This is a genomic window from Streptococcus mitis (genome assembly GCF_000722695.1).
GTDB classification, from domain to species: Bacteria; Bacillota; Bacilli; order Lactobacillales; family Streptococcaceae; genus Streptococcus; species Streptococcus mitis_O.
In genome coordinates this window covers 171,219-213,709 of record NZ_JPFU01000015.1, presented here as the reverse complement: position 1 = coordinate 213,709, position 42,491 = coordinate 171,219, and the positions used below count along the sequence as shown (strand labels likewise).

Annotated in this window: 25 protein-coding genes and 6 pseudogenes (1 of these 31 only partly in view); 29 read left to right on the top strand and 2 right to left on the bottom strand. The window is 38.0% G+C overall.

Annotated features, from left to right (window positions below):
* The first annotated feature begins 1,037 nt into the window (after positions 1-1,037).
* The 15 genes and pseudogenes from ltrA to adcA all read left to right on the top strand — a co-directional run bounded on the left by ltrA (position 1,038) and on the right by adcA (position 15,810).
* Positions 1,038-2,315: a group II intron reverse transcriptase/maturase gene (gene ltrA / locus SK629_RS10495; RefSeq protein ID WP_042900158.1), complete on the top strand. Its 1,278-nt coding sequence runs from the start codon at positions 1,038-1,040 to the stop codon at positions 2,313-2,315.
* A gap of 443 nt (positions 2,316-2,758) precedes the next feature.
* Complete coding sequence (locus tag SK629_RS10490) at positions 2,759-3,622, top strand: helix-turn-helix domain-containing protein (RefSeq protein ID WP_042901823.1); 864 nt, start codon at positions 2,759-2,761, stop codon at positions 3,620-3,622.
* Between the two features lie 32 nt (positions 3,623-3,654).
* Positions 3,655-3,768, top strand: coding sequence for a KxxxW-cyclized peptide pheromone (locus SK629_RS12970; protein ID WP_194252049.1), 114 nt, complete (start codon positions 3,655-3,657; stop codon positions 3,766-3,768).
* A gap of 69 nt (positions 3,769-3,837) precedes the next feature.
* Positions 3,838-5,157, top strand: a complete 1,320-nt coding sequence (gene kwcM / locus SK629_RS10485) for a KxxxW cyclic peptide radical SAM maturase (RefSeq protein WP_042901822.1) — start codon at positions 3,838-3,840, stop codon at positions 5,155-5,157.
* Positions 5,154-6,245, top strand: a complete 1,092-nt coding sequence (locus tag SK629_RS10480; RefSeq protein ID WP_042901833.1) for an MFS transporter — start codon at positions 5,154-5,156, stop codon at positions 6,243-6,245. The genes kwcM and SK629_RS10480 overlap by 4 nt, the downstream gene beginning before the upstream one ends.
* 7 nt (positions 6,246-6,252) lie before the next feature.
* Positions 6,253-7,431 (top strand): annotated as a pseudogene (locus SK629_RS12965) (ryptide export MFS transporter).
* Between the two features lie 311 nt (positions 7,432-7,742).
* Positions 7,743-7,874 (top strand): teichoic acid D-Ala incorporation-associated protein DltX, encoded by a 132-nt coding sequence (locus SK629_RS10470; RefSeq protein ID WP_000813667.1) that lies wholly within the window; start codon positions 7,743-7,745, stop codon positions 7,872-7,874.
* Positions 7,875-7,894: 20 nt separating this feature from the next.
* The gene (dltA, locus tag SK629_RS10465) at positions 7,895-9,445 is read left to right on the top strand and encodes a D-alanine--poly(phosphoribitol) ligase subunit DltA (protein WP_042901821.1); all 1,551 of its coding nucleotides are present in this window, start codon (positions 7,895-7,897) and stop codon (positions 9,443-9,445) included.
* Positions 9,442-10,686: a D-alanyl-lipoteichoic acid biosynthesis protein DltB gene (gene dltB / locus SK629_RS10460; protein WP_042901820.1), complete on the top strand. Its 1,245-nt coding sequence runs from the start codon at positions 9,442-9,444 to the stop codon at positions 10,684-10,686. Before dltA ends, dltB begins: the two co-directional genes overlap by 4 nt.
* 12 nt (positions 10,687-10,698) lie before the next feature.
* On the top strand, positions 10,699-10,938 hold the full coding sequence (gene dltC / locus SK629_RS10455; protein WP_000351967.1) for a D-alanine--poly(phosphoribitol) ligase subunit DltC: 240 nt from the start codon (positions 10,699-10,701) through the stop codon (positions 10,936-10,938).
* On the top strand, positions 10,931-12,199 hold the full coding sequence (gene dltD / locus SK629_RS10450) for a D-alanyl-lipoteichoic acid biosynthesis protein DltD (RefSeq protein WP_042901819.1): 1,269 nt from the start codon (positions 10,931-10,933) through the stop codon (positions 12,197-12,199). Before dltC ends, dltD begins: the two co-directional genes overlap by 8 nt.
* Positions 12,200-12,351: 152 nt before the next feature.
* A complete protein-coding gene (gene adcR, locus SK629_RS10445; protein WP_042901818.1) occupies positions 12,352-12,792 on the top strand; it encodes a zinc-dependent transcriptional regulator AdcR in 441 nt (146 codons plus the stop codon).
* Positions 12,792-13,496 (top strand): metal ABC transporter ATP-binding protein, encoded by a 705-nt coding sequence (locus SK629_RS10440; RefSeq protein WP_042901817.1) that lies wholly within the window; start codon positions 12,792-12,794, stop codon positions 13,494-13,496. Before adcR ends, SK629_RS10440 begins: the two co-directional genes overlap by 1 nt.
* Positions 13,489-14,295, top strand: coding sequence for a metal ABC transporter permease (locus tag SK629_RS10435; protein WP_042901816.1), 807 nt, complete (start codon positions 13,489-13,491; stop codon positions 14,293-14,295). The genes SK629_RS10440 and SK629_RS10435 overlap by 8 nt, the downstream gene beginning before the upstream one ends.
* A gap of 9 nt (positions 14,296-14,304) precedes the next feature.
* Positions 14,305-15,810 carry a zinc ABC transporter substrate-binding lipoprotein AdcA gene (gene adcA, locus SK629_RS10430; RefSeq protein ID WP_042901815.1) on the top strand — a complete coding sequence of 502 codons (1,506 nt, stop codon included), beginning with the start codon at positions 14,305-14,307 and terminating at the stop codon, positions 15,808-15,810.
* A gap of 738 nt (positions 15,811-16,548) precedes the next feature.
* On the opposite strand, the gene SK629_RS10425 is transcribed toward adcA, so the two are convergent.
* The gene (locus SK629_RS10425; protein WP_042901814.1) at positions 16,549-17,406 is read right to left on the bottom strand and encodes a 5'-nucleotidase, lipoprotein e(P4) family; all 858 of its coding nucleotides are present in this window, start codon (positions 17,404-17,406) and stop codon (positions 16,549-16,551) included.
* Between the two features lie 253 nt (positions 17,407-17,659).
* Between SK629_RS10425 and SK629_RS10420 the strand changes: the two genes are divergently transcribed.
* From SK629_RS10420 to SK629_RS10380, 11 genes and pseudogenes are all read left to right on the top strand, one after another.
* Entirely contained in the window at positions 17,660-18,544 is an 885-nt protein-coding gene (locus tag SK629_RS10420; RefSeq protein ID WP_004235732.1) for an SPFH domain-containing protein, read from the top strand.
* Between the two features lie 201 nt (positions 18,545-18,745).
* Positions 18,746-23,314 carry a ZmpA/ZmpB/ZmpC family metallo-endopeptidase gene (locus SK629_RS11040; protein ID WP_050492382.1) on the top strand — a complete coding sequence of 1,523 codons (4,569 nt, stop codon included), beginning with the start codon at positions 18,746-18,748 and terminating at the stop codon, positions 23,312-23,314.
* 744 nt (positions 23,315-24,058) lie between these two features.
* Positions 24,059-24,151: pseudogene (locus tag SK629_RS11860) on the top strand (alpha-L-fucosidase); the annotation flags it as partial.
* A gap of 139 nt (positions 24,152-24,290) precedes the next feature.
* Positions 24,291-25,229, top strand: coding sequence for an Rpn family recombination-promoting nuclease/putative transposase (locus SK629_RS10410; RefSeq protein ID WP_042901813.1), 939 nt, complete (start codon positions 24,291-24,293; stop codon positions 25,227-25,229).
* Positions 25,230-25,631, top strand: a pseudogene (locus SK629_RS12760) (hypothetical protein); the annotation flags it as partial.
* A 445-nt stretch (positions 25,632-26,076) separates the two neighbouring features.
* Positions 26,077-35,553 (top strand): YSIRK signal domain/LPXTG anchor domain surface protein, encoded by a 9,477-nt coding sequence (locus SK629_RS10400; protein WP_042901811.1) that lies wholly within the window; start codon positions 26,077-26,079, stop codon positions 35,551-35,553.
* Between the two features lie 781 nt (positions 35,554-36,334).
* Positions 36,335-36,780: pseudogene (locus SK629_RS11845) on the top strand (IS30 family transposase); the annotation flags it as partial.
* Positions 36,781-37,262: 482 nt separating this feature from the next.
* Positions 37,263-37,337 (top strand): annotated as a pseudogene (locus SK629_RS11840) (CPBP family intramembrane glutamate endopeptidase); the annotation flags it as partial.
* Positions 37,338-37,405: 68 nt separating this feature from the next.
* Positions 37,406-37,702: a bacteriocin immunity protein gene (locus tag SK629_RS10390; protein ID WP_042901830.1), complete on the top strand. Its 297-nt coding sequence runs from the start codon at positions 37,406-37,408 to the stop codon at positions 37,700-37,702.
* Between the two features lie 131 nt (positions 37,703-37,833).
* On the top strand, positions 37,834-38,820 hold the full coding sequence (locus SK629_RS10385) for a rhodanese-related sulfurtransferase (protein ID WP_042901810.1): 987 nt from the start codon (positions 37,834-37,836) through the stop codon (positions 38,818-38,820).
* 276 nt (positions 38,821-39,096) lie between these two features.
* Positions 39,097-39,948 carry a DUF4299 family protein gene (locus tag SK629_RS10380; protein WP_042901809.1) on the top strand — a complete coding sequence of 284 codons (852 nt, stop codon included), beginning with the start codon at positions 39,097-39,099 and terminating at the stop codon, positions 39,946-39,948.
* 79 nt (positions 39,949-40,027) lie between these two features.
* Here SK629_RS10380 and SK629_RS10375 read toward each other — a convergent pair.
* A pseudogene (locus tag SK629_RS10375) lies at positions 40,028-40,297 on the bottom strand (DUF6574 domain-containing protein); the annotation flags it as partial.
* A gap of 147 nt (positions 40,298-40,444) precedes the next feature.
* Here SK629_RS10375 and SK629_RS10370 point away from each other — a divergent pair.
* The 3 genes from SK629_RS10370 to SK629_RS10360 all read left to right on the top strand — a co-directional run.
* On the top strand, positions 40,445-41,368 hold the full coding sequence (locus SK629_RS10370; RefSeq protein WP_042901807.1) for a helix-turn-helix domain-containing protein: 924 nt from the start codon (positions 40,445-40,447) through the stop codon (positions 41,366-41,368).
* Positions 41,369-41,462: 94 nt separating this feature from the next.
* Positions 41,463-41,684 carry a hypothetical protein gene (locus tag SK629_RS10365; RefSeq protein WP_042901806.1) on the top strand — a complete coding sequence of 74 codons (222 nt, stop codon included), beginning with the start codon at positions 41,463-41,465 and terminating at the stop codon, positions 41,682-41,684.
* Between the two features lie 31 nt (positions 41,685-41,715).
* Positions 41,716-42,491, top strand: the 5' portion of a protein-coding gene (locus SK629_RS10360; RefSeq protein ID WP_042901805.1) for an ATP-binding cassette domain-containing protein. 88 nt of this gene lie beyond the right edge of the window; the window shows 776 of its 864 coding nt (coding positions 1-776); its start codon is at positions 41,716-41,718; its stop codon lies beyond the right edge, outside the window.

The following is a 42,491-nucleotide window of genomic DNA, read 5'->3' as shown; positions in this document are numbered from 1 at the left end:
CGTATCTCCGAACTGCACTGATGAGCCATTCTTAAACTGAGTCTCACCAGATACAACTTTAGAGTTTGCCGATAAGCTATCATCAGCAAAAACAACAAGCGACGGGGAAATGCTAGACATACAGAAAATAGACATAACTAGCAAACACATGCATTTAAACATCTTAGACATAACGGAAACTCCTTTTTATTTTTGATTTTTTTCAACTTTTATTATACAATAAAACCAAATAAAAAGAAAGCGGTAACAATATGCTTAATGTGAAAATTTTTTATATATTTTTATTTTTGATCTTTGTCGAAACTACAGGATTGTTGTTGTTGAAAAACGGTCTTGAAAGAGGTTATTTAGATACAGGAGCTATCATCCTTGCAGTTTTTTCATTTGCTTTCGACAACCTATGTTCATTCGGTTATGTCTACTTTACAATAAAAAACCATAAAAAATAAATAGACGTATTTTCAAAAAAAGATTGCATATTTATCATAGTAAAACGGCGATTTAAATCGTCGTTTTTTTGAAGTACGACGGGCATGTCGTATATCTGAGGTGTAAGTCCTCCGTGGGCACCCGCTACCGGTGAACCCAATAGCGATTCCCAAGCCTGACTATCGTGAGGTAGCGGGGAGAGGAAGGGATAGCGAAATCGTGGCTCTACGAACAGGAACGTGATAGTAAGGCGTATATAGCGGATAAGGGGGCTTCAAACTCTAAAGTCCAAAAAGGTAGTCGTAACCTATATGCGTAAATCACGAGAGTAAACGAGGAAAGATGTACAACTTATCCCGTGAGGTCTCATGAGCGCTGAAAGCGTAGTAACAACGAATCATGAGAAGTCAGCCGAGCCCATAGTAGTGAGGAAACTTCTGTAATGGAAGTGGAGCGAAGGGGTGAACAACTAATTGAAGTAATCCTACTTCACTTGTGTCTGTAAAACGAACGGTCTGATAGAACTGGACTCTATCACGTATTGACTAGATGAAGGTTCACCAATATAAGATGTCCCTCAGGCACCAAAACAAGAAAGGAATACGCACATGTCAAAATTGCTAGATAAGATATTATCACGCGAAAATATGCTGGAAGCCTACAATCAAGTAAAATCCAATAAGGGCTCAGCTGGGATTGATGGAATTACTATCGAAGAGATGGATAATTATCTCAGACAAAACTGGCGCCTGACTAAGGAACGGATAAAACAAAGAAAATATAAGCCTCAACCAGTTCTCAGAGTTGAGATTCCCAAACCAAACGGAGGCATCCGTCAACTAGGAATTCCAACAGTTATGGATAGAATGATTCAACAGGCCATTATTCAAGTCCTTACCCCCATTTGTGAACCCCATTTCTCTGAAACGAGTTATGGGTTCCGACCAAATCGGTCATGTGAAAAAGCCATCATCAAGCTACTAGAGTATCTTAACGATGGATATGAGTGGATAGTGGATATAGACCTAGAGAAATTCTTCGATACAGTTCCTCAAGATAGATTGATGTCCTTAGTACATAACATTATCGAAGACGGAGATACGGAATCCTTGATTCGTAAGTATCTTCATTCAGGTGTTATCATTAACGGTCAGCGTCATAAAACGCTAATTGGCACACCACAGGGAGGAAATTTATCTCCTCTCTTATCCAATATCATGCTTAATGAATTGGATAAGGAATTAGAAAAGAGGGGACTTCGATTTGTGCGCTACGCAGATGATTGTGTGATTACGGTCGGAAGCGAGGCTGCCGCTAAGCGTGTGATGTATTCAGTCAGTCGTTTTATTGAGAAACGGCTAGGTTTGAAAGTAAACATAACCAAGACTAAGATTACTAGACCAAGAGAGTTGAAATATTTAGGTTTCGGGTTCTGGAAATCATCAGCTGGTTGGAAAAGTCGCCCCCATCAAGATAGTGTTCGGAGATTTAAGCTTAAATTGAAGAAACTAACACAGAGGAAATGGAGTATAGATTTAACAAGACGTATTGAACAACTGAATTTGTCCATTCGAGGATGGATAAACTATTTCTCATTGGGAAATATGAAAAGTATTGTCACCAGCATAGATGAGCGCTTGCGCACTCGCCTACGAGTGATTATCTGGAAGCAATGGAAGAAGAAATCTAGACGATTATGGGGATTGCTTAAGTTAGGAGTTCCTAAATGGATAGCAGATAAGGTATCTGGCTGGGGCGACCATTATCAATTAGTAGCTCAGAAGTCGGTACTTAAACGTGCTATATCAAAACCAGTCCTTAAAAAACGTGGACTGGTTTCGTGTTTGGATTATTACCTTGAACGACATGCGTTAAAAGTTAGTTGAACCGCCGTATGCCGAACGGCACGTACGGTGGTGTGAGAGGGGCTAGAGATTATCCCCTACTCGATTAACTCCCCTGAAATTTATTTTAATTATGCAAATTTCACGTATTTTTGATGCTGAGACGACGATCCTGGGAACTTTTCAGATAATTTTTTGACCTATCTATCATTAGAAAAGCTTAGAGCGCCAAAGGATTTGAGCGTTTTTCTGATTTTTAAGACTTTTTCCCAGTCTCTTTTTCGATTGAAGATGTAAGTATTCTACTAACTAACTTCTTAGTACTAGCCAACAACGATAATCATAATTCCTCCCAAAATTAGGAAGAATAAAGGCAATAATTTTTGTTTTTTCATGTGAAATACCTCACTTTTGTTTTCTTCTATTTTATGCTAAAATATTAAAAATCAAAAACTGTTCCCATATATGCTTGTTGGAGAGATATTATGAAAAAATTTGGAGAAATTTTTAAAAAGTTTCGAGAATCTAGAGGTTTTCGCTTGAAAGATGTCGAAAAAGCTGGTATATCAACATCACAGCTCTCACGTTTTGAAAAGGGAGAGACTGATTTAACCATTTCAAAATTTATGGCTATTTTGGATGAAATTAACATGCCTATTGATGAATTTATGTATGCTGTTCATGATTTTCATCGTGATGAACTGAACGAACTCTTATCAAAGGTTAGGCATTTTGTATCAAATCATGATGTTGATGGGTTGAAAAAACTACTTTATTCTCAGATAGAGTCAGATTCTAAACAAGAGAAATTTCATAAGCTTAACATTATTTTATTAAAAATTCGTTTACAAGATTTATCTGGAGAAGCTTATTATTCTGGTGACGATTTATCTTATCTAACTGACTATCTCTTTAGTGTTGAATATTGGGGATACTATGAATTATTGATTTTTTCAAATACTTTAGATGTCCTAAAACACGATGTCTTTATGGTTTTGGCTAGAGAGATGTCTAGACGTTCTGATTTCTACAAAGAAATTCCAAATAATAGACGATTGATTTCATCTATGCTATTGAACGGATATATCACATGTATTGAAAGAGGAAAATTTCTTGATGCTTTGTATTTTGAAAAACGACTAAACCAATGCTTTTTCACTGAAACTGAAATTTATGAGCGATTGGTATTCCAGTATGCCCAATATCTATATCGCTATAAAAAAGAGAAGGATTGCAAAGCAATTATTGAAATGAGGAAGTGTATTGGAGCAATGAAATTAGCGGGAAGTAACCATTTGGCAAAGAATTATGAAGGACATTTAGAAAAAATTTTAGCTAGTAAAAGGTAATACGCAGATATGGGAATGTTTTATTGTAAGTGATGAAAAAGAATATAATTACAGTATCCTATTTGAAAGGAGTTACAATTATGTCTAAAGAACTTGAAAAAGTCCTTGAGTCTAGTTCTATGGCAAAAGGCGACGGTTGGAAGTGATAAAGTAATTTATCTCATAGGATAAGCAGAGGTTACTTTTCCCTCTGCTTTTTTAGAAAGGTATTCAAGATGAGAAGAATTTCAGAAGATATTTTATTTAGACTAGAGAAGTTTGGTGGAATTTTAATAAATAAAACAAATTTTGATCGAGTTGAATTAGATGAGACGGAGGCTTTTTTTCTATATCTAGTTCAAACCCATGGTTTCGAAATTGCTGTTTCTTTTTTTAAGAAAGATATAGAAGCAGGAAAATTAAAGCGAGCATTATCATTAGATATCTATTCTGATAAAAATATTGAGGGAACATTGAAAGATCCTGCCGAAACTTTAAAAAATGCGAGGAAGCATGTAGCAAAATTAAAAAAGCATAATATACTGAGTTTTCCACTCGAATTAGTAATATATCCTAGTATGTACTGTGATTTAAAATGTGGTTTTTGTTTTTTAGCAAATCGAGAAGATAGAAATTCCAAACCTGCTAAAGATTGGGAGCGAATTTTGCGTCAGGCAAAAGATAATGGAGTGCTTAGTATTTCAATTTTAGGTGGAGAGCCGACTAGATATTTTGATATTGATAATTTATTGATAGCTTGTGAAAAACTAAAGTTGAAGACTACTATAACGACCAATGCCCAGTTAATAAAGAAAAGCACAGTAGATATTCTGACTAATTCTAACTATATTACACCAGTTTTATCTTTGCAGACTTTAAATCCTGAATTAAATTTTGAATTGATGGGGGTAAGACCTGATAGACAGATAAAATTAGCGAAATATTTTAAAGCTGTTGGGAAAAAATGTAGAATTAATGCAGTGTATACAAAGCAAAGCTATGAACAAATTATAGAATTAGTTGATTTTTGTATAGAGAATAAAATAGATAGGTTTTCAATAGCCAATTATTCTGAGGTAACAGGATATACTAAAATAAAGAAAAAATACGATTTAGCTGATTTGAGAAGACTGAATAAGTATGTTACAGATTATATAACTCAACGAGAAGCTAAGTTAAATTTTGCTACTGAGGGGTGTCATCTTTACACCGCCTATCCAGAATTAATAAATAATTCGATTGAATTCTCAGAGTTTGATGAAATGTATTATGGATGTCGTGCGAAGTATACTAAAATGGAAATAATGTCTAATGGAGATATCATGCCTTGTATTGCCTTTTTAGGAATTAATCGGACCAAGCAAAATGCTTTTGAAAAAAATTTGTTAGATATTTGGTATGATGACTTGTTGTATGGAGAAATTCGTTCTTTTAGAACGAAGAATTCTAAATGTTTATCTTGTGGCTTAGTAAAAATTTGCGAAGGCGGCTGTTATGTTAACTTGATTAAGGAGAAGAGTCCAGAATATTTTAGAGACTCAGTTTGCAAATTATGAGTAAACGGATTTTTAATTTATATGTGATGAATATATTTCTGTCTGGATTACCGTATTACTTTGTAACAATGTTACTTTTAAAGTATCTAGGTTTCTCTTTCACAGAAATAGCTAGTTTATCAGTTATTACTGAGTTATGTGGCGCAGTTTTTGATATTCCATTAAGCGTTATTTCAAGTAAGTTTGGTTACAAGAAAATTTTGGTTATATCAAATTTCCTATTAATTTTAGCGCTATCTTGTTTACTGTTTGGAAAATCAAATATAATATATATTTCAACAATATCTTTTGGATTGTCGGAATCATTATCTTCAGGAGTTCTTAATGCTTATAATTTTGAAATAATTGATGACGAGGTAGTATATAAATCATTTTTGAAATATCTCAATACAGTAAAATATGTTTTTATTGCTATTATTACAATTATATCTCCATATTTATTGAATAGGAATTATAGTTATCCGATTATTATTTCCATTGTATTTGTGGTTTTAAGTCAATTAAATTTAATAGGATTACCTGAAATCAGAAATACACTGAATAATAATCAAAAAATATTCAGCATCGATAATGTTAAAGATATTCCGTGGAACTTAATATTGTTAGGAGTAGCATTCTCAACTCTAATTATGATTAGCAACTCTTATGCAGGTATATTTTTAAATGAACAGGGACTCTCATTAGATATGTTGGGTATCGTACTATTTATGTTTAATATATCTATGGCTTTGGGGAGTTATCTAAAAATTAAGTTTGAAATAAGTTTAATGATACCAATACTAGCTATTTTTATGTTTTTTCAAACCAATTTATTCATCCAAATTATAACTTTTCTATTAATGCGTATTCTCAATTCCAGTTATAATAACCATTTTTATTCTAAATTTAATATGTCGATAGAGAAAAATAGAGCAGTATTGTGGTCGGCATATAATTTATTTATTTCAATAAGTTTTATGGTAGCAGATTTTCTGGCCGGTGCTTTTGCAGATAACTTTAGTATAAAAAGTAATTATTTAATATTTGGAATTCAGGCTCTTTTTTGCTTAGGATTTTATTTATTTTTAAACAGAGGGGAAAGATTTTAAAAAGTACATGTCTAATTCATTTGTCAAGTTGTTAGTCTCTCAATTGTTTGCAAATTTAGCAGATATTTTCTTTAGAGTAACCATCATTGCTAACATATACATTATTTCAAAATCAGTAATTGCCACATCACTAGTTCCTATTTTAATAGGAATATCCTCTTTTGTTGCAAGTCTTTTAGTTCCTTTAGTTACTAAAAGGTTAGCGCTAAATAGGGTTTTATCTTTATCTCAATTTGGAAAGACTATATTATTAACGATACTGGTAGGAATGTTTACCGTAATGCAATCAGTAGCGCCTTTGGTGATCTATCTATTTGTTGTTGTAATTTCCATATTAGATGGTTTTGCAGCACCCGTTTCCTATGCTATTGTGCCACGCTATGCGACCGATTTGGGCAAGGCTAACTCAGCCTTATCAATGAGTGGTGAAGCTGTTCAATTGGTGGGTTGAGGATTAGGTGGACTCTTGTTTGCAACAATTGGTCTCTTACCTACCACGTTTATCATTTTAATCTTGTATATCATTTCTAGCTTTCTGATGTTATTGCTTCCTAAGGCTGAAGTGGAGGTGTTAGATTCAGAAACTAATCTTGAAATTTTACTCAAAGGTTGGAAGTTAGTTGCTAGAGATCCTAGATTAAGACTTTTTGTGTCAGCAAATTTATTGGAAATTTTCTCAAATACGATTTGGGTTTCTTCTATCATACTTGTCTTTGTAACTGAGCTATTAAATGAAACGGAAAGTTACTGGGGATATTCTAATACAGCATACTCTATCGGGATTATAATTAGTGGCTTAATTGCTTTTAGGCTATCTGAAAAGTTTCTTGCTGCTAAATGGGAAAGTATTCTTTTTTCTCTTGTAGGTATGGTAATAGTGACACTGACTATTCTATATTTTCCAAACGCACAGATGTTTTTATTATTTTCAGCTTTAGTTGGTATGTTATCGCAACTAAAAGAAGTTCCTGAAAGTGTATTTCTTCAGGAAACAGTAGAGGAAAATAACTTGGTTAATGTCTATTCCGTTCTGGAAGTGATTTCAACACTATCATTTTCAGTATTTGTTTTGCTAATGAGCTATATTACTGAGAGTTTTGGTATTAGCATCAGTTTTTGGCTGTCGGCCATTTGTCTGATGATAGAAGCTATTTTAATTTATATCAGACGAGATTATTTTAAATGAGAGACTGGTTAAAAAGTCTTTAAAAATCAGAAAAGCGCATGGTATCAGGTGTTGAAAAAACTTGATATTATGCGTTTTATTATGGGGATAATTACTTCATTTTCTACTGAAATAGAGTTTTTACCTAGACTTCTCTACTTAAAATATACATAGAAAAACTGCATAATCTTTAAAATTAGCTTAAATGCAGTGAAAATGTACGGCAAACAATTGAAAAATTACCCTATAAAATGGTACAATGGTAGAAAAATAAGCTAGTAAGAATCACTCTTATTTTAGCGAAAAATTACAGAAATGAATGGTTTTTCTTGATGAAACAGAGAAAAGAATTGTACCTCTTTCTTGGTCGGACAGCCTTGTATTTTCTTATCTTTCTAGGGCTGCTTTACTTCTTTAGCTATCTTGGACAGGGTCAAGGAAGCTTTATCTATAATGAATTTTAACTTGAAGGAGAATCCCTATTGTGTCAAATAAACCAATAGCAGATATGATTGAAACCATTGAGCATTTTGCTCAGACCCAGCCTAGCTATCCTGTCTATAATGTTTTAGGGCAGGAACACACTTATGGCGATTTAAAGGCTGATTCGGATAGTTTGGCTGCAGCTATTGACCAACTAGACTTGCCAGAGAAGTCTCCTGTAGTCGTTTTTGGTGGCCAAGAATATGAAATGTTGGCAACTTTTGTAGCTTTGACTAAGTCAGGTCATGCTTACATTCCAATTGATAGCCATTCGGCCTTGGAACGAGTTTCAGCTATTTTAGAAGTAGCGGATCCAAGCTTGATTATTGCCATTTCAGACTTTCCATTGGAGCAGGTTTCTACACCGATAATGAATCTAGCTCAGGTTCAAGGAACCTTTGATAAAGGGACCAGCTATGAAATCACGCATTCAGTCAAGGGAGATGATAACTACTACATTATCTTTACTTCTGGTACGACTGGTAAGCCTAAGGGAGTGCAGATCTCCCATGATAATCTCCTCAGCTTTACCAACTGGATGATTACGGATAAGGAATTTGCGACACCAAGTCGTCCGCAAATGCTGGCTCAACCGCCTTATTCTTTTGATCTGTCTGTCATGTACTGGGCACCGACCTTGGCACTTGGTGGTACACTTTTCGCTCTTCCATCTGCCATTACACAGGACTTTAAACAACTTTTTGCGACCATCTTTTCATTGCCAATCGCTATCTGGACTTCAACACCATCCTTTGCGGATATGGCCATGTTGTCTGAAGACTTTAATAGTGAGAAAATGCCTGGAATCACGCATTTCTACTTTGATGGCGAAGAATTGACGGTCAAAACAGCTCAAAAATTGCGCGAGCGTTTCCCAAATACCCGAATTATCAATGCTTACGGTCCAACAGAAGCGACAGTGGCCCTATCAGCAGTTGCTGTGACAGACGAGATGTTAGCGACTCTCAAACGCCTACCAATCGGCTATACCAAGGCTGATTCTCCAACCTTTATCATTGATGAAGAAGGCAATAAACTGCCAAATGGTCAACAGGGAGAAATCATTGTTTCTGGGCCAGCTGTTTCAAAAGGTTATATGAACAATCCTGAAAAAACAGCGGAAGCCTTCTTTGAATTTGAAGGACTGCCAGCCTATCACACAGGCGATGTGGGATCTATGACAGATGAAGGTTTGCTTCTCTACGGCGGACGTATGGACTTCCAGATTAAGTTCAACGGTTACCGCATTGAGTTAGAAGATGTCTCTCAAAACCTCAACAAGTCTCGTTTTATTGAGTCGGCTGTTGCTGTTCCGCGCTATAACAAGGACCACAAGGTACAAAATCTACTGGCCTATGTCATCTTAAAAGACGGTGTCCGTGAGCAGTTTGAACGTGATATCGATATTACCAAGGCCATTAAGGAAGACTTGACAGATATTATGATGTCTTATATGATGCCGTCCAAATTGCTTTATCGAGACAGTTTGCCACTGACTCCAAATGGGAAAATTGACATTAAAGGATTGATTAACGAGGTGAACAAGAGATGATGGAGTTCTTTCAACAGCTTCCTCATTTAGAGCCATATGGCAATCCTCAGTATTTTGTCTATGTGATTGCTGCAACCTTACCCATCTTTATCGGTCTATTTTTTAAGAAACGCTTTGCCTGGTATGAAGTGCTGGTTAGTCTTTTCTTTATCGTCACCATGTTGGTGGGTGGGAAGACCAATCAATTAGCTGCTTTAGGTATTTATCTTTGTTGGGAAATATTGCTCGTACTCTTCTACAAGCATTATCGAAAAAGTAAGGATGGCAAGTGGGTTTTCTACCTAGTTAGTTTTCTGTCTCTCTTTCCAATTATCTTTGTCAAGGTGCAGCCTGCTATCAATGGAACGCAGTCTTTGCTTGGATTTTTGGGAATTTCTTACCTGACCTTTCGTTCGGTTGGGATTATTATCGAGCTGAGAGATGGAGTGATTAAGGATTTTACCCTCTGGGAATTCCTACGTTTCCTTCTCTTCATGCCGACTTTTTCAAGTGGTCCAATCGATCGCTTTAAGCGTTTTAATGAAAATTATCAGACCATTCCTGAGAGGGATGAGTTGATGGATATGCTGGATGAATCTGTTCGCTATATCATGTGGGGCTTTTTGTATAAGTTTATCCTAGCTCATGTTTTAGGAGAGACCTTACTACCTCCTCTGAAGAATCTAGCCCTGCAGTCAGGTGGCTTCTTTAACCTCTATGCCTTGGCAGTTATGTATACCTTTGGTCTGGAGCTTTTCTTTGACTTTGCAGGTTACTCTATGTTTGCCTTAGCCATTTCAAATTTGATGGGGATCCGTAGCCCTATCAACTTTAACAAACCTTTCTTATCAAGAGATTTAAAGGAATTTTGGAATCGTTGGCACATGAGTCTCTCTTTCTGGTTCCGTGACTTTGTCTTTATGAGAATGGTGATGGTATTGACCAGAAAGAAGGTCTTTAAGAATCGCAATGTAACCTCAAGTGTGGCCTACATTGTAAATATGCTGATTATGGGATTTTGGCATGGAGTGACCTGGTACTATATCGCCTATGGACTCTTTCATGGATTAGGATTGGTCATTAATGACGCTTGGATTCGCAAGAAAAAAACGCTCAATAAGGAACGGAAAAAAGCAGGGAAGGCTGCTCTACCTGAGAATCGCTGGATTCAGTTGCTTGGCATGGTTGTGACTTTCCATGTCGTCATGCTGTCATTCTTAATCTTTTCTGGATTTTTGAATGATTTATGGTTTAAAAAATAAAGGAAATAAAATATGGATATCAAATCAGAAGTTATCGAAATTATTGATGAGTTGTTTATGGAAGATGTTTCTGACATGATGGATGAAGATCTTTTTGATGCAGGTGTCTTGGATAGTATGGGGACGGTTGAATTAATTGTGGAGATTGAAAACCGTTTTGACATTCGTGTTCCTGTAACAGAGTTTGGTCGAGATGACTGGAATACAGCTAATAAAATCATAGCTGGTATTGTGGAGCTACAAAATGCTTAAACGCTTATGGATGATCTTCGGACCGGTCTTGACAGCTGGTTTGTTGGTTTACCTCTTGATTTTCTTCTTCCCTACTGGTAGTGCTCATGATATCATAAAGGAAAAGCGATCGGCAGCAGCAACTACAATTGATAGTTTTAAAGAAAGATTTCAAAAAGTTAGGGCTCTGTCAGATCCTGATTTAAGATTTGTTCCTTTTTTTGGATCGAGTGAGTGGTTACGTTTTGATAGTGCCCATCCTTCAGTATTGGCGGAAAAATATAATCGTTCCTATAGACCTTATTTGTTAGGTCAGAGAGGAGCTGCATCTCTTAATCAGTATTTTGGGATGCAACAGATGTTACCGCAATTGGAAAATAAGCAAGCTGTCTTTGTTATTTCACCTCAGTGGTTTAGTAAAAATGGATACGAACCAGCAGCTTTTCAACAGTATTTCAACGGAGATCAGTTAACTAGTTTTTTAGAAAATCAGTCGGGAGATCAAGCGAGTCAATATGCAGCAAGTCGCCTCCTTCAACAGTATCCTCATGTAGCTAATAAAGACATGGTTATGAAATTGGCTAAAGGAGAATCTCTTTCAGAAACAGATTATGATTTAGTTGCTTTAATGTCTCGTTTTAATGAGAGACAATCGATATTCTTTGGTCAATTTTCTTTCAGAGCTTATGTCAACTACGATAAGCATGTAGTTAAGTATTTGAAAACCTTACCAGACCAGTTTTCTTATCAAGCCATAGAAGATGTTGTTAAGGCAGATGCAGAAAAGAATACGTCTAATAATGACCTTGGAATGGAAAATTATTTCTATAATACGCAGATTAAGAAGGATTTTAAGAAATTAAAGGATTCTCAGAAAACTTATACCTATCTCAAGTCTCCAGAATATAATGATTTACAGTTGGTTTTAACCCAATTTTCCAAATCTAAGGTAAACCCGATTTTTATCATTCCGCCTGTTAATAAAAAGTGGATGGATTATGCTGGTTTACGAGAGGATATGTATCAACAAACAGTACAGAAGATTCGATATCAGTTAGAAAGCCAAGGCTTCACTAATATAGCAGATTTTTCTAAGGATGGTGGAGAACCATTCTTTATGAAGGATACCATTCACCTTGGTTGGTTAGGTTGGTTGGCTTTTGACAAGGCAGTTGATCCTTTCCTATCCAATCCCACACCAGCTCCTACCTATCATCTAAATGAGCGCTTTTTCACAAAAGACTGGGCGATTTATGATGGAGATGTCAAGGAATTTCAATAGACAATAATATGGAAGAGTTCGAGAATGAAACTAGTTTTCACGTTTTTTCTTGACTCTTTTTTTGCTTGTGATATAATTAACTGGTAAATAAAATGCCACAGAATAGTATTCTCTCTTGAAAATAGAGAAGCATATAAGGAAAGGAGTCAGATATGAGACAGTTAGCAAAAGATATAGATGCCTTTTTGAATGAAGTAATTTTGCAGGCAGAAAACCAGCACGAAATTTTAATAGGTCATTGCACTAGCGAGGTGGCTCTGACCAATACCCAGGAGCATATTCTCATGCTCTTGTCAGAGGAATCTTTAACAAATTCAGAATTGGCCCGTCGTCTCAATGTCAGTCAGGCGGCAGTTACCAAGGCCATTAAATCTTTGGTCAAGGAAGGAATGTTGGAAACGTCTAAAGATCCTAAGGATGCGCGTGTGATTTTTTATCAGTTGACTGATTTGGCTCGTCCAATTGCTGAGGAGCACCATCATCACCATGAGCATACACTTTTAACCTATGAAGAAGTGGCGACTCAGTTTACTCCAAATGAACAAAAAGTGATCCAGCGGTTTTTGACTGCTTTAGTAGGAGAAATCAAATAATGAGATATATTACGGTAGAGGATTTATCCTTCTATTATGATAAGGAGCCCGTTCTTGAACATATCAATTATAGTGTTGATAGTGGGGAATTTGTGACCTTGACAGGGGAAAATGGGGCAGCTAAGACGACACTAATCAAGGCAAGTCTTGGAATCCTTCAGCCACGCATTGGCAAGGTGACCATTTCAAAGACAAATACGCAGGGTAAGAAATTGAGAATAGCCTATCTTCCTCAACAGATTGCCAGTTTTAATGCAGGTTTTCCAAGTACGGTTTATGAATTTGTCAAGTCGGGACGCTATCCACGAAAAGGTTGGTTCCGTCGCTTGAATGCTCATGATGAGGAGCATATCAAGGTTAGTCTGGACTCAGTTGGCATGTGGGAACACCGAGACAAACGCTTGGGTTCTCTATCTGGGGGGCAAAAGCAGCGAGCGGTGATTGCACGTATGTTTGCTTCTGATCCAGATGTGTTTATCCTAGATGAGCCGACAACGGGGATGGATGCAGGAAGTAAAAACGAATTTTACGAACTCATGCACCACAGCGCCCATCATCATGGCAAGGCTGTTTTGATGATTACTCATGACCCTGAAGAAGTTAAGGACTATGCAGACCGCAATATTCATCTAGTTCGTAACCAAGACTCGCCATGGCGTTGTTTCAACGTTCATGAGAATGATCAGGAGGTAGGCCATGCTTAGTTTGTTATCTTATGATTTTATGCAACGTGCCTTTCTGGCCGTTATTGCCATGAGTCTTTTCTCGCCGGTATTGGGAACCTTCCTTATCTTGCGTCGTCAGAGTTTGATGAGTGATACCCTCAGCCACGTCTCGCTTTCAGGTGTAGCCTTTGGTCTGGTACTAGGGATTTCTCCGACTATTTCAACTATTGCTATTGTCTTGATTGCGGCGATCTTTTTGGAGTATCTCCGTACGGTTTACAAGAGCTTTATGGAAATCGGGACAGCTATCCTCATGTCAACAGGTCTGGCTGTTTCTCTGATTGTCATGAGCAAGGGTAAAAGTTCGAGTTCTATGAGTTTGGACCAGTATCTTTTTGGTTCAATCGTGACTATCAGCGAAGAGCAGGTTATTTCCCTTTTTGTCATTGCGGCGGTTGTTTTGATTTTGACCGTCCTCTTCCTTCGTCCAATGTATATCTTGACCTTTGATGAGGATACGGCCTTTGTGGATGGCTTGCCAGTTCGTACCATGTCCATTCTTTTTAACATGGTGACAGGGGTGGCCATTGCCCTTATGATTCCTGCAGCAGGAGCTCTTTTGGTGTCGACCATTATGGTCTTGCCAGCTAGTATTGCCCTGCGTCTGGGGAAAAACTTTAAATCGGTTATGCTGCTAGCCAGTGCTATTGGATTTTTGGGAATGGTAGCAGGACTTTACATTTCCTACTATGCAGAAACACCTGCAAGCGCAAGTATTACCATTATTTTTGTAACTGTCTTTTTACTGATCAGTTTAGTAAAACGTTTTATCAAATAGGAGACTAAGGTGAAAAAAATTAGATTATTGCTCGCCAGTCTATGTGCCTTGTTTTTAGTGGCTTGTTCCAATCAAAAGCAGGCAGATGGCAAAATCAATATCGTGACAACCTTTTACCCTGTCTATGAATTTACCAAGCAAGTTGCAGGAGATACTGCTAATGTAGAACTCCTAATCGGTGCTGGTACAGAACCCCATGAATATGAACCTTCTGCCAAGGCAGTTGCCAAAATCCAAGACGCAGATACCTTCGTTTATGAAAATGAAAACATGGAAACATGGATCCCTAAATTGCTAGATACTTTGGATAAGAAAAAGGTGAAAACCATCAAGGCGACAGGTGATATGTTGCTCTTGCCAGGTGGTGAGGAAGAAGAGGGGGAACATGACCATGGCGAAGAAGGCCATCACCATGAGTTCGATCCCCATGTTTGGTTATCACCAGTTCGTGCCATTAAACTAGTAGAGCACATCCGTGACAGCTTGTCGGCAGATTATCCTGATAAAAAAGAGACCTTTGAGAAGAATGCTGCTGCCTATATCGAAAAATTGCAAGCCTTGGATAAGGCTTATGCAGAAGGCTTGTCTCAAGCCAAACAAAAGAGCTTTGTAACGCAACACGCAGCCTTTAACTATCTCGCTTTAGACTATGGACTCAAACAAGTCGCTATCTCAGGACTTTCTCCAGATGCAGAGCCATCAGCAGCTCGCTTGGCAGAATTGACAGAGTATGTCAAGAAAAATAAAATTGCCTATATCTACTTTGAAGAAAATGCTTCACAAGCCCTTGCTAATACACTTTCAAAAGAGGCAGGTGTCAAAACTGATGTCCTCAATCCTTTAGAAAGTCTGACAGAAGAGGACACCAAGGCGGGAGAAAATTATATCTCTATCATGGAGAAAAACCTCAAGGCTTTGAAACAAACAACAGACCAAGAAGGCCCAGCAATCGAGCCTGAAAAAGCAGAGGATACGAAGACAGTTCAAAATGGTTACTTTGAGGATGCAGCTGTCAAGGACCGCACCTTGAGTGACTATGTAGGTAACTGGCAATCCGTTTATCCTTTCCTTGAAGATGGAACGTTTGATCAGGTCTTTAACTACAAGGCTAAGTTGACTGGTAAGATGACCCAGGCTGAGTACAAGGCCTACTATACAAAAGGCTATCAGACAGATGTCACTAAGATTAATATCACTGATAACACTATGGAATTTGTTCAAGGTGGCCAAAGTAAGAAATTCACCTACAAGTATGTTGGCAAGAAAATCTTGACTTATAAGAAAGGCAATCGTGGCGTGCGCTTCCTTTTTGAAGCCACAGATGCTGACGCTGGACAATTCAAGTATGTTCAGTTTAGTGACCACAATATCGCCCCAGTTAAGGCAGAACATTTCCATATCTTCTTTGGAGGCACAAGCCAAGAAGCCCTCTTTGAAGAAATGGATAACTGGCCAACCTATTACCCAGATAACCTATCTGGCCAAGAAATCGCCCAAGAAATGTTGGCGCATTGATGAGAAATCGACTAGTTCATAAGAGCTAGTCGGTTTTTGGGTACTAGATGTCTAATACTCTTCGAAAATCTCTTCAAACCACGTCAACGTCGCCTTGCCGTACTCAAGTACAGCCTGCGGCTAGTTTCTTAGTTTGCTCTTTGATTTTCATTGAGTATAACTTCTCATTATAGACCTTTCAGAACTTTAAACAATAAATAAAACTCTTGAAATCTTAGCGCTTGTGTGTTAGAATAAATTTAATGGGTAAGGTTCATTAGAACACCAAATCCCTTAACTATTGCAGTAGTTAAGGGATTTTTTGATGTATCTTAACGATTTAACGGGTGTTGGTAGGCTAGTCATTCGGTCTACTTCTTACCATCTAGCCATTTGCAGACGAAATACAAGATAATTCCTGCTATGACGTCCGCTACAATAGTAAGAACGAGCTCTGGGGCAAGGTTCATTAGTTTCACCTCCTCTCACGAACCGTAAGGAACGTAATCGGTAACCGATGACAAAAAATAGTATATCACACTAAATTTAAATCATCAACATCATTTAATTCTTGAAATATCAGGGATAGGCAAAAAGTCTTTAAAATCAGAAAACGTATAGTATCAGATGTATAAAATCTTGATGTTATATCAATCATAAAAGTGGATAGGAAAGTTTTCTGATTATCAGAATTCCTTCCTATCCACTTTTTTAAGATTGTAAGTTAGCCTAATTTTATATAGAATTAGCTTATTTGTTTTATTTGTCAAAACCTTGTAAGGCTTTTTGGCGTTCTTCTACTTGACCTTTAGCATCTAGTTTGTTACCAGCGTATACAGCTGATTCCCATGATCCGTACATTGGATTTGGGAAGATGATGAATTTTTCACCGAATTCTTTTTGCAATTCTTCAAGTTGTTTATCACGGTCAGATTCAGAAGTCTTAGAAAAATCTGCAAAGTCTACGAGGTTATCACCAAACAATAAGATAAGATTTGTTTTTTCTTGAACTTTTTGGCGACGACCTTCTTTGGATTTTACACCACTTTCTAAGAACATGAGATGATCACGTCCTTGAACAGGAATTCCTTCACTTTCAAGATTTTTAATGGTAGCATCTACTTGATTAGCTGAGCGGTCAGAAATATAGTAGATTTGGACACCGTTTTGATCAGCAAACTGAAGAAAATCCTTGGCACCTGGGACAGCTTTTGCTGAAGCTTTTTGAACCCAAACATCCCAATTTTCGGGTGTGAATGCTGTACCATCTTTGACATTTTGTACTTGATAAGGGCTATTATCTAGGACAGTTTCATCCAAGTCTAAAACGATAGAGTAAGGTTTATCTGATTCTGTTTTGAGCAATTCCTTTAGGTGATTTGTTGCAACGTTATAACCCTGTATGTATAAAGCTTTAGTTTCAGCTGATTTTTGATACCAAAGGGTTGACATAGTGTTTTCTCTTGACCGTAGTTGGTCATATGTCAATGTAATCTGATTATCAGATGAGCTATTATTGCTTGTCTGTGTTTCTGTAGACTTTGTTGCACAACTAGCCAATAAGACGACAGAAGCAAGTGCAGAAAGGATTGTAACAGTAGTTTTTGCTGTTTTCATGAAATATCTCCTATTCATTCATTCATTTCAATAAATAGTATATCACGAGGGAAAAGTTAAGGCAAGCTATTCCCTGAATATGGATGAAGATAATGTAATGAAAAAAGCGATTATTAACTTGAAATGTAGTTTTACCTCTAATTATTGACATTTCAGGAAAAATCGCAGTAAAAACTGCACAACCTTCTTTAAATGTGCTATAATACAGGAAAAAATAATGATGGAGGTCGTCGCGATGATAACAACATTTTTGATGATTTTTGTGGTGGTTTGTGTGCTCCTATTGGTGATAGTCACACTGAGTACAGTTTATGTGGTTCGTCAGCAGTCGGTGGCGATTATTGAACGCTTTGGGAAATACCAAAAGGTTGCCAATAGCGGTATTCATATTCGCTTGCCTTTTGGGATTGATTCGATTGCAGCACGAATCCAGTTGCGCTTGCTGCAAAGCGATATTGTGGTTGAGACTAAGACCAAGGATAATGTGTTCGTTATGATGAATGTGGCGACTCAGTATCGTGTCAACGAGCAGAGCGTGACAGATGCCTACTATAAACTCATGCGTCCAGAGTCTCAGATTAAATCTTATATCGAAGACGCCCTTCGCTCTTCTGTTCCAAAATTAACCTTGGATGAATTGTTTGAGAAAAAAGATGAGATTGCCCTTGAAGTTCAACATCAAGTAGCGGAAGAAATGACAACTTACGGTTATATTATCGTGAAAACCTTGATTACTAAGGTCGAACCAGATGCAGAAGTCAAGCAATCCATGAATGAAATCAATGCGGCGCAACGTAAGCGGGTCGCAGCGCAAGAATTGGCGGAAGCCGATAAGATTAAAATCGTCACTGCGGCTGAAGCCGAAGCAGAAAAAGACCGCCTCCATGGTGTGGGGATTGCCCAACAACGTAAGGCGATTGTGGATGGATTGGCAGAGTCTATCACAGAACTCAAGGAAGCCAATGTTGGCATGACAGAAGAACAAATCATGTCTATCCTCTTGACCAACCAGTATTTGGATACTTTGAATACCTTTGCCTCTAAAGGAAATCAAACGATCTTTTTACCAAATACGCCAAATGGTGTGGATGATATCCGTACACAAATCTTGTCAGCCCTCCGCGCTGAGAAGAAATAATAGACTAAAGAGCTTGGCAACAGGCTCTTTTTGCATTGCATTTGTTAAGAAAAGCAAAGAACATTGATATACATTTAACTAAAATTATTGTATGTTGTTTCCCTTAATTTTGAATGATAAGGGAATAACTAGAAAGATTTGTGAATACAAACTATTTCTGATATACTAAATATACAGTAATAATGAATGATAGGATATGGGATGAAAGAATTTCAATTTGAGAGAAAGCAGCGTTTTTCTTTGAGGAAATATACAATAGGAGCTTGTTCGGTCTTGCTAGGAACGAGTTTATTTTTTGTTGGTATGGGGGCTCAACCTGTACAGGCTACAGAAACGAGTTCAACACTAATTTCAAGTCATTATTTGGATGAGCAGGATTTACCTGAAAAGCTGAAATCTGAGTTGCAATGGTTTGAAGAAAATAAAATTGAGGTAAAAGAGGGAAAAGAATATTACTTTGTCTATCGAAAATTGGCTACAAGATTACCAGAAACAGGTCTGTTTTCTAATGATGGGATGTTTATCTTGGGAGCAGGATTATTATTGCTTTCCTTCACTTTAATCAAGAGAAAAAAGGGAGCGTCTTACTTCCTTGTGACCGTCTTTGCTGTTGGTGGTTGGGGAGCATCCATCTCTGCTTTAGAAAATCTGGTAGAATTGCAACCAACCCTTGTTAAGAGAGTAGAAGGTCAGTTTTTACCAAGTCCTGAAACAGTCCAAGAATATGAATTTACGGGATATTATTTGGTAAGAGATAGTGCTAGCAAGGAACTTTCTGTTGATAAGGTAGAGTCGCCAGTATTATCTCAAAAGGAGGAAAGTTCAGAACCTCAATCTAAGAAGATTGTACCACAGACTACATCTCATTTTAGCTCGACTAAAGATCTTGTGCAATCTCCTCAACCATCTTATGCAGTTGAGCCTGTTTTAAATCCAACTCCTGAAAAAAGTATGAGTATTGAGTCTAAAAAAGTACCGGATGAAGGAATGAAAACTGTTATTGAAGACAAGCCAGAACTGGAAGTTAGGGTAGGGGAGATAGAATTTGAAACTCAATTGCAGTCTGACCCAACTCTGACTAAGGGAGAAAAAAGAATTTCTATAGAAGGTGCCAAGGGACAAGAACGAATCTTAACAGAAGTAAGGGTTATCGATGGTGTTGTAACGCGAAATGAAGTGGGAAGAGAAGTGCTTCATGAACCAGTTACTCAGGTGATTCTGGTCGGGACAAAAGAGAAGGAACCTCAAGAAAATGGCATAAGCCTAGCCCCGGAAGTCCAACCAGCTCTTCCATCTTATGAAGGTGGTATCTCTAGCGAGTCCTTGGTAGAGCCGTCTCTCCCCTCTTATGAGGGCGGTGTTTCCGGTGAATCCTTGGTAGAAGCAACTCTCCCATCTTATGGAGGCGGTGTTTCCGGTGAGTCCTTAGTAGAACCAACACTTTCATCTTATGAAGGTGGCGTTTCTGGCGAATCCTTGGTGGAACCGTCTCTTCCATCTTATGAAGGCGGTGTTTCCGGTGAGTCCTTAGTAGAACCAACACTTTCATCTTATGAAGGTGGCGTTTCTGGCGAATCCTTGGTGGAACCGTCTCTTCCATCTTATGAAGGTGGCGTTTCTGGCGAATCCTTGGTGGAACCGTCTCTTCCATCTTATGAAGGCGGCGTTTCTGGTGAGTCCTTAGTAGAACCAGCTCTTCCATCTTATGAAGGTGGCGTTTCCGATGAGCCTGAGATACAGGAGGCTCTTCCAGAGTATAAAGAAGACACTCAACTTCCTCAGACCAAAGTAGAGACCAAAGCTGTTCCTTATGAAACCATTTATGAAAAGAATGAGGCACTAGACCACGGCGTTACAAGAGTGAAAATTTCGGGTGTTGAAGGACAAGAACAAGTTACTACTACCTATACTAAAGATCAAGCAAGTGGAAATATTTCTGAGAATAAAACTGTCAAAATAGTAGCTAACAAAGTTGATCAAGTTGTAGAAGTTGGAACTAAACCGAGTGTTGAAACTACTATCCTATCTCATAAAACGATTTACCAGGTGAATCCTGCTTTGGAGTTCAGAAAAGAGGAAGTAGCGGTTGCAGGGAGTGATGGTTCGGTGGAAACTAGGACGACTTATCAACTAGACAAGGTAACAGGTCAGGTGACGGTATCTGACACTACTAGACAAGTAAATCCAGCAGTCGATAAAGTGATTCAAGTTGGTAATGTGGAAAAAGTAATTCAACCGATTGTGGTTACTGAGGAGCGAAGAGAGGATCCTTCTCTTGCTAAAAATATAGAAAAGGTAGCATCTGAAGGAGAAGTTGGTGAGAATACACTTACCAGAACCTACGCTATCAATGAACAAACTGGTGAATTGGTTAATCCTCAAGAAGCGATTCAAATAACAAAACCAATGAAACCGAGAGTTGTTTTAGTTGGTAGTCAGGAGGATAAACCACACTTGCTTCCAGCTAATAATGAGAGAGAAGATGCTGTGGATGTGTCTGCTCTGACCACAAGCGCGAGAACAGTAGATTTATTACATGACAGTAAACTAAAAGCACAGTTAGAGCCTACCTATGATCCTCGAGATATTACCATGCGTAAAATCTTGCTCAGAAAAACACACCCAAATATCACTGACCAAGAGGTCAAAGATATGTTGCGCACAGAGTATCTTCAAAAACTATCAATTCAAGAAAGCTTTGATCAGACGAAGATGCAAGCTGAGTCAAGTTTCAAAAAGATTGCCTCGCATACATTGGGAATTATAGGAGATACCCCTGAAAATCGCAGTAAGGTCAAACAAGAGCTGGAGCAATACAAAGAGCAGATTTTGTTGGGACTGTCTTATATCAATCGTTTTTATAATATTCAATTTGGGGACACGAATATTCGTGATATTCTGGCCTTTAATCCAAGTTCATTTGGCAATAAGACAATGACAGCCTTGGATAGTTTGAAGAAATTAGGATCCATGTCTTATGAAGAGATGAAGTTGACCAATAGTCCTCAAACATTTACAAAATACTTATCTACTATTACAGGTAAGGCTAGCTTGAAGGAATTTTTAGACAGCAATCGCCAACTCTTTACGTCAGATGATGCGGATACCTGGCTTAAAAAATCGAGCCAAGCTATGATTGTTGAAAAACCATCTAAGGAAAATTCTTCAGCGTATGTCGGGCTATATAGCAAGTTGACAGCTGGGGAAAAGGATCCTCGTAAACAAGAGGCTAATATAGCTGCTATTTTGGGACTTTTGAATGTGAAAGAACCACATGTTTACGTGATTAGTAATATGGCGACGATTACTTACGGTAATATTGGTTCCTATATAGATACTTCTCTTGCCCAGTCTAATCCAACTAAGTATCAGGCTGAGCTTGCTAGAGTCAAGTCTTTAATTGAAAAAGCGGCTGTACAACAAGCCAACTATGTTGATACTCTTTATCGTATAACAAAACCAGAAAATCGTGATAAGTTGCTGACAAATCGCTTGATTATTGATACGATGAAGAAATATACAAGCAATCAGAATGCCCAGATTGATAGCACTTGGTCACCAGCTACTGGTAGTGGAGCTGATAAGGGAGTCGATCAATTTATGACTCCTATGAATTACTATTCTCCAGTAAGTAAGGTGGGAGCTGAGGCCAATGGATTAGGTGTCCGTTACTTTATAGATAGGGTTTTGGATGATAGAGGTTCAGCGACTTATTCTCATGAAATGACGCACTTACTAGATAGAACGGTCTTGTTTAATAATCACGGTCGTCGAGATGGTACAGGAGCAGAGTTTTATGCGCGTGGTATTTTTGAAAACTCCTATAATCCAGAAAAGGATACTTATTTCAATCTCAACTTTGTATATGATGAGAGTGATAAGAATGGATTTTACAATAAAACACCTGATCGATTTAAAACGGTAGAAGATTTGCAATCTTACATGAAGGGAAGTTTTGATGTCCTTTATACTCTAGATTACCTAGAAGCAGAGGCAAGTAAAGGCTTATCTGCAGAAGATAAGATGAGTTATTTCAAAAAAATAATGCCGATTACTTCAACAGGTTCTAGAACTTGGGTAGATTACCGTAATACAGCGGTTAAACCGACTCATAAGAGTGAGGAGATTCAAGAACTGACCTTAGAAGATGCCAAAAAATTGACAGATATTGATAGTTTGATTGACAATCATATCCTGGTCAATCGTTATATCATTGCTGGGTTTACGGATAAAGGTAAAATTGCAGCAAATGGTTATTATACCGTTGATATGTTTGATACCATTTATGGTGTTAGTCAAAATGACTCTGGTATGAGTGGGGATATCACCTTTAGAAAACAAGCCTTTGAATTGATGGCTGCTTTGGGCTACTATGAAGGATTTGTTCCTTATGTGTCAAATCAGTTTAAAGAAGCAGCAGAGGCTGAAAACAAGCCTTTGTCTGATACTTACATTTTCAATAAAGTTTTGAATGGTAAGAGTTATGCTGAGTTCAAAAAAGCACAAATCAAGGAAAGAGTGGATAGGCTCAATCAATTGAAACCTTTGACAATCCAATATGAAGGTCAGGAAGTAAGTCTGACAAGTCAGAAGTTAAGTGAATTGATGCAGAAAGCTGTCCAAGAGGAGTTGAAACAGATTAAGACAGGCAAAACAACTGCTCGCACCTATACCTTTATCGAAACCCCAGTCCAAAAACTGAAAAAAGCGATTTATAAAGCTTATCTCAAAGATTCAGATGACTTTAGACAATCGATTTACAATAGCTAAGGCAAAAGGAACATCTCTCTGGAATGAACATTCAGAGGGGTGTTTTTTTGCACTCTTGTAAGACTTGACCTTGTTTCTTGAAAATAACAGTTTGCTTGAAGATGGAGTTATTTTCAAACTTTTCCACAGATTTATAAGAGTGGGAAAATCTCATTAACCTTAGAAATAGTAGCCAACTGAGAGTAAAAGAGTTCTTAAAAATTGGATAATTCACAGAAGTTATCCACAGATTGTGGACAAGCGTGGGGATAGATATGATTAATTATTGCTATTTGGAGTTTATATGTCCTTCTTTTGAATTGATAGTCTATTCTATGTAGCAAATATCAAGGGTGGAACTAAGATAATTTTTGTAAACAATACGGTTTCATTTGTTGACACGGAGAAACTTTGAATGTTAATTGTTAGCTAGGAGGGGATGGGTTTTGGTAGAGAATAGTAGTAGTTCGTCAGAAAAGTTAAGACATTTCATATTGTAATAAAAACTTTTGTGGATGTAGGAAATGATTTTTAGTTATTAACAACTTTATCCACATCTGTGGATAAAGTTGTTAATAAGATGGTGTAGTTCAATATACTAGTACTTCTTTAGAAACGAAGATTTGAGCTTAACTGGCTATAGGTGGATATGGTGTTATTCATCAGGATGAGCTTATACTCTTCGAAAATCTCTTCAAACGACGTCAGCGTCGTCTTACCCTACTCAAGTACATCCTGTGGCTAGCTTCCTAGTTTTCTCTTTGAATATTAGTCTTTCAATTTCAAGCTGGGGAAAGCAAAAAAGATTTGTGCATACCAACCCTGTATTTTTTCCTGAATCTGACAGTTGATGGATAGCTGATTGCTCAAGATTATATTTTAGTTGAAACGAGATAAAACATCTTCACAATCCATTTCCTTTTCGAATAAATAGATAGAACCATCGAATCTAGTAAATCTAGATTTAAAACTATGGTATAATGAAAGGAGAAGAAATATGACTGTACGTCATCCGGGCATCAGCCCAACCAATGACTTGGTTGCTAAGAAGATTTTTAGCAATCCCGAAATCACTTGTCAATTTATTCGCGATATGTTGGATTTACCAGCAAAAAATGTAACGATTTTGGAGGGAAGCAATATTCATGTATTACCTTCCATGCCTTATTCAGCCCAAGATTTCTATACCAGTATAGATGTATTGGCGGAGTTGGATAATGGAACGCAAGTTATTATCGAAATACAAGTACATCATCAGAATTTTTTCATTAATCGTTTGTGGGCTTACCTGTGCAGTCAGGTCAATCAGAATCTTGAAAAAATTCGCCAACGTGAAGGTGATACTCATCAGAGTTATAAACACATCGCACCAGTATATGCTATCGCTATCGTGGACAGTAATTATTTTCAAGATGACTTAGCCTTTCACAGTTTTAGTATGCGAGAGGATACGACAGGTGAAGTTTTAACAATCACAAACAACGGTCAGGAAAACCATCTGGTCAAGATGGCGTTCTTGGAACTAAAAAAATACAGAGAAACCAGCAAGGATAGTATTCGCAAGCCATGGTTGGAGTTTTTTGGGAACAAGCCCTTTACCCAGCAACCTGAACGAGCCATCAGCCAGGCAGACCAACTGCTAGACTATAAGAGCTGGTCCGAGGAGGACAGGAAAATGTTTAGTGAACAGCGCAGGCGTGAAGAACAAGCCTTGTTAGCGCAGGACTATGCCTTGGAACAAGCTGAAGAAAGAGGATTAGAACGTGGCCGTGCAGAGGGTCTTGAACAGGGACTGGAGCGTGGGAAAGTTGAAGGAAGAGTCTTTACTTTCCTAGATATGGTTCGCCAAGGTCTTTTGACTTCCGAGGTTGCCAGCCAGCAGTTAGGTATGACTGTCTCTGAGTTTGAAGAACTATTGAAAGAGCATCACAAATAAGAACTTAACAAATACAGAGAAACCAGCAAAGACGAGGTTCGTAAGCCATGGTTGGAGTTTTTTGGGAACAAGCCCTTTACCCAGCAACCAGAACGAGCCATCAGCCAGGCAGATCAACTGCTAGACTACAAGAGCTGGTCCGAGGAGGACAGGAAAATGTTTAGTGAACAACGCAGGCGAGAAGAACAAGCCTTGTTAGCACAGGACTATGCCTTGGAAACAGCTGAAGAAAGAGGATTAGAACGTGGCCGTGCAGAGGGTCTTGAACAGGGACTGGAGCGTGGGAAAGTTGAAGGAAGTTTGTCTATGCTACTAAATCTAGTCCACCAAGGTCTTCTGACTTCTGAGGTTGCGAGTGAGCAATTGGGCATGACTGTCGCTGAGTTTGAGGAGTTGCTATAAAAAGAGAAACAGGCATGTTATCGAACTAGATAGCATGTTTTTGTTTGGAATAGATTTTATATTTTGTACGAATGATTTTAGTGTATAGAGATACAAATACACTATTTTCATACTTCAAACCTATTTATTTTACTAAAATTAAAAAATATATCCGCTGTTTTTCCGAACTAGCCTAAATTTTTATATAAGATTGATTGGATAACATCATATATATTTATTTAAAAAAAGTAGAAAAAATTCAATCGAAAATTTTCTGAAAATGCCCTACTTTCCCAAAACGCTTTTTTTTTGCAGAAAATTACGGTCAAATTATTTGCATATATATTTAAAATGAGGTAGAATCTTAAATACAGATTTTCATATTAAGTAAAAAGTAGTTGTTTTTGTGAAACGGCTAGTTTTGTGTGAAAATCCAAAATGTACACTTAAAAGGAGATCCAAATTAATGGAAAATAAATCGTCTATGAGTCGCGCTGAGCGTCTACGTCGTGAAAAGGTCACGCGTTATTCGATTCGTAAATATAGCTTTGGAGCGGCTAGTGTAGCAGTCGCTGCTCTTTTCATGTTCTTAGGTAATGGAGCTGTATCAGTTCAAGCGGCTGAAGTTCAGGGAACACAGGTTACTGGAAAGACTGACACACAACTTGAACAAGACGAGTCTAAGCCTGCGACAGAAGTAGCTCCAGCTTTGAACAAAACTCAACTTGAAAGCTACATTTCAGAAATTGAAACAAAACTTGCTAACGGTTCTTATGCTAATAAAACAGATGAATCTGTTGCGGTATTAAAAGCTGATTTAGAAGCTGCAAAAGTTGCATTAGTGAACGCAACAACTCAAGACCAAATTACAAAAGCTTACAACAAACTTGTAAATACAGCTAACGCTGGATTAAGAAACAAACCTGTAGAGAAAAAAGAAACTCCAGCAGTAGACACTACTAACGGAAAAGAAACTGTAGGTAAAAAAGCAGCAAACACTGAGAAAAAATCAGACACTAACTCAATCGAAAACACAGGTTCTAACGATACACGTAATGGAAAAGCATTAGACAAAAACAATGCTTTCCGTGCGGAAACAACTGAAACTCAAGGTAACTTTACTTATTCTATGGAGTACTCTACTGGAAAAGAAATTTACCTTTATAACGAAGAAGACGCAGATGTCAATATTACAGTTAGCTCAACAGCTGGAAATATTACTAAAGCAACAGTTAAAGCTGGAAGTGGTCAGTTCTTACTAAAATCGAAAAGTGATCAAGCGATAGCTTATGCGAAAGGTAAAGGCGGATCTATGCCTCCAGAAGAAGAAGTTGAAATAGATGGTTATGGTTGGAGTTATCATCAAACACTAACTGAAACTCAAGGCCCAGTAACAATTAAAATCACTGGTAAACCAAACGACACGTTTAAAGGACTTACATCTTACACGAAAACTGAAGATCAACGAGCAGTATTAGGGGCAAGATATTTACAACTTGCAGATTCTACTGGGGCTAAACTGTCTGGAGGTAGCAAGCCATCAGCTCCTGGTTATTTCAACTTAGTTGTTAAATCTCAAACATACAAATATGACATCAAGCTGCCAGAATCAAATGCTGATAAGATTGCTGTTTCAAATGTTGATAGCTTAACTGAAGCAGATATTGCCAAAATCAAAAACGAAATTAAAATTCAATATTCTGATACTGCAACTACAGAAGATGCTCGATTAGCGTCTAAAAAAGGAGAAGTTTTAGCAAACAAATCTTCAGTAGTAGCAGAAAACGGAATCACTGTCGAAAATGGAACAGTTACTGTTACCTATAAAGATGGTTCAGTAGATACTACTCCAGTTGCAAGTGTAGCTCGTACAAATGAGAAACCAACTGTAGAAATTCCATTCTCATTAGATGGTAAAAAAGACGTTTTTGTATATGCTAATGAGGATTTTGAAATTCCTATTAAATTTAAAGATGACACTGGAAAAGTGGCATCAGCTACAGTAAAACGTGGTGGAAATCAGGATTCACCAGTTAAAGATGCATCAAATCCTGATGTTTTAGATAATCAGTACAATACAACCGTTGAAAAAATTTCTACTGAAACGGTAGCAACAGCAGAAAATCCAGCTATTGTAAAAATTAAAGGTAATATTTCAAAAGATAACTCTGGAATTGCAGCGAGTGCCTTCCCTAAAGAACCAAATCAAGAACTTACAATTGTAACTCGTTATGCAACAGCAACTGATACAGATGGGGCATTTATTGACAATACAGCTAAAGGAAATACTTATGCTACAGATCCAGGTGCGTTTACTATTAAATTAAAAGCTCAAACAGCAAAATATGATATTAAATCTCTAGAAGGTGCGGATAAAGTGGCTGTATCAGATGCTAACAACGTTACTGATACCGAGTTTGCCAAAATTAAAGAAAAAGTTAAAATTGCATATGCTTCAGAAGAGAAAAATCCAGATAAAAATATACCGACAGCTATAAGAGGAACAGATGTAGAGAATCAATCAGATCGTATTGCTTCTATCACTAAAGACGGAAACAATGTTGTAGTAACCTATAAAGACGGTTCTATTGATAAAAAACCATTAACTGACTTCGCACGTACAAACCTAGCTCCAACAGTTGAACTTCCATATTCAAACGCTGACAAACGTCAAATCTACGTTTACACTGGTGAGAATACTGATTTAACATTCACAGGTAAAGACGATATAACAGTTAAAAATTTATATCTACGAAATAAAGGTTTAGATGAAAGTGATAACGCTAGTGGTTATGGTTTTACCATAGGAAAGGTAACTGACAGTGCTGTAGCATCTGGGGAAGGAACTGTATCTGATGATAAGAAAACAGCTACTATTAAGATGGTTGGAGTAACAAATCTGAAAGCTGGGCAAAAGTGGACAAGTTTTATCGAGGCTAAAGATAATGACGGTGTTAAATCTATGCCAGCAAATGAATCCTATAGTGTTGAGAACTATGAACTTCGTCGAAGAAAACCTGGGTATGTTGAATTCATCGTTAAATCTCAAACAGATAAGTACGATATCAAGACACCAACTGAAAAAGTTGTTGTAACAGATCCAGCAAACGTAACAGAAGCTGATTTAGCTAAAGTCAAAGAAAAACTGCAACTTGAGTACAAGCAGGATAACGACGACGCGAATATCGCAAAAGATACTGCAGTTGATAAAAATGGTAAGATTCAATCAGTCACAAAAGATGACAGAGGAAATCTTGTAGTAACCTATACAGATGGTTCAAAAGATACAAGACCATTATCAGAGTTTGTAACCTTAGATAAACAACCAGCTATCGACGAGGTTAATAAAGCAGCTGAGAAGCAAATTGAGGCTATTAACAATAACCCAGAAGCAACTCAAGAAGAAAAAGATGAAGCAATCAAGAAAGTAAATGCAGATAAAGCTAAAACTCTTGATGAAATTGCAAAACCTGAAGTTACAACAAAAGATGCTCTTGATAAAGCTCAAAATGCAGGAACTGATGCAATCGCAGCAGATAATCCAGTGGTAGCGAAAAAAGACGCAGCAAAAGCAGATGTTGAAGCAGCTCGTAAAGCTAAAGAAGATGCGATTAAAGCAGATACAAATCTAACACAAGCAGAAAAAGATGCAGCTATCGTGAAAAATAATACGGCTGCAGCAGAAGCAACTAAAGCTATTGACACTGCAACAACAAACGATGCAGTAGATCAAGCTAAAACAGCTGGAACTACAGCGATTGGTAAAGTTAACCCAGTAGCAAAAGAAAATGCTAAAGAAGCAATTGCAAATGCATTAACAGATAAAAATTCTGAAATCGACAAACGTACTGATTTAACAGATGCTGAGAAAACAGCAGCAAAAGCTGAAGCTCAAAAATTAGCAGATGCTGAATTAGCTAAAATCAACGCTCAACCTGACAATGCAGAAACTGCAGACGCAGCAGCGGCAGCTCAAAAAATCGTTAATGATGCTGAAGATAAAGGTGTAGCAGATGTAACATCTGTAAATCCAGTAGCAAAAGAAGCAGCTAAAAAAGCAGTCGCAGATGAGTTAACTAAGAAAGAAGAGCAAATCGACGCTCGTACTGATTTGACGAAAGAAGAAAAAGACGCAGCTAAGAAAGAAGCTCAAGATAAAGCTAAAGAAGCAACAGATGCAATTGATGCACAACCATCTATTACTGATTCAGCTGACAAAGCTACAGCAGCACAAACAGCAGTAGATGTAGCAAAAGATAAAGGTGTAGCAGATATTAAAGCTGTAGATCCAGTAGCGGCTAAGAAACCAGCAGCTAAGAAAGCAATCGACGATGCATTAACAGCTAAAAACAATGAAATTGATGCGCGTACGGATTTAACTCCAGAAGAAAAAACTAAAGCGAAAGAAATTGCAAAAGCAAAAGCAGTAGCAGCTAAAGATGCAGTTGATAAAGCAACTACAAACGCAGAAGTTGATAAAGTTAAAACAGATGGAACTACAGCAGTTGAAAACGTAACTCCAGTAGCGAAAGAAGCAGCGAAAACAGCAATTGCAGATGCATTAACAGCTAAAAATAAAGAAATCGATGCGCGCACAGACTTAACTGATGAAGAAAAAACAGCAGCTAAGAAAGAAGCAAAAGATAAAGCTGACGCACAACTAGCTGAAATTGCTAAACAACCAGATGCAGCGGATACACCAGAAGCAGCGAAAACAGCACAAGATGCAGTGGATGCGGCTAAGAAAACAGGTGTAGCTGATGTTACAGCTGTAAATCCAGCAGCAGTTAAGAAAACGGAAGCTAAGAAAGCAATCGACGATGCATTGACAGCTAAAAACAATGCTATTGATGCTCGTACAGACTTGACAGATGCAGAGAAAAAAGCAGCAAAAGATAAAGCAGCGGAAGAAGCTAAGAAAGCTAAAGAAGCAATTGATGCAGCAACAACAGATGCAGCAGTAGATACAGCGAAAACAGCTGGATTAGATGAAATTGCGAAAGTGAATCCAGTAGCTAAAGAAGCAGCTAAGAAAGCAGTGGCAGACGAATTAGCTAAGAAAGAAGCAGAAATTGATGCGCGTACAGACTTGTCTGATGCAGAAAAAGCTGCAGCTAAGAAAGATGCTCAAGCCAAAGCGAAAGAAGCTACAGATGCAATTAACGCACAACCAGACAATGTAGAAACACCAGAAGCAGCAACAGCAGCTCAAACTGCGGTTGATAATGCAAAAGATAAGGGTGTAGCGGATGTTAAATCTGTAAATCCAGTAGCTAAAGAAGCAGCTAAGAAAGCAGTAGCGGATGAATTAGCTAAGAAAGAAGCAGAAATCGATGCTCGTACTGATTTAACGAAAGAAGAAAAAGACGCGGCTAAGAAAGATGCTCAAGATAAGGCTAAATCAGCAACAGATGCAATTAATGCACAACCAGACAACGCAGATACACCAGAAAAAGCAGCTGAAGCTCAAAAAGCAGTAGATACAGCTAAGAAAACAGGTGTAGATGAAGTTGCGGCTGTGAATCCAGAAGCAGTAACGAAACCAGTAGCTAAGAAAGCAATCGATGATAAATTAGCTGAACAATTAAAAGAGATCGAAAACACTCCAGATGCTACAGATGAAGAGAAGAAAGTTGCAGCAGATGCAGCTAAAACTCTAGCTGAAGAAGCTAAGAAAGCAATCGATAAAGCTGGAACAGATGCTGAAGTTAAGCAACTTCAAGAAGAAGCTAAGAAAGAAATCGAAAAATCTGTACCTGTTGTAGAAGATAAACCAAACGCTCGTAAAGCAATTGATGACGAAGCAACAGCTAAAAAAGCAGCAATCGATGCTCGTGACGACTTGACTCCTAAAGCTAAAGAAGATCTTAAAGCTCAAGTAGATAAGATTGCAGAACAAGCTAAAAAATCTGTAGATGCAGCTAAAACAGCAGAAGCTGTCAATGGAATTGAAGAGTCAGATAAAGCGGCTATTAAAGCTGTAGGTGAAGTAAATATTCCAGCTGATAAAGTTCTTGTAAATGATCCAAGTGCTTTAACAGATGCTGAAAAAGCTAAGGTCTTAGAAGCTGTTAAGAAAGTAAATCCAGATGCTAAAGAAATTACTCAAGATGCAGATGGAAATATTACTGTTACAACTCCAGACGGTCATCAGGAAATCATCACTCCTGAGCAAGTAGTGAAAACTGCTGATACAGCAAATGATCCAAAAGCAGGAAACGACGTAGTTAAACCAGCAGATAAAGTAGTCGTAAATGATCCAGCTAAGTTGACAGATGCTGAGAAGGAGAAAATTAAAGCAGCAGTTGAAGCTGTAAATCCAAACTCTGTAGTAACAGTAGATGAAAAAGGAAATGCTAAAGTTTCAACTCCAGATGGTCAAACACAAGTGATTCCTGTAGAAGAATTAGTACGTACTGTTGAAGATACTAAGAAACCAAACGCAGGCAATGACATCGTTAAACCAGCGGATAAGACAGTGGTAGCAAATCCAGATGCATTAACTCCAGAAGAGAAGAAAGCCATCGAAGATAAGGTTAAAGCAGTCAATCCAGGTTCAACTGTAGTAGTGGATGATAAAGGAAATGCGACAGTCACAACGCCAGAAGGTAAGACAGCGGTTATCCCAGCGTCAGACTTGACTAAGTTAGCAGCAGACGCAGCTAAACCAAACGCAGGCAATGACATCGTTAAACCAGCGGATAAGACAGTAGTAGCAAATCCAGATGCGTTAACTCCAGAAGAGAAGAAAGCGATCGAAGATAAGGTTAAAGCAGTCAATCCAGGTTCAACTGTAGTCGTAGACGATAAAGGAAATGCGACAGTCACAACGCCAGAAGGTAAGACAGCGGTTATCCCAGCGTCAGACTTGACTAAGTCAGCAGCAGATGCAGCTAAACCAAACGCAGGCAATGACATCGTTAAACCAGCGGACAAAACTGTAGTAGCTAACCCAGACAAGTTGACAGATGCTGAGAAGAAAGCGATCGAAGATAAGGTTAAAGCTGTTAACCCAGGTTCAACTGTAGTAGTGGACGATAAAGGAAATGCGACAGTTACAACTCCAGCAGGTAAGACCGCGGTAATCCCAGCAACAGACTTGACTAAGTCAGCAGCGGATGCAGCTAAACCAAATGCAGGTGATGACATCGTTAAACCAGCGGATAAGACAGTAGTAGCAAATCCAGATGCGTTAACTCCAGAAGAGAAGAAAGCGATCGAGGATAAGGTTAAAGCAGTAAATCCAGGAGCGACTGTAGTAGTAGACGATAAAGGAAATGCGACAGTCACAACTCCAGCAGGTAAGACAGCCGTAATCCCATCAACAGACTTGACTAAGTCAGCAGCGGATGCAGTCAAACCAAATGCAGGTGATGACATCGTTAAACCAGCGGATAAGACAGTAGTAGCAAATCCAGATGCGTTAACTCCAGAAGAGAAGAAAGCCATCGAAGATAAGGTTAAAGCTGTTAACCCAGGTTCAACTGTAGTAGTAGACGATAAAGGCAACGCGACAGTTACAACTCCAGCAGGTAAGACAGCGGTAATTCCATCAACAGACTTGACTAAGTCAGCAGCGGATGCAGCTAAACCAAATGCAGGCAATGACATCGTTAAACCAGCGGATAAGACAGTAGTAGCAAATCCAGATGCGTTAACTCCAGAAGAGAAGAAAGCCATCGAAGATAAGGTTAAATCTGTTAACCCAGGTTCAACTGTAGTAGTAGACGATAAAGGCAACGCGACAGTTACAACTCCAGCAGGTAAGACAGCGGTAATTCCATCAACAGACTTGACTAAGTCAGCAGCGGATGCAGCTAAACCAAATGCAGGCAATGACATCGTTAAACCAGCGGATAAGACAGTAGTAGCTAACCCAGACAAACTTACAGACGCTGAGAAGAAAGCGATTGAAGATAAGGTTAAAGCAGTAAATCCAGGATCGACTGTAGTCGTAGACGATAAAGGCAACGCCACAGTAACAACCCTAGCAGGTAAGACAGCGGTTATCCCAGCGTCAGACTTGACTAAGTCAACATCAGATGCAGCTAAACCAAACGCAGGCAATGACATCGTTAAACCAGCGGACAAAACTGTAGTAGCTAACCCAGACAAACTTACAGACGCTGAGAAGAAAGCGATTGAAGATAAGGTTAAAGCAGTAAATCCAGGATCGACTGTAGTCGTAGACGATAAAGGTAACGCCACAGTAACAATCCCAGCAGGTAAGACAGCGGTAATCCCAGCAACAGACTTGACTAAGTCAGCAGCGGATGCAACTAAACCAAACGCAGGCAATGACATCGTTAAACCAGCGGACAAAACTGTAGTAGCTAACCCAGACAAACTTACAGACGCTGAGAAGAAAGCCATCGAAGATAAGATTAAAGCAGTCAACCCAGGTTCAACTGTAGTCGTAGACGACAAAGGTAATGCGACAGTCACAACGCCAGAAGGTAAGACAGCGGTAATCCCAGCAACAGATTTGACTAAGTCAGCAGCGGATGCAGCTAAACCAAATGCAGGCAACGATGTGAATACACCAGCATCTAAAACTGTAGTAGCTAACCTAGACAAACTTACAGACGCTGAGAAGAAAGCTATCGAAGATAAGGTTAAAGCAGTAAATCCAGGAGCGACTGTAGTAGTGGACGATAAAGGTAACGCAACAGTTACAACTCCGGAAGGTAAGACAGCGATCATTCCAGCAACTGATTTAGTGAAAACACAAGATGATATCACTAAAGAAAATGCAGGTAATGATGTAAATACACCAGCATCTAAAACTGTAGTCGCAAATCCAGATGCTCTAACTTCAGAAGAGAAGAAAGCCATCGAAGATAAGGTTAAAGCAGTCAACCCAGGTTCAACTGTAGTAGTAGACGATAAGGGTAATGCAACAGTAGCTAAAGGTGATGGTACAGTTCTTAACATTCCAGCTTTAGACCTAGTCATTCCAGTAGATGATTTGGCAGATGCAGCTAAGAATACAGCTGTTAAAACTCCTGCTATTCGCACATTAGTAGCTGATAAGGAAAAATTAACAGATGCTGAAAAAGCAGCAGTTAAGAAAGCAATTGAAGCAGTAAATCCAGGAGCGACTGTAGTAGTAGACGATAAAGGGAACGCAACAGTCACATTAGATGGAAATACAGTATCAATTGCAAAAGACCAATTAGTGAAAACAGCAAGTGATGTAACAGCTAAGAATAGCGGAGATAACATCAACCTTGACTTCGAAAAAGAAACAGTAGCAGACTTCAATAACGTAACAGATGCAGAAAAAGAAGCTGCAAAAGCTAAGATTAAAGGAGCAAATGCTGATGTGCTAGAAGTTATCTTCGACAAAGCAGGAAATGCAACTGTAATTACTAAAGATGGTAAAGTTTACACAATCGTAGCTAAAGATATCTTCAAACAACGTCCATATGTACCATCAAATGGTGGAGGCAATAACAATGGTAACGGAAACGGAACTTCTGACAATAACGGAGCTACTAACACTGACGCGAAAGCGGATAAAGCGAAGTTAGAAGGTGCTATCCATCAATTAGATGAATTTAAGTTTGATGCAGAAACTGCAAAAGAAGCGAATGCATTATCAGCAGATGCTAAGAAAGTATTTGCTAATGCAGACGCAAGTCAAGCAGAAGTGGATGCAATGGTGAAACGTATCGAAGACTTCATGGCGAAAGTTGCTCTATCAACTGATCATGCAACTCCAGCTAACGACCAAGCTAGTCAAACACCAGCTGCTCAAACACCAGCTGTAGATACAGCTACTACTCAAGCAGCATCAGCACAAGCAAATGCGCGTAAAGTAGCTAAAGAATTGCCAAATACAGGTACAGCAGATTCTACTGTAGCTATGGTAGCAGCAGCCGCAAGTGCATTACTTGGTCTTGGTCTTGCAGGTCGTCGTAAAGATGACGAAGAAGCTTAATTGGTAGATTGTTTGATAAACATCAGATGATAAATCCGATTTTCAAAGCTTAAACAAGTACCTCTCATAAGAAAGAGCCTGAGACAAAATAGTTCTCAACCACAAAAAAGCTAGAGATTTCCAATTGCGAAACTCTAGCTTTTTAATTTTGAGTTGTTCTCTTATTGTATAGTAGATTGGAATAAGATCTGAACAAATCAATTAGGAAAGTCAAATTATACTCTTCGAAAATCTCTTCAAACCACGTCAGCTTCGCCTTGACGTATATATGTTACTGACTTCGTCAGTTTTATCTGCAACCTCAAAGCCGTGCTTTGAGCTGACTTCGTCAGTTCCATCTACAACCTCAAAACAGTGTTTTGAGCAGCCTACGGCTAGCTTCCTAGTTTGCTTTTTAATTTTCATTGAGTATTAATCTCTAGAAATGTTTTAGTAATAGTGGTGTACTATTCTAGGTTCTATATATTATGTTTTAGGAGGTTATTGGCCATAAGTACCAATCCCATGTAAATTCTCACTTGGCGCTTACCTATCAGATTACATCTCTTGTAACCCAAACAAGCCTTTATCTGATGAGTATGATAGGTATATCGAACACCATCAGTGTCTTCTATCAAGGTAGTTATTATACTTTTCAGAAATCAAACAGTAGCTCACATCAATTTTTCCTTGCTAAAGATTTGTTATTGATGTTGTAAGTCTGATCCATACTTATAAATGAGTTCTTTTAGTTGGTTAGGAAAGATTCTTTAGTTTGTTGCTTTGTTTAGTATAAAAGGTGATACTTTTTACTAAACTACTATACACTTTTCTTGATGATAGAAGAAGTAGACATCAAATCATCCGATTGATTCCAAATAAAAGCGTTGAGTCGGTCAATCAGGCTTTAAAACTCATCTTAAAACAGCATCAAATTCGGTAGATAACGGAACAGAATTTAACCGCTTGTCTGATGTGTTTTCTAAGGAACACATCTATTATGCGCACCCCTATGCCTCTTGGGAAAGGGGAACTAATGAGAATCACAATAAGCTCATTCGTAGATGGTTACCTAAAGGAACTAAGAAAACGACTCCTAAAGAAGTTGCATTCATCGAAAATTGCTTCAACAACTATCTGAAAAAATGCTTGTCCTACAAGCTTACAAGAGAAGACTTCTTGCTAGTTAACTTGAAATTGAGTGTTTCTCGTGAAACATTCTATTTCTATACCTTTTTCGAGTTATAGGTGACTTAGTTCGATAAACTCAAGAGGAATGATAGATTAAAAGAAATTATTTTGCTTGACTATTGGAGGGATTATGGTACAGTTAAAATGAATAAAACAGGAAATAGAGGCTGAAAAGCTATTATCTATGGCTTCTTTGGTTATTTCTGTCAAATTTGGAAAAGTTGCTATCGGCATATACATATTCCCAAAAGCAGAGTTGGTAGCTGTGGTTTTAGGGAGTTTTGATTTTGCAGATGACCATACTCATGATTTTCATAGATAGTGTTGTTTGGAGCGATGAGGACTTTTATCATGTCCGTTTTATTGTGGGAAGATTTACCTCGTTTCTTCCTGAAATTGAGTTTTTGTCTAACCTCTAAACAAAAATTTAAGTTCAGTCTAGATAGGTCTAGTATTTCAAGGAGATGGTTTATTGTGGCTTGCTAGATTAGTTGCTAAATCGGTAGTTAAGATTAAGTTTTATTTTTCAAACGTTAAGTGCGTCTTATGTTATCAATAATATTGTAGCGACCTTACCATTTCTGCTGACTTTTTTACATAGGGTGTTTGGGTAAAATATTAGCATGAGAGTTAGGGATTATAGTTTTTCAATTTATAAACGAATTTCAGGAGGTAAATGAGTATGACACCATTAAAATGGTTTGCTGGAGGAAGCGAAAGACGTTGTGAAGCCATGACGATTATAAGTCATCTATTGGAAGGTATAAACAATACGCCTCAACTTGCTCCTTTGAAAAATCTGTTAGTGAGTTATAAAAGGCGATTAAAGGAAGATGGGACCTCTACTCCATTTATTTTGAGTCAAATGAATGTTGACATCTCACGTGTGTTGATTGACAATAAGCTGACTTTGTCAAAAAGTCAAGCAGAGAAGATAAAGAAATTAAGAGAATTATCTGCTATTCGCTATGGTTACTAATGAAATGCAGGGATAAATCCCTTTCTACAATTTCCAGTCAAATAAATTGCATTCGTTTTCTTAAGCAGGTATACTAGTATTGTTAGATGAAAAATTCTGAAAATTTAAGAATAGAAAAGAGAACAAATCTTATGGCAAAAGATATTCGTGTCTTACTTTACTACCTTTATACTCCAATTGAAAATGCAGAGCAATTTGCTGCAGACCACTTGGCTTTCTGTAAATCAATCGGCCTTAAAGGCCGTATTCTAGTCGCTGACGAGGGAATTAACGGAACAGTTTCAGGTGACTATGAAACAACTCAAAAATACATGGACTACGTTCATAGCCTCCCAGGAATGGAAGACCTCTGGTTCAAGATTGACGAAGAAAATGAACAAGCCTTCAAGAAGATGTTTGTTCGCTACAAGAAAGAGATTGTCCACCTTGGTTTGGAAGACAACGACTTTGACAACGACATCAACCCACTTGAAACAACAGGTGCCTACTTGTCTCCAAAAGAGTTCAAAGAAGCTCTTCTTGACGAAGATACTGTTGTCCTTGACACACGTAACGACTATGAGTACGACCTAGGACACTTCCGTGGAGCTATCCGTCCAGATATCCGCAACTTCCGTGAGTTGCCACAATGGGTCCGTGATAACAAGGAAAAATTCATGGACAAGCGTGTCGTGGTTTACTGTACAGGTGGCGTTCGCTGTGAGAAATTCTCAGGTTGGATGGTCCGTGAAGGCTACAAAGATGTTGGCCAATTGCACGGAGGAATCGCAACTTACGGTAAAGACCCAGAAGTTCAAGGTGAGCTTTGGGATGGGAAAATGTACGTCTTTGACGAGCGTATCGCCGTAGATGTAAACCATGTCAACCCAACCATCGTAGGGAAAGACTGGTTTGATGGAACACCATGTGAACGTTATGTCAACTGTGGAAATCCATTCTGTAACCGTCGTATCTTGACATCAGAAGAAAATGAAGACAAGTACCTTCGTGGATGCTCACACGAGTGCCGTGTTCACCCACGTAACCGCTATGTTTCAGAAAATGAATTGACACAAGCTGAAGTTATCGAGCGCTTAGCCACTATCGGTGAAAGCTTGGATCAAGCAGCTACTGTATAAGATTAAACAGTCCTTAGGGGCTGTTTTTCTATGCTTTTTACTAAAAAAATCTAATACTCAATGAAAATCAAAGAGCAAACTAGGAAGCTAGCCGCAGGCTGCTCAAAACACTGTTTTGAGGTTGTAGATGAAACTGACGAAGTCAGGAACATATATCTACGGCAAGGCGAAGCTGACGTGGTTTGAAGAGATTTTCGAAGAGTATAAAGTTTGTTTTTGTATCTTTCAGAAAAATAGGGTATACTATATGTAAACGGTTTCAAAAGGAGTCCAGTTATGACGAAAACATTTTTTATTCCAAATAAACAGAGCATTTTAGGAGAACAGGAAATTTTGACTGCCAAGTCTATCTTGGCCTTGGTAGATGGTTTGGAGTCACATAGTTATGATGCCGTCTATCTCCGTCAGCCTCTTAACCGTCTCGAGTATATCGAGTGTGCGATAGTAGGGCAATCACAATTTCTCTTTAAGGTTAGTTATGATGATGGTCCAAAGGCTTACCGTGTCGATCTTCCTAACCTACTAACGAAGACGGACTGGCGGATTATCAAGTCATTTTTAGATGCTCTGCTTGCTTATACAGGAACGGAGATTGAAGGACTAGATGGTTTTGATTTTGAAGCTTATTTCCAAGCAGGTATTCAAGCTCATCTAGCAGACACTGCAGCCCGTTTTACGATTTGCCAAGGAATTTTTAATCCTGTTTTCTTTAGTCATGAGGATTTGAAAAGCTTTTTAGAGGAAGATGGCTTGGCACAGTTTGAAGCGCGTGTACGTGCAGTTCAAGAGACAGATGCTTACTTTGCAAGAGTTTCCTTCTATCAGGATGGAGAAGGCCAAGTGCACGGTGTTTACCATCTGGCTCAAGGGGTCAAGACCGTTTTACCGAGAGAACCATTTGTTCCTGCAGCCTATATGGAGCAATTGGTGGATAAGGAAGTCAAGTGGGAGATTGACTTGGTTCAAATCACAGGAGACGGCTCTAAACCAGAAGACTATGAAGCCATTGCTCGCTTGAACTATGCAAAATTCCTAGAGTCACTACCATCAGCATCTTACCACCAACTAGATGCCAATCAATTAGAAGTACAACCCATCTTAGACAAAGATTTTAAAGCATTAGCATAAGAAAAGTAAAGCAGAAGCAGGTCAATCGACTTGCTTTTTGGCATAGAAAAAATCCTGCCATGAAAGACAGGATTGAAGTTTAAAGAAAGGCCAATATACGAAGGTAATCACCAATCAGTGCGACTTCAGCTACAAAGAAGAGGAGGATAATGACTCCGTTCACAAGGACAGACAAGAATAATTGATAGAAGGAGTCGGTTTCACTTGCTTGACTTGGTCTTGTAATGATATGGAGACTAGCAAGCAGGATGATTCCAATGCTAATCACACACAAGAGGGCTGTAAATCGCAGGCTATCAAAGAAGGCAAAGAAACTAGCAATAGCAGTGAGGAAGATTGGAATTGCCAAGGTGTAGTAACAGTTAAACTAAAATTTATGTCATAACACAAAGATAGTTATATATATTTCAAATATTGCTTATCTCCATAGAAAATAGTAAAATATATACAGGAAATTTATTTTTTATATGGAAATAGTTATCAGGAGAGTAAACAAATGGATATAAAAATAGAAGTAGGTAAAAGAATCCGAATGTTGCGAGAGATGAAACATATCACTCGTGAAACTCTTTGTGATGATGAAACTGAGATAACGGTGCGCCAACTAGCACGAATTGAATCAGGCCAGTCTTCCCCGAGTTTATCCAAGGTAGAGTATATAGCTTACAAACTAGGCTGTCCAATTTCACATATAGTAGATATGGATCATATGATTTTACCCTCAGAGTACTTGATATTAAAGGATAAACTCATTAAGTTTCAAACTTATGGAGATGATGATAGAATCCAGGTTAAGGAAGAGTTGTTTGAAAGAGTTTACGAACACTATTATGACAGTCTACCTGAGGATGAGCAGATTGCAGTTAGTGCCTTACAAGCTAGTTTTGATGTCTTTGTAAGTGAAGATGCAGGTTTTGGCGATGCTTTGCTTGATGAATATTTTGAACAAGTAAAGATAAGGAAAAACTATTCGGTGAATGATTTGCTTCTTATAAAATTGTACTTTGTTTCGTGTTTAGCAAGACCGATTGGGTATCATCATGAACTATTTTGGATGCTTTCTAAAAAACTGATAAGAGAAACAAATTCATCAGATTTAGAGACAGCTTATATGTTAAAGAGAACAGTGCTTGATTCTTTAGCTGTTCAATGGATGGAAAAATCTTACTCCACTTTTGAGCCTTATGTTAAGGCGATGAATAGGCTGATGATTTTATCGCAGGATTTTCAAAACAAGCCAATTGTTGATATGCTAGATGCTATGTGTACCTTATTTCATAAACGGGATAAGGAAAAAGCCATCCGCTTATACGATAGAGCTATTATTTGTGCTCAAGCATTTGGGGACTCAGTATTAGAAGCGCGTATATTGGGAGAAAAAGAAAAAGATATAAAAACTTTTGAGGAAATGGAGAGCTAACATGACATTTTTGTCATGTTTTTTTATTTTTGAAAGCGTTAAACTAGAGATGTAATGAAAAGTCAAGAGAGTTATTTGGGTTAGGAGGGAAGAGATGGGGAATCTTAGTATCTTACTAGAGACTTTTACACAAACTCGCCACAGTTTGATAGTTCGAAATAACACGACTGATCAAAAGTTAGTAGAGATAGCATTAAATAACGAAATCTTTCGCCTAGCAATTTTAGATGCAGGCGAAGAGCGAGTTGTAATTCTGCCTGAGGAAATTACAGATGTTAAGAATTTTGGGATTTCAGAGGTGGAGGATAATTCATGAAAGCAAAGGGTATAATGAACGGAGAGAAACTATGAATCGTGTGATTTTAAGTCTTAAAAATATTGATAAAACATATGGGAAAGAACAGGTTCTACATAATATTTCCTTTGATATTGAGCAAGGGGAAATATGTGGTCTTATCGGAGAGAATGGTGCTGGAAAGACAACATTAATGAGAATTCTCCTAGGACTAATTCAATCTGATAAGGGAAAAATCAAGAGTGTTTCTCAGCATAAGATTGGCAGTATTATCGAATCACCTGCCCTTTATCCAAACTTGACTGGACGTCAACACTTGCAATATTATAAAACAAGATTTGGTTTAAAGACAGATATCATAAAAATGTTGGAATTGGTTCGCCTACCCCAAACATCATGGGATCGAAAAGTAAAAAACTATTCCCTTGGAATGAAGCAAAGACTATCGATAGCAATTGCTCTTTTGGATAATCCAGAGCTTATTATCTTAGATGAACCAGTGAATGGTTTAGATCCTCAAGGGATTTCAGATTTAAGAAAAATGATTTTGAATTTAAGGGATCAGTTGGGAGTTACCTTTTTGATTTCAAGCCATATCCTATCGGAGTTGGAGTTTATAACAGATAAGTATATCATTATGAAAAAGGGGAAAATTCTAAATGTGATGAGTTCAAAAGAGTTAGCAAATGATTTGTCAGAAAAGCTCTTCCTTAAGACGAGTAATAATCAGATTCTAAAAACGTTTTTAAAAGAAGAGGGCATTGTTCATTTTGAGCAGGAGGACTATCTGGTTGTGCCAGAAAAGGAAAAATTAATGGTTATCTTGGA

Coding starts and splice junctions, on each gene's coding strand:
- SK629_RS10390 (WP_042901830.1), top strand. CDS start 37,406: ATGACACCATTAAAATGGTTTGCTGGAGGAAGCGAAAGACGTTGTGAA.
- dltD (WP_042901819.1), top strand. CDS start 10,931: ATGCTTAAACGCTTATGGATGATCTTCGGACCGGTCTTGACAGCTGGT.
- SK629_RS12970 (WP_194252049.1), top strand. CDS start 3,655: ATGAAAAAGAATATAATTACAGTATCCTATTTGAAAGGAGTTACAATT.
- ltrA (WP_042900158.1), top strand. CDS start 1,038: ATGTCAAAATTGCTAGATAAGATATTATCACGCGAAAATATGCTGGAA.
- SK629_RS10410 (WP_042901813.1), top strand. CDS start 24,291: ATGACTGTACGTCATCCGGGCATCAGCCCAACCAATGACTTGGTTGCT.
- SK629_RS10440 (WP_042901817.1), top strand. CDS start 12,792: ATGAGATATATTACGGTAGAGGATTTATCCTTCTATTATGATAAGGAG.
- SK629_RS10435 (WP_042901816.1), top strand. CDS start 13,489: ATGCTTAGTTTGTTATCTTATGATTTTATGCAACGTGCCTTTCTGGCC.
- SK629_RS10425 (WP_042901814.1), bottom strand. CDS start 17,406: ATGAAAACAGCAAAAACTACTGTTACAATCCTTTCTGCACTTGCTTCT.
- SK629_RS10370 (WP_042901807.1), top strand. CDS start 40,445: ATGGATATAAAAATAGAAGTAGGTAAAAGAATCCGAATGTTGCGAGAG.
- kwcM (WP_042901822.1), top strand. CDS start 3,838: ATGAGAAGAATTTCAGAAGATATTTTATTTAGACTAGAGAAGTTTGGT.
- SK629_RS10385 (WP_042901810.1), top strand. CDS start 37,834: ATGGCAAAAGATATTCGTGTCTTACTTTACTACCTTTATACTCCAATT.
- SK629_RS10480 (WP_042901833.1), top strand. CDS start 5,154: ATGAGTAAACGGATTTTTAATTTATATGTGATGAATATATTTCTGTCT.
- SK629_RS10490 (WP_042901823.1), top strand. CDS start 2,759: ATGAAAAAATTTGGAGAAATTTTTAAAAAGTTTCGAGAATCTAGAGGT.
- SK629_RS10470 (WP_000813667.1), top strand. CDS start 7,743: ATGAAACAGAGAAAAGAATTGTACCTCTTTCTTGGTCGGACAGCCTTG.
- dltB (WP_042901820.1), top strand. CDS start 9,442: ATGATGGAGTTCTTTCAACAGCTTCCTCATTTAGAGCCATATGGCAAT.
- SK629_RS10380 (WP_042901809.1), top strand. CDS start 39,097: ATGACGAAAACATTTTTTATTCCAAATAAACAGAGCATTTTAGGAGAA.
- SK629_RS10365 (WP_042901806.1), top strand. CDS start 41,463: ATGGGGAATCTTAGTATCTTACTAGAGACTTTTACACAAACTCGCCAC.
- SK629_RS10420 (WP_004235732.1), top strand. CDS start 17,660: ATGATTTTTGTGGTGGTTTGTGTGCTCCTATTGGTGATAGTCACACTG.
- SK629_RS11040 (WP_050492382.1), top strand. CDS start 18,746: ATGAAAGAATTTCAATTTGAGAGAAAGCAGCGTTTTTCTTTGAGGAAA.
- adcR (WP_042901818.1), top strand. CDS start 12,352: ATGAGACAGTTAGCAAAAGATATAGATGCCTTTTTGAATGAAGTAATT.
- dltC (WP_000351967.1), top strand. CDS start 10,699: ATGGATATCAAATCAGAAGTTATCGAAATTATTGATGAGTTGTTTATG.
- SK629_RS10400 (WP_042901811.1), top strand. CDS start 26,077: ATGGAAAATAAATCGTCTATGAGTCGCGCTGAGCGTCTACGTCGTGAA.